At 68.5% G+C, this 57671-nt stretch carries 39 protein-coding genes, 1 tRNA gene and 1 pseudogene; 30 read left to right on the top strand and 11 right to left on the bottom strand.

The window, feature by feature from the left end; genetic code table 11:
• Window positions 1–302 precede the first annotated feature (302 nt).
• A complete protein-coding gene (locus tag AC2YHT_RS22635) occupies window positions 303–3086 on the top strand; it encodes a PAS domain S-box protein (protein WP_487292106.1) in 2784 nt (927 codons plus the stop codon).
• Window positions 3087–3246: 160 nt separating this feature from the next.
• On the opposite strand, the gene dnaG is transcribed toward AC2YHT_RS22635, so the two are convergent.
• Window positions 3247–5160: a DNA primase gene (gene dnaG / locus AC2YHT_RS22630; protein WP_487292105.1), complete on the bottom strand. Its 1914-nt coding sequence runs from the start codon at window positions 5158–5160 to the stop codon at window positions 3247–3249.
• Window positions 5161–5379: 219 nt separating this feature from the next.
• Here dnaG and AC2YHT_RS22625 point away from each other — a divergent pair, with 219 nt between their 5' ends.
• The 7 genes from AC2YHT_RS22625 (at window position 5380) to AC2YHT_RS22595 (ending at window position 15795) form a co-directional block, all read left to right on the top strand.
• Complete coding sequence (locus tag AC2YHT_RS22625) at window positions 5380–6318, top strand: BON domain-containing protein (protein ID WP_487292104.1); 939 nt, start codon at window positions 5380–5382, stop codon at window positions 6316–6318.
• A 236-nt stretch (window positions 6319–6554) separates the two neighbouring features.
• Window positions 6555–6953: a group III truncated hemoglobin gene (locus AC2YHT_RS22620; RefSeq protein ID WP_487292103.1), complete on the top strand. Its 399-nt coding sequence runs from the start codon at window positions 6555–6557 to the stop codon at window positions 6951–6953.
• Window positions 6950–7654 carry a 2OG-Fe dioxygenase family protein gene (locus tag AC2YHT_RS22615; protein WP_487292102.1) on the top strand — a complete coding sequence of 235 codons (705 nt, stop codon included), beginning with the start codon at window positions 6950–6952 and terminating at the stop codon, window positions 7652–7654. Before AC2YHT_RS22620 ends, AC2YHT_RS22615 begins: the two co-directional genes overlap by 4 nt.
• A gap of 103 nt (window positions 7655–7757) precedes the next feature.
• Window positions 7758–9689, top strand: coding sequence for an HWE histidine kinase domain-containing protein (locus AC2YHT_RS22610; protein WP_487292101.1), 1932 nt, complete (start codon window positions 7758–7760; stop codon window positions 9687–9689).
• Window positions 9690–9953: 264 nt separating this feature from the next.
• Complete coding sequence (locus AC2YHT_RS22605; RefSeq protein ID WP_487292100.1) at window positions 9954–10730, top strand: ImuA family protein; 777 nt, start codon at window positions 9954–9956, stop codon at window positions 10728–10730.
• Window positions 10642–12321 carry a DUF6504 family protein gene (locus AC2YHT_RS22600; RefSeq protein WP_487292099.1) on the top strand — a complete coding sequence of 560 codons (1680 nt, stop codon included), beginning with the start codon at window positions 10642–10644 and terminating at the stop codon, window positions 12319–12321. The genes AC2YHT_RS22605 and AC2YHT_RS22600 overlap by 89 nt, the downstream gene beginning before the upstream one ends.
• Before the next feature lie 108 nt (window positions 12322–12429).
• Window positions 12430–15795, top strand: a complete 3366-nt coding sequence (locus AC2YHT_RS22595; RefSeq protein ID WP_487292111.1) for an error-prone DNA polymerase — start codon at window positions 12430–12432, stop codon at window positions 15793–15795.
• 174 nt (window positions 15796–15969) lie between these two features.
• Here the strand turns inward: AC2YHT_RS22595 and AC2YHT_RS22590 are convergent, their stop codons facing one another.
• The 3 genes from AC2YHT_RS22590 to AC2YHT_RS22580 all read right to left on the bottom strand — a co-directional run bounded on the left by AC2YHT_RS22590 (window position 15970) and on the right by AC2YHT_RS22580 (window position 19996).
• Window positions 15970–17844, bottom strand: coding sequence for a polysaccharide biosynthesis protein (locus AC2YHT_RS22590; protein WP_487292098.1), 1875 nt, complete (start codon window positions 17842–17844; stop codon window positions 15970–15972).
• An 87-nt stretch (window positions 17845–17931) separates the two neighbouring features.
• Window positions 17932–19146, bottom strand: a complete 1215-nt coding sequence (locus AC2YHT_RS22585; protein WP_487292097.1) for a molybdopterin molybdotransferase MoeA — start codon at window positions 19144–19146, stop codon at window positions 17932–17934.
• Between the two features lie 55 nt (window positions 19147–19201).
• A complete protein-coding gene (locus AC2YHT_RS22580) occupies window positions 19202–19996 on the bottom strand; it encodes an AraC family transcriptional regulator (RefSeq protein ID WP_487292096.1) in 795 nt (264 codons plus the stop codon).
• Between the two features lie 92 nt (window positions 19997–20088).
• On the opposite strand from AC2YHT_RS22580, the gene AC2YHT_RS22575 reads away from it, so the two are divergent.
• Complete coding sequence (locus AC2YHT_RS22575; RefSeq protein ID WP_487292095.1) at window positions 20089–21306, top strand: MFS transporter; 1218 nt, start codon at window positions 20089–20091, stop codon at window positions 21304–21306.
• A 74-nt stretch (window positions 21307–21380) separates the two neighbouring features.
• Window positions 21381–22550: a serine hydrolase domain-containing protein gene (locus AC2YHT_RS22570; RefSeq protein ID WP_487292094.1), complete on the top strand. Its 1170-nt coding sequence runs from the start codon at window positions 21381–21383 to the stop codon at window positions 22548–22550.
• 60 nt (window positions 22551–22610) lie between these two features.
• On the opposite strand, the gene AC2YHT_RS22565 is transcribed toward AC2YHT_RS22570, so the two are convergent.
• Entirely contained in the window at window positions 22611–23444 is an 834-nt protein-coding gene (locus AC2YHT_RS22565; RefSeq protein ID WP_487292093.1) for a ferredoxin--NADP reductase, read from the bottom strand.
• 304 nt (window positions 23445–23748) lie between these two features.
• Here AC2YHT_RS22565 and AC2YHT_RS22560 point away from each other — a divergent pair, with 304 nt between their 5' ends.
• Complete coding sequence (locus tag AC2YHT_RS22560) at window positions 23749–24126, top strand: hypothetical protein (protein WP_487292092.1); 378 nt, start codon at window positions 23749–23751, stop codon at window positions 24124–24126.
• 41 nt (window positions 24127–24167) lie between these two features.
• On the opposite strand, the gene AC2YHT_RS22555 is transcribed toward AC2YHT_RS22560, so the two are convergent.
• Complete coding sequence (locus AC2YHT_RS22555) at window positions 24168–24341, bottom strand: hypothetical protein (RefSeq protein WP_487292091.1); 174 nt, start codon at window positions 24339–24341, stop codon at window positions 24168–24170.
• Window positions 24342–24598: 257 nt separating this feature from the next.
• Between AC2YHT_RS22555 and AC2YHT_RS22550 the strand changes: the two genes are divergently transcribed.
• The 3 genes from AC2YHT_RS22550 (at window position 24599) to nusG (ending at window position 25624) form a co-directional block, all read left to right on the top strand.
• A tRNA-Trp gene (locus AC2YHT_RS22550) sits at window positions 24599–24674 on the top strand.
• 63 nt (window positions 24675–24737) lie between these two features.
• A complete protein-coding gene (gene secE / locus AC2YHT_RS22545) occupies window positions 24738–25052 on the top strand; it encodes a preprotein translocase subunit SecE (RefSeq protein ID WP_110117862.1) in 315 nt (104 codons plus the stop codon).
• 14 nt (window positions 25053–25066) lie between these two features.
• Window positions 25067–25624 (top strand): transcription termination/antitermination protein NusG, encoded by a 558-nt coding sequence (nusG, locus tag AC2YHT_RS22540; RefSeq protein ID WP_110117861.1) that lies wholly within the window; start codon window positions 25067–25069, stop codon window positions 25622–25624.
• Between the two features lie 160 nt (window positions 25625–25784).
• Here nusG and ggt read toward each other — a convergent pair whose 3' ends face one another.
• Complete coding sequence (gene ggt / locus AC2YHT_RS22535; RefSeq protein ID WP_487292090.1) at window positions 25785–27452, bottom strand: gamma-glutamyltransferase; 1668 nt, start codon at window positions 27450–27452, stop codon at window positions 25785–25787.
• 187 nt (window positions 27453–27639) lie between these two features.
• Window positions 27640–30489 carry a TonB-dependent receptor domain-containing protein gene (locus AC2YHT_RS22530; protein ID WP_487292089.1) on the bottom strand — a complete coding sequence of 950 codons (2850 nt, stop codon included), beginning with the start codon at window positions 30487–30489 and terminating at the stop codon, window positions 27640–27642.
• A gap of 519 nt (window positions 30490–31008) precedes the next feature.
• Here AC2YHT_RS22530 and rplK point away from each other — a divergent pair.
• The 8 genes from rplK to AC2YHT_RS22490 all read left to right on the top strand — a co-directional run bounded on the left by rplK (window position 31009) and on the right by AC2YHT_RS22490 (window position 38107).
• The gene (gene rplK, locus AC2YHT_RS22525; RefSeq protein ID WP_007661528.1) at window positions 31009–31440 is read left to right on the top strand and encodes a 50S ribosomal protein L11; all 432 of its coding nucleotides are present in this window, start codon (window positions 31009–31011) and stop codon (window positions 31438–31440) included.
• A gap of 4 nt (window positions 31441–31444) precedes the next feature.
• Window positions 31445–32134, top strand: coding sequence for a 50S ribosomal protein L1 (gene rplA / locus AC2YHT_RS22520; protein ID WP_487292088.1), 690 nt, complete (start codon window positions 31445–31447; stop codon window positions 32132–32134).
• Between the two features lie 139 nt (window positions 32135–32273).
• Complete coding sequence (locus AC2YHT_RS22515; RefSeq protein ID WP_487292087.1) at window positions 32274–32513, top strand: type II toxin-antitoxin system VapB family antitoxin; 240 nt, start codon at window positions 32274–32276, stop codon at window positions 32511–32513.
• A complete protein-coding gene (locus AC2YHT_RS22510) occupies window positions 32513–32908 on the top strand; it encodes a type II toxin-antitoxin system VapC family toxin (RefSeq protein WP_487292110.1) in 396 nt (131 codons plus the stop codon). Before AC2YHT_RS22515 ends, AC2YHT_RS22510 begins: the two co-directional genes overlap by 1 nt.
• The gene (locus AC2YHT_RS22505; RefSeq protein ID WP_487292086.1) at window positions 32905–34128 is read left to right on the top strand and encodes a TIGR03862 family flavoprotein; all 1224 of its coding nucleotides are present in this window, start codon (window positions 32905–32907) and stop codon (window positions 34126–34128) included. Before AC2YHT_RS22510 ends, AC2YHT_RS22505 begins: the two co-directional genes overlap by 4 nt.
• A 348-nt stretch (window positions 34129–34476) precedes the next feature.
• Complete coding sequence (rplJ, locus tag AC2YHT_RS22500; protein WP_110117853.1) at window positions 34477–34995, top strand: 50S ribosomal protein L10; 519 nt, start codon at window positions 34477–34479, stop codon at window positions 34993–34995.
• 46 nt (window positions 34996–35041) lie between these two features.
• Window positions 35042–35422 (top strand): 50S ribosomal protein L7/L12, encoded by a 381-nt coding sequence (rplL, locus tag AC2YHT_RS22495; protein ID WP_487292085.1) that lies wholly within the window; start codon window positions 35042–35044, stop codon window positions 35420–35422.
• 330 nt (window positions 35423–35752) lie between these two features.
• Complete coding sequence (locus tag AC2YHT_RS22490) at window positions 35753–38107, top strand: glycoside hydrolase family 31 protein (protein ID WP_487292084.1); 2355 nt, start codon at window positions 35753–35755, stop codon at window positions 38105–38107.
• A gap of 65 nt (window positions 38108–38172) precedes the next feature.
• Here the strand turns inward: AC2YHT_RS22490 and AC2YHT_RS22485 are convergent.
• A pseudogene (locus tag AC2YHT_RS22485) lies at window positions 38173–38280 on the bottom strand (hypothetical protein); the annotation flags it as partial.
• Window positions 38281–38293: 13 nt separating this feature from the next.
• On the bottom strand, window positions 38294–40033 hold the full coding sequence (locus AC2YHT_RS22480) for a tetratricopeptide repeat protein (RefSeq protein ID WP_487292083.1): 1740 nt from the start codon (window positions 40031–40033) through the stop codon (window positions 38294–38296).
• 354 nt (window positions 40034–40387) lie between these two features.
• Here AC2YHT_RS22480 and rpoB point away from each other — a divergent pair, with 354 nt between their 5' ends.
• The 5 genes from rpoB (at window position 40388) to AC2YHT_RS22455 (ending at window position 53419) form a co-directional block, all read left to right on the top strand.
• Window positions 40388–44458, top strand: a complete 4071-nt coding sequence (rpoB, locus tag AC2YHT_RS22475; RefSeq protein ID WP_110121629.1) for a DNA-directed RNA polymerase subunit beta — start codon at window positions 40388–40390, stop codon at window positions 44456–44458.
• A gap of 99 nt (window positions 44459–44557) precedes the next feature.
• Complete coding sequence (gene rpoC / locus AC2YHT_RS22470; RefSeq protein ID WP_487292082.1) at window positions 44558–48748, top strand: DNA-directed RNA polymerase subunit beta'; 4191 nt, start codon at window positions 44558–44560, stop codon at window positions 48746–48748.
• A 119-nt stretch (window positions 48749–48867) separates the two neighbouring features.
• Window positions 48868–49389 (top strand): hypothetical protein, encoded by a 522-nt coding sequence (locus AC2YHT_RS22465; protein ID WP_487292081.1) that lies wholly within the window; start codon window positions 48868–48870, stop codon window positions 49387–49389.
• A 117-nt stretch (window positions 49390–49506) separates the two neighbouring features.
• Window positions 49507–51303, top strand: a complete 1797-nt coding sequence (locus tag AC2YHT_RS22460; RefSeq protein WP_487292080.1) for a methyl-accepting chemotaxis protein — start codon at window positions 49507–49509, stop codon at window positions 51301–51303.
• Between the two features lie 121 nt (window positions 51304–51424).
• The gene (locus AC2YHT_RS22455) at window positions 51425–53419 is read left to right on the top strand and encodes an alpha/beta hydrolase family protein (protein ID WP_487292079.1); all 1995 of its coding nucleotides are present in this window, start codon (window positions 51425–51427) and stop codon (window positions 53417–53419) included.
• A gap of 5 nt (window positions 53420–53424) precedes the next feature.
• Here the strand turns inward: AC2YHT_RS22455 and AC2YHT_RS22450 are convergent, their stop codons facing one another.
• Window positions 53425–54159 carry a hypothetical protein gene (locus AC2YHT_RS22450; RefSeq protein WP_487292078.1) on the bottom strand — a complete coding sequence of 245 codons (735 nt, stop codon included), beginning with the start codon at window positions 54157–54159 and terminating at the stop codon, window positions 53425–53427.
• Window positions 54160–54502: 343 nt separating this feature from the next.
• On the opposite strand from AC2YHT_RS22450, the gene rpsL reads away from it, so the two are divergent.
• From rpsL to fusA, 3 genes are all read left to right on the top strand, one after another.
• Window positions 54503–54874 (top strand): 30S ribosomal protein S12, encoded by a 372-nt coding sequence (gene rpsL / locus AC2YHT_RS22445; RefSeq protein ID WP_058350131.1) that lies wholly within the window; start codon window positions 54503–54505, stop codon window positions 54872–54874.
• Window positions 54875–54887: 13 nt separating this feature from the next.
• Window positions 54888–55361 (top strand): 30S ribosomal protein S7, encoded by a 474-nt coding sequence (rpsG, locus tag AC2YHT_RS22440; RefSeq protein WP_007661568.1) that lies wholly within the window; start codon window positions 54888–54890, stop codon window positions 55359–55361.
• A 114-nt stretch (window positions 55362–55475) separates the two neighbouring features.
• Window positions 55476–57554 (top strand): elongation factor G, encoded by a 2079-nt coding sequence (fusA, locus tag AC2YHT_RS22435; RefSeq protein ID WP_110121625.1) that lies wholly within the window; start codon window positions 55476–55478, stop codon window positions 57552–57554.
• Window positions 57555–57671 lie beyond the last annotated feature (117 nt).

The following is a 57671-nucleotide window of genomic DNA, read 5'->3' as shown; positions in this document are numbered from 1 at the left end:
ACCGCTGGGACTTGGCGCGGCGAGGATGACATCCTGTTTCAAGCAGGGCGCGCGCTGTGCGTTGGCGGCCCGATCGATGTCAAATCAGCTGCGTGGCAAATCCTTGAGTCGGCAAATGGCCGTGGGTGACGCCCGTGTCAAGATGGCGGGCGCGAAGTTGGCCGTTTCTCGCCGTTCCGCGAGGCGAGACGCGCGGAGGAGTCGCCGCCTGGTGGATGCGTCCGTATGCCACGCCGAGGCCTTAACCGTGTCGCATACCGCCGCTCTATAGAGTGTCGCGCATGACACAGGGCGGAAAGGTCATGGATAGGGAGACGCGCAGGCTCGCGGCCTTGAAATCCTATCAGGTGCTCGACACCCCGTGCGATCCCGCGCTGGACCGCCTGACCGCGCTGGCCGGCAACCTGTTCGGCGCGCCGATCGCCCTGGTTTCTCTGATCGACGACGAACGCCAGTGGTTCAAGGCCAGGTTCGGGCTGGAGGCGGAGTCCACCAGTCGGGACCAAGCCTTCTGCGCCCATGCCATCGAGATGGGGCCCAACGCGGTGATGGTGGTCGAGGACGCCACGCTCGATCCCCGCTTCGCCGACAATCCGCTGGTCACCGGCGATCCCGACATCCGCTTCTACGCCGGCGCCACCCTGACGACGAAGGAAGGCGACAACCTCGGCACGCTGTGCGTCATCGACGACAAGCCGCGCCCGCGCCCCTCCGACGCTGAACTGGAACGGCTGAAGCTGTTGGCGGGCGTGGTCGTCGACGAGTTCGAGCTGACCAAGGCCAACCGCCAGGCGCGCGAGAAGCAGCGCCTGCTGGAGATCGCCGAGAGCATGGCCAAGGTCGGCCACTGGCGCTACGACCTTGCGACCGGCCTGACGACCTGGTCCGACGCCGTCTACGAGATCCACGGCCTGCCGCGCTCGGGCTTCGACCCGCAGGTCGACGACGCCATCGCCTACTATCACCCCGAAGACCGCGACCATGTGCGCGACTGCCTGCAGAGGGCGATCGACACGCGCAGCGGCTTCGAGTTCCAGCTGCGGCTCCAGCGCCCCGACGGCGCGCTGCGCCACGTGGCGGCGAAGGCGGTCTGCGAGGAGGGACCGGACGGCCAGCCGGTGGCCCTGATCGGCCTGCTGCAGGACGTCACCGACCATGTCGAGGCCCTGCACGCGGTCGAGGGCAGCGCCAGGCGCTACAGGCTGCTGACCGAGAACGCCAACGACCTGGTCACCAAGATGGATCGCGAGGGACGCTTCACCTACGTCTCGCCGGCGGTGAAGGTGGTGACCGGCTACACGATGGAGGAGGTGGTCGGCCGTCGCGCCATCGAGTTCATCCATCCCGACGACCACGAGCGCGTGCAGGCGGCCTTCGCCGATCTGCCGGCCGGTCCCTCGACCTGGCGCATCGAGTACCGCATCCTCTGCAAGGACGGGTCGGTGCGCTGGATGGAGGCGCGTCCGACCCTGGCGCGTGATCCGCAGACCGGCCAGATGAGCGCCGTCACCGACGTGATCCGCGACATCACCGACCACAAGGCCGCCGAGATCGCCCTGGCCGAAAGCGAGGCCCGCTACCGGCTGCTGGCCGACAACGCCATCGACATGATCTCGCGCTTCACGCCTGACGGCGCGATCTCCTACATCACGCCCAGCTGCCGGCGCGTGCTGGGCTATGAGCCCGAGGAAATGGTCGGCCGGCGGGTCATCGACATGACCCATCCCGACGACAAGGGCGTGCTCGTCGACTACTACCGCGACCTGATCGCCCGCGGTCCCGGCGTCGTCGCCGAGCCCTTTCACTTTCGCGGCCAGGCCAAGGACGGGCACTGGGTCTGGCTGGAAGGCCAGCCGACCCTGTTCTTCGACGAGGCGGGCGTCCTGACCGGCGTCCAGGACGTCGTTCGCGACGTCACCACGCGCAAGGCCCTGGAGGCGCAGCTGCAGCAGGCCCGGGCCGAGGCCGAGGCCGCAGCCGGGGTGAAGGCCGAGTTCCTGTCCAACATGAGCCACGAGCTGCGCACGCCGCTGACGGCGGTGCTGGGCTTCTCGCGGATGATCGAGGCGCAGCCCGAACTGGCGCCGTCCACCCGCGCCTGGGTCGCCAAGACCCTGGCCGCCGGCCAGGCCCTGCTGTCGACGGTCAACGACATCCTGGACTTCTCCAAGCTCGAGGCCGGTCAGGTCGAGATCGACCTGGAGCCGTGCGACGCCCGCACCCTGCTGGGCGACGCCCTGTCGCTGTTCTCGCTGCAGGCCGAGGCCAAGGGCGTGGCCCTGGTGGCCGACGGCCTGGAGAGCTTGCCGGCCAGTCTGGTGCTCGACCCCGACCGCGTGCGCCAGGTGCTGCTCAACCTGCTGGGCAACGCCATGAAGTTCACCGACGCCGGGGCGGTGGAGCTGCGCGCCGTCCATGCCGGCGGGCGCCTGGTCGTGACGGTGTCGGACACCGGTCCCGGCATGCCGGCCGAGCGCCTGGGCGAGCTCTTCAAGCGGTTTTCGCAGATCGACGGCTCGTCCACCCGCCGCCATGGCGGCACGGGCCTGGGCCTGGCCATCTGCAAGGGCCTGGTCGAGGCGATGGGCGGCGAGATCGGCGTCGAGAGCGCGCTGGGGCAGGGGGCCAGGTTCTGGTTCAGCCTGCCGGCCGCCGCGGCCGAAGCGCCCAAGGCCGTCGAGCGCCTGGGCGCGCCGGCTCTGGACCTTCCCGCCGGTTGCCGGGTGCTGGTGGTCGACGACAATCAGGTCAATCGCGAACTGGTCAGCGCGGTGCTGGAGGGCTTCGACGTCGAACTGGCCCAGGCCGCCGACGGCCAGGCGGCGATCGACGCGGCCTTACTGCAAGCGTTCGACGTCATCCTGATGGACCTGCGCATGCCGCTGATGGACGGCGAGACCGCCGCGCGCCGCATCCGCGAGGGCGGCGGTCCCAGCAGCGACGCCTCGATCCTGGCCTTCTCGGCCGACGCCGACCCCAAGCTTTCCGACGGCCTGTTCGACGGCGTCCTGGCCAAGCCCCTTGAGATCGGCGCGCTCCTGGGCGGCATCGCCGCGGCGCTGGAGCGCGAGCGCAGGGCGGCGTAGTTCTGGGGGCGGTTGGTCGAACCGGAAGGAACCTCCCCCTGTGGGGGAGGTGATCGCGAAGCGATCGGTGGGGGGAGTGACTGCAAGCCGTCCGTAGCCGAAGCGGCTGAAAACGTCCCCCCACCGGCCTTTGGCCGCCTCCCCGATAGGGGGAGGTTCTTCAGTGCGCCGGCTGCCAGAATTCCAGGTTGCTGATCTGGCGTTCCAGGACGGCGATGCGGTCGCGCAGGTCGCGGGTGGCCGTCAGGCTGGCGGCGGTGACCGGTTCCTCGCGCATGGCCCTCAGGGCCCGTTCGGCGTCGCCCACCTCGACGATGGCCTCGTAGCAGGCGGCCCATAGGATACGGGCCCGCTCGCGCTCCATCTTGGCGTCGAGGAACGGCGCGTTCAGCGTCGCGGCCAGGCGGTCGAGCTCGGCCAGCTCCTCGGCGCGGCCCTTGCGCACCAGGATGTCGCGGAAGGGCGTCTCGTCGCCGATGTCGTCGATCAAGGCCTCGAAGATCTCGTGGGCCAGACCCTTCAGCCGCGCTTCGCCGAAACCGATCCGCTCCAGCGCCTCGTCATAGGGGCGCGCCCAGGCCGGATGATTGACGGCGGCGATGGCCACGGCCGCGTGGAAGGGGTTCAGCCGGCGGCCGATCTGTTCGCGGGCGATGCCGCGGATGCCGGGATCGGGCGGACCGCGATCACGGCCGCGCCAGTTCCCGCCGCCACCGCCACCGCCGTTTCGCGGCGTGAACGGGCGATCACCGCCCTGGCCGCCGCCCCCGCCGCCATAGGCCGGCTTGGGGAACAGCAGGTCGAGCTTGGCGTAGAGATCGTCCTTGTACGCCGACGCCAGATCCTTGTCGGCGATCGTGCCCGCCGCCGCCCGCAGGCGTTGCTTGAGGCCCGCCTTGCGTTCCGGCGTATCGAGCGGCTCCAGGTCGCGCTCGCGCACGAACAGCGCCTCGACGAAGGGCGTGGTCTGGGTGACCTGGGCCTTTAGTGCCGCCGGGCCCTGCTCGCGCAGCACGTCGTCGGGATCCTTGCCGCCGCTGACGATCGAAAAGCGGAACGAGCGGCCGGGCTTCAGCAGCGGCAGGGCGCGGTCGATGGCGCGGTTGGCGGCCCGCTGGCCGGCCTTGTCGCCGTCGAAGCACAGGGTCGGCTCCGGATGCAGACGCCACAGCGCCTCCATCTGCTCCTCGGTCAGGGCCGTGCCCATGGCCGCCACGGCCGCCAGGTTCGCGCGCTGGCAGGCCACGACGTCCATATAGCCCTCGACCACCAGCAGCGGCGTCTGCTCGGTGGGGGCCGCCGCCTGGGCCGCGTGCAGCAGCTTGCGGGCGTCATAGAGGCCGTAGAGCACGCGGCTCTTGTGGAAGAGGCTGGTCTCGGGGCCGTTCAGGTATTTGGCGCGGGCGTTGGGGTCCATCGCCCGACCGCCGAACGAGACGACCTTGCCGCGGGTGTCGGTGATCGGAAAGATGATCCGGTCGCGGAAGCGGTCGTAGGGCGCGCCGCCGTCCTCGGGCGCGATCAGCAGGCCGGCCTCCACCAGGTCGCCGGGCTTGGCGCCCTTGGCGATCAGATAGTCCTTCAGCGCCGTGCGGCCGTTGGGGGCGAAGCCGATGCGGAAGCGGCTCCACTGATCCTCGGGCAGGGCGCGGCGGTCGAGATAGGCGCGGGCGTCCTTGCCGACCGGGCGGCGCAGTTCGGCCTCGAACCAGGCCGCCGCCAGCTCCATCCAGTCGCCCAGCCCCGCGCGCTTGCGGTCGTCTTGGGCGGCGCGGGCGTCGGGCTCGGGCAGGCTCATGCCGGCCTCGGCCGCCAGCCGCTCGACCGCCTCGCTGAAGGTCAGCCGCTCGGTCTCCTGCAGGAAGCTGATGATGTCGCCGTGCTTGCCGCTGGAGAAGCAGTGGTAGAAGCCCTTGTCGTCGTTGACGAAGAACGAGGGGCTCTTTTCCTTGGTGAAGGGCGACAGCCCCGCGTACTCGCGACCCTGCCGCCGCAGCTTCACCGTCTTTCCGACCACGTCGGAGGGGCGAAGTCGGGACTTCAGTTCTTCAAGGAAGCGGTCGTCGAAGCGCATGGCGATATGGCCCCAACATAAGGTCGCGCGCGCGGGATGACACTCCTCCTGAGGTGACAACCTCACAAGCGGCTTTGGACTTATCCCCTGCCATCCACAGCTAGCGTCGCCGTGGATCAAAGAAGCGTCGCACTAGGAACGGGCCTTTCCGACCCTCCGTTCTGATGCGGGGATCGCCTCGACGCGTCCCCACGCCACACAGAGCCACGGAGAACACCCATGCCCGAGTCCCGCTGGAACGACCGTGAAGGCCGCTTCGAGATCGACCGCGAACGCGATTTCGACGACGAGCGCGGCTATGGCTACGACGCTTCGCGCGCCGATGGGCGTCGCCAGGACCGCTACGCCCAGGATTCCGACTGGCGCGACCGCTACGCCGCCCGTGAGCAGCGCAGCTACGGCGAACCCCGCCACCGCTCGTCCGGCCGGGCCGAACTGCGCCGCGCCGTCAGCCAGGGCGGCGACATCGGCTACGGGACCATCCGTTCGGGCTCGGACTACGCCTCGGGCCGCGGCTATCGCGCGCCGGGCGACTACGGCCAGGTGGGCGGCTTCGACTTCGGCGGCTCGACTGCCGACTACGGCGGGGGTGGTTATCGCGGCGAGGCGCCCGACTACGGCGACCGCGCCTATTTCGACCGCCGCCACGAACACGACCGCAACTACTATACGGACGGGCCGGGACGCGGGCGCCGCGAACACGGACCCCATGGCCGCCATTCGCATGACCGCTACGACGACGATCGCGGCTGGTTCGACCGCGCCCGCGACGAGGTCTCGGCCTGGATGGGCGACCACGACGCCCAGCGCCGCCGCGAGCACGATGCGGCCCTGCGCGCCGACCATCGCGGCCGCGGACCCAAGGGCTATCGCCGCTCCGACGAGCGTATCCGCGAGGACGTCAGCGACCGCCTGACCGACGACGGCTGGCTGGACGCCTCGTCCATCGAGGTCGCGGTCAAGGACGGCGAGGTGACGCTGAGCGGCACGGTCCACGCCCGCGACGACAAGCGCCGGGCCGAACTGCTGGCCGAAAGCGTCTCGGGCGTCGACAACGTCCAGAACAACCTGCGCCTGGATCGCGGCGTCGAAGCCAAGCCCGGTGACTGGTCTCTGCAGGGCAACGCGCCCCAGCAGGGCGTGACGGGCAAGGCTTAACTCGTAACCCCCATTCCTCGTCATCCCGGACGGCCGCAGGCCGATCCGGGACCCAGGGGACCGGATGCGGCTGTCGATGCCGCGCATCCAGCGGTAGCCGACGCACTGCGGCGGCCCCTGGGTCCCGGCTCTACGCGCTGTGCGCTCCGGCCGGGATGACGACTTTTGATGCGTCGGGGGCCCTAAGTGATCATCCCTAGCTTGGCTGGCCGGCCGCTTGGGACCATTTAGGCCCCATGTCCGAGTCCGAAGCCACCCAGCCCGCCTTCACCGACGCCGAGATCGACGCCCTGGTCGAGACCTTCTACGCCAAGGTCCGCCGTCATCCGCGCCTGGGGCCGATCTTCAACCACGTCATCGCCGAGGACGCCTGGCCCCATCACATGGCCACGCTGAAGAACTTCTGGGCGACGGTGCTGCAGGGCTCGGGCCGCTACAAGGGCTCGCCGATGGCGGTGCACCAGCGGATCGAGGGCTTCCAGGAGTGGATGTTCACCCCCTGGCTCAATCTCTTCCACGCCACCTGCGTGGAGCTGTTCGACGCCCCGCGCGCGGCGATCATTGGCGAGAAGGCCGAGCGCATCGCCCGTTCGCTGAAGCTGGGCCTCTTCTTCCGTCCGGGAGCCCCGGCGTGAGCACGATCCCCAAGAAGATCGAGGCTGAAGGCTTCGCCATTGTGCCGGCCGCGCAGACCCGCGACCTCTTGGGCGGACTGCCCGACTGGGACATGTTCGCCGACAGCTGGAACGACCTGGGCGTCGATGGCTTCATGGCCGACGGCGGCCGCTATCGCCGCCGGCGGTTCGCGGCCTTCGCCGCCTCGGCCGACGGCGTGATTGCCCGCAAGCCGCACCAGCCGCACTACCAGAGCCGCGACTACAACACCCTGAACGGCGGCGTGCAGCGGTGGTTCGAGCCGGTGACCCAGACTATCGCTGAACACCCCGTGACCACGGCTGTGCTCCGGGCCGGCCTCGAGCTCTTCCACCCCCTGACCGCCGATCCGCCCGCGGCCTGGCACGTCGAACTGCACCAGTTCCGCATCGAGGCTCACGACGGCGAGGCCGGCCAGCCGACGCCCGAGGGTATGCACCGCGACGGCGTCGACTGGGTGATCGTCATGCTGGTGGAGCGCCACAATGTGGCCAGCGGCGTCACCGACATCTTCGCCCCGGGCGGCCGCGCCCTGGGCTCCTTCACCCTGACGGAGCCGGGGGACGCGGTGTTCCTCGACGACCATCGGGTCCTGCACGGGGTTACGGCGATCAGCCCCCTCCAAGCCGGACGCGAGGCGCGCCGCGACGTGCTGGTGGTCACCTTCCGACGGGAGGATTAGAGGCGTCCGACAAAGGTCGAGGGGGCGCGACCGTTTGTCTCACTCCACCTGGGGGAGAGGGCGTGCAAGCCTCCGCTCCTTCGCGAAACGAGCGCCGCCCTTCATGACCGACGACGCCCATTCGCTGTCCGCTTCCGGCCGTCGGGACGCCTTTTCGGCGACCATGGCCGACGCGGTGCCGATCTTGATCGGCTATGTCGGCGCCGACCGCCGCTACCGCTTCGTCAACCGCGCCTACGAGACCTGGTTTGGCGTGCGCCGCGCCGACATCGAGGGCCGCTCCCTCGTCGAGGTGATGGGCGAGATCGCCTATGAGCGGGTGCGCGCCCATGTCGATGCGGCCCTGGAAGGGCGCAGCCTGACCTTCGAGGGCGAGCTGCCCTATGCCGGGGCGGGCGTGCGTCACGTCGAGGCGCAGTACGTGCCCGACATCACCCCCGACGGCGCCGTGCTCGGCTACTACGTGCTGGTCACCGACATCTCCGCCCGCAAGAAGGCCGAGGCCGAGCTCGCCCGCCTGCTGGTGCGCGAGCGTCGCCGGGCGCTGATGCTCGACCTGGGCCGCCAGCTGCGCGAGGAGACGGAGGTCTCCGCCATCGCCGGCCGCGCCTGCCAGGTGCTGGCCGCGCAGCTGGGCGTGCAGCGGGCCGGCTACGCCGAGGTCGATCAGGCCGGCGTCTCCACCCAGATCATCGGCGAATGGGGCGGGGAGGGCGTGCAGCCCCTGGTCGGGCCGCTATTCGTGCTCGACGATTTCGGCCCGGCCATGAGCGACGACCTGCGGGCCGGGGTGCAGGTGGTCATCGACGATATCCGTGAGGATATCCGCACCCGCCACCCGGCCGTCCTGCCGGCCTATGCCGCGCTCGACATTCTGGGCTTTGTGGCCGTGCCGCTGATCAAGGCCGGTCGGCTGGTGTCCTATCTCTTCGTCTGTCAGGAACACCCCCGCACCTGGAACGCCGACGAGGTGGCCTTCGTCGGCGATGTCGGCGAACTGATCTGGGCCTCCAGCGCCCGCGCCCGGGGCGAGGCGGCCCTGCGCCAGGCCGAGGAGACCGAGCGCCTGCTGATCCGCGAGGTCGACCACCGGGCCAAGAACGTGCTGGCGGTGGTGCAGTCGCTGGTCCAGCTGACGCCTTTCGTCGACAAGCGCCAGTACGTCACCGCGCTCAGCGGCCGCATCGGCTCCCTGGCCCGCTCGCACAGCCTGCTGTCGACCACCCGCTGGACCGGCGCCGACCTGCGGGCCCTGCTGGAGCAGGAGCTGGAGGCCTACGGCTTCGAGCACGAGGCCCGCGTCGTCCTTTCCGGACCGCCGGTGCTGATCCGGGCCGAGGCCGCCCAATCGCTGGGCCTGGTCGTGCACGAACTGGCCACCAACGCCAGCAAGTACGGCGCCCTGTCGGCGCCCGGCGGGACGCTGGAGGTGCGCTGGGACTGGGAGGCAGGGATCCTCGTTCTCGACTGGCGCGAGACCGGCGGGCCGCCGGCGGTCGCGCCGGTTCGTCGCGGTTTCGGCTCCACCCTGATCCAGAACGCCGGCAAGCAGCTGGGCGCCAGGGTCTCGCACGACTGGCGGGCCGAGGGCCTGCATTGCCGGCTCGAGCTGACGCGCGGCGCCTTGCCCGCGGCGGCCGGTCTCGAACGCTCCGCCGCCGCCCCGTCGCCCGCGTCGGAGGGCGGCCTGCAAAACCAGCGCGTGCTGGTGGTCGAGGACGAGGCTCTGGTGGCCATGGAGCTGGCCCGGGTTCTGGCCCTGGCCGGCGCCCATGTGGTCGGCCCGGCCGGCGACATCGACGAGGCGCTGGAGCTGATCGAGAACAGCCTGATCGACAGGGCCGTGCTCGACGTCAATCTCGGCGGCCGCATGGTCACGCCGGTGGCCAAGGCCCTCAGCGAACGCGACATCCCCTTCGTCTACCTGACCGGCTACCAGGAGCCCGGCCTCGACGACGGCCCCGTGCTGCACAAGCCGGCCGCGCCCGAGGCCCTGGTCAGCGCCCTGGCGGGGCGGCGGGCGGAGCCGGTCTAGGCCGGTTTGTCACCCACTTAAGCTCCCGTCATTCCCGCCCTTGTGGCGGGAAACCCTCTTTCAGTCGCAGGAGCGGATGGGGCGGATCGCCGGCGATCCGCTTGCGCTTCACGTGCGAGCGGACCCAGGGGTTCCCGCCACAAGGGCGGGAATGACGGGAAGAAAAGTGAGGCGTGAAGGGCTTCGCAGAGACATCCCGCCGCATCCCTTCTCCTTGACTCCGACGGCCATCCGGATCAGAACAAAATGGGAACGGAGGTCGCCATGCCTGGCTCGCGCGAGGCGCGTATCGAGGCCCTCAGAGGTCGGATCGCCGCCATTCAGGCGGGGACTCGGACTCCGACTCCGGTCCTGCCGTTCGGCGATCCGCGCATCGACGGCCATCTGCCCGGCGGGGGGCTGCCGAGGAGCGGCTGGCACGAAGTGGTCGGCGAAGGCCTGGAGGGCGAGAGCGGGGCGGCCATGGCGGCCTTCGCGGCGCTCCTGGCCCGGCCCCGGGCCGCCAAGGGGGCGGTGGTCTGGGTGCTGCGGCGGTCGGACCTCTATGTGCCGGGCCTGGTGAACCTGGGCTTTCCGGTCGAGCGGCTGGTGCTGGTGCGGGTCCGCGACGAGGCCGAGGGGCTCTCGGTGCTGGAGGACGCCCTGGCCACGCCGGGCGTCGCCGTCGCCATAGGAGAGGCCGAGGCGCCAGACCTCGTCGCCGGTCGCCGCCTGCAACTGGCCTGCGAGCGGGCGGGAGGCTTCGGCCTCGTCCTGCACCGCCGGCCCTATGGCGGACCGGCCAAGGGCGCGACCGGCTCGGCCGCCTTCAGCCGTTGGCGGGTGGGCTCCGCGCCGGGGAGGGCCCCGCCTGATGGGCTGGGCCTTGGCCCGCCCGCTTGGCGCGTGACGCTGGAACGCTGCCGGGGCGGACGCCCGGGAGCGTGGATCCTGGAACATTCGGAGGCCGACCATGGCCCGCATCCTTTCCGTGTGGTGTCCGAACTGGCCGATCACGACCTGGCTGAGACACCACCCGAACGCCTTCGCCGAGCTGGGTGAGGGGGAGGCCCCCTCAGTCGGCTTCGCCGACAGCTCCCCCAGAGGGGGAGCATCTAACGAGCGCGGACCAAAATCCTCCCCCCCTGGGGGAGGTGGCCCGGAGGGCCGGAGGGGGTCTTCACCGCCGGTGGAGCAAGATCCCCCTTTCGCCCTGCTGCTCTCCGAACGCGGAACCCGCCGCCTCGCCGCCGTCAACGACGCGGCTCTGGCCCTGGGCCTCTCCGCCGGCCAGAAGGCCGCTGACGCCCTGGCCCTGGTTCCGCATCTGGCGACCGCCGACCACGACCCGGAGGCCGACCGCCGGGCGCTGGAGAGCCTTTGCGACTGGTGCGTGCGGTTCTCGCCGGCCGTGGCGGTCGACGGCGACGACGGCCTGCTGCTCGACATCACCGGGACCGACCACCTGTGGGGCGGGGAAGGGGCCATGCTGGCTGACCTGCTCGAACGCCTCGCCCGCTGGGGCGTACCGGCCCGCGCGGCGATCGCCGACACCGCCGGCGCGGCCTGGGCCCTGGCCCGCTATGGAGAGGCCCGCCATGGCCAAGGCGAGGCGGTGGTCCCGCCCGGCGGCCAGGCTGAGGCGCTGGCTCGCCTGCCGGTGGCCGCCCTGCGGCTGGACGAGGCCGCGCAGGCCCAGTTGCCGCGCCTTGGCCTGCACCGCGTCGGCCAGCTCTACGGCCTGCCCCGCGCCCAGATGGCCAAGCGCTTCGGCCTGGCCTTCACCCAGCGTCTCGACCAGGCCCTGGGCGCGGCGGGCGAGGCCCTCGTTTTCCGGCGTCCGGCCAGCCCGTGGTTCGAGCGCCTGGCCTTCTTCGAGCCGATCAGCGCGCCCGACGACCTGGCCCGCGTCGCCGCCGACGTGCTGGCCCTGATCTGCAAGCGGCTGGAGGCCGAGGGGCGCGGGGCCAAGCGGTTCGAGGTCGTGTTCCACCGCCTGGACGGTAAGGCCTTCCCCGTGCCGGTCGGCCTGGCGCGTCCTGGCCGCGACGCCAGGCGACTGGCCAAGCTGGTCGCGCCCAAGCTCGACCGGGTCGATCCGGGCTTCGGCATTGACGTGATCACGGTCCACGCCTTCGCCGTCGAGGCCCTGGCCCAGGGGCAGTCGCGCATCGACGCCGAGCTTGACGCGGCCGAGGCCCTGGCCCCGCTGGTCGATCGCCTGATCAACCGCCTGGGCGAAGGGCGGGTCTGGCGGCCCGATCCGGTCGAAAGCCACGTGCCCGAACGCGCCGTCGCCCGCGCCGCGCCCCTGGCCCCGGCGACGAGCGCCCGGCCGTGGAACCCCGACCTGCCGCGCCCGACGCGCCTCTTCCGCCGGCCCGAGCCCATCGAGGTGATGGCCAAGCTGCCCGACGACCCGCCCCTGCGCTTCACTTGGCGCGGCCGTCCGCACCGCGTGCGCGCCGCCGAGGGCCCCGAGCGCATCGGCCAGGAATGGTGGCGCGGCGACTTCGACGCCGCGGGGCCGGGCAAGATCCGCGACTACTACCGGGTGGAGGACGAGGCCGGCGGCCGGTTCTGGATCTACCGGCAAGGGCTCTATGGCGACGGCGAGATGCCGAAATGGTGGCTGCATGGCCTGTTTGGTTGAGCACCCCCTCAGTCGCTCCGCGACAGCTCCCCCAGAGGGGGAGCATCTGCGCCGCGCTGACCAGATCCTCCCCCTCTGGGGGAGGTGGCCCGGAGGGCCGGAGGGGGCCTGCGCCCCATGACCGCCTACGCCGAGCTCCAGACCACCACCAACTTCTCCTTCCTGCACGGGGCCTCCCGCGCCGAGGAACTGATGCTGACCGCCGAGGCCCTGGGCCTCTCCGCCGTGGGCGTCGTCGACCGCAACAGCCTGGCGGGCGTGGTGCGCGCCTGGACGGCGGCCAAGAAGCTGAAGGTCCGCGCTCTGGCCGGCTGCCGGCTGGACTTCGCCGACGCCACGCCCAGCCTGCTCTGCTACCCGTCCGACCGCGAAGCCTTCGCCCGACTGACGCGGCTGCTGACGCTCGGCCAGAGGCGTGCGGGGAAGGGCGAGTGCATCCTCTCCTGGGCCGACTTCGCCGCGCACGCCGAGGGGCAGCTGGTGCTGGTCGTGCCGCCAGAGAAGCTGGACGCCGCCTTCGAGGCCGATCTCCAGCGCATCGCCGGCGCGCTGAGAGGCCGCGTCTGGCTGGCCGCCAGCCGCGCCTACGCCGCCCAGGATCTCAAGCGCCTGGCTCGTCTCGACGCCCTGGGCGAGGCGGCCGGCGCGCCGATGGTGGCCACCAACGACGTGCTCTATCACGGCCCCGAGCGGCGGCCGTTGCAGGACGTCATCACCTGCGTGCGCGAGCATTGCACGATCCAGGAAGCCGGCTTCCGGCTGCAGGCCAACGCCGAGCGCCATATCAAGACCCCGGTCGAGATGGCGCGGCTTTTCGAGCGTTGGCCCCGGGCCATCGCCCGCACCGTCGAGATCGTCGCGCGCATCGGCTTCGACCTCGACGACCTCAAGGAAGAATACCCCGACGAGCCGGTGCCGCCCGGCAAAACCTCCATGCAGCACCTGACCGACCTGACCTGGCAGGGGGCGGCCTGGCGCTATCCCGGCGGCGTGCCGGACAAGGTGGTCGCGCAGCTGAAGGAGGAGCTGCGGCTGATCGACAAGATGGACTACCCCAACTACTTCATCACCGTGCACGACATCGTGCGCGAGGCGCGGTCGATGGGCATCCTGTGCCAGGGGCGCGGCTCGGCGGCCAATTCCTCGGTCTGCTACTGCCTGGGGGTGACGGCCATCGACCCCACCGAGCACCGCCTGCTGTTCACCCGCTTCATTTCCGAGAACCGCGGCGAGCCGCCCGACATCGACGTCGACTTCGAGCACGAGCGGCGCGAGGAGGTGATGCAGTACGTCTACAAGCGCTATGGCCGGGAATATGCGGCCATCTGCGGCACGGTGATCCACTACCGCCCGCGCAGCGCCATCCGCGACGTCGGCAAGGCCCTGGGCCTGACCGAGGACGTCACCTCGCTGCTGGCCGGCACGGTCTGGGGCAGCTGGGGCGACGGCTTGCCAGAGGAGCACCTGACCAATGCGGGCCTCGACCCCAAGGCCCCGGAGATCGCCCGCGCCGTGGCTCTGGCCACCGAGCTGATGGGCTTTCCCCGCCACCTGTCGCAGCACGTCGGCGGCTTCGTCCTGACCAAGCGGCGGCTCGACGAGACCGTGCCGATCGGCAACGCCGCCATGAAGGACCGCACCTTCATCGAGTGGGACAAGGACGACATCGACAGCCTCGGTTTGATGAAGGTCGACGTGCTGGCCCTGGGCATGCTGACGGCGATCCAGCGGGCTTTCGGCATGTTGCGGGCCGATCACGGAGAGCCGATCGTCGACCTGGCTGACGTGCCCAAGGAGGTGGCTGGCGTCTACGACATGCTCTGCGTGGCCGACAGCATCGGCGTCTTCCAGGTCGAGAGCCGGGCGCAGATGTCGATGCTGCCGCGCCTGAAGCCGCGCCGCTTCTACGACCTGGTCATCGAGGTGGCGATCGTCCGCCCGGGACCGATCCAGGGCGACATGGTCCATCCCTATCTGAAGCGGCGAAACAAGATCGAGGAGGTGGATTGGCCCAAGCCCTCGCCTGAACACGGCCCGGAAAACGAACTTCAGGAAATCCTCGGCAACACCTACGGCGTGCCGCTGTTCCAGGAGCAGGCCATGAGCCTGGCCATCGAGGCGGCCAAGTTCACGCCCGACGAGGCCGACGGCCTGCGCAAGGCCATGGCCACCTTCCGCAACCTCGGCACGCCGGCCGAATATCGCGAGAAGTTCGTCGAGGGCATGGTCCGGCGCGGCTATCAGCGCGACTTCGCCGAGCGCTGCTTCAAGCAGATCGAGGGCTTCGGCCACTACGGCTTTCCGGAAAGCCACGCGGCCAGCTTCGCCAAGCTGGTCTACATCTCGGCCTGGATCAAATGGGCCTGGCCGGACGTGTTCTGCGCGGCCCTGATCAATTCCCAGCCGATGGGCTTCTACCAGCCGTCCCAGCTGGTGCGCGACGCGCGCGAGCATGGCGTCGAGGTTCGGCCGCCGGACGTGATGCGCAGCGACTGGGACTGCACATTGGAAACCCGCTCCTCCCCCGCGTTAGCGGGGGAGGGGGACCGCGAAGCGGTGGAGGGGGCGACGGCGCGCACGGCGCTTCGTCCCTCGCCCCCTCCGTCACGGTGCGTATCCGCACCGCGCCACCTCCCCCGTTTCTCGGGGGAGGAGCGACGAGATTCCCGCAAGATCTCCAACGAAGACACCCGTCCCCGCTGGAAAGCGCTGCGCCTGGGCCTGCGCCAGATCAAGGGCCTGAAGGAAGTCGATGCGCTGACCCTGATGAAGGCCCGCGACGAAGGCGCCCGCACGCCGGCCGAGTTCGCCCAGGGCGGCGTGCCGCAGCGGGCGCTGGAGCTGCTGGCCGAGGCCGACGCCTTCGCCTCCACGGGTCTCGCGCGCCGTGACGCCCTGTGGGCGGTCAAGGGGCTGAAGGGCGAGCACAAGGCGCCGGTCCAGGCCCCGCTTCTGGCCGGCCTGCCGCTGTTTGAGGACCAGGTCTCGTTGCCGGCCATGGGCAAGCCGCAGGAGGTGGCCGAGGACTATCGCACCACCAGCCTGTCCCTGAAGGCCCACCCGTGCGGCTTCTACCGGCCGATGCTGGCGAAGCTGGGGGCGGTCACCGCCGACCAGCTGCCGAAATTCCGCAACGGCCAGAAGGTGTCGGTCGGCGGCCTCGTCCTGATCCGCCAGCGGCCGGGCACGGCCAAGGGCGTGGTGTTCGTCACCCTGGAGGACGAGACGGGCGTCGCCAACGCCGTCGTCTGGAAGGACCGCTTCGAGGCCGACCGCAACGTGGTGATGACCGCCTCGTTCCTGGTCGTACACGGCCGGGTGCAGGCGGCCGAGGGCGTCATCCACATCGTCGCCGAAGGCTTCACCGACCTCTCGGCCGAACTCTCGACCCTGCGCGACGAACCCGGCGCGCCGGCTCCTCGCGTACGCCAGAAGGTGTCGGGCCGGCTGCTGCGGAGCCGGGATTTTCACTGAGGACGGGCGAAGGGACTAGATATTTCCCCGTAAAATCCCCGCGAAAGCGGGGACCCAGGCTTTTTCTGCAACCTGCGGCGCTCGACGATAAAACACCTGGGTCCCCGCTTTCGCGGGGATTTTACGGATGTGGAGCGCCTTGCTTTGCTCGCCCGCGCCGCAAGGGGAGAAGGATCAAACCTTCGCCGTCTCCGCCGTCGTCGCCCGCAACCGCTCGACCAGCGCGAACAGCTGCGTCCGCACGCCGAACTCATCGCCGGCCAGAGCCGAGGCTTCCAGGCTCGCCAGCACGGCCTCCTCGATACGCGGCGGCGGGACGAGCGGCGTCGCTTCGATCACGCCGTCGGTTTTCGGCGCGGCGGTCTCGTTGATATCGACCAGGGCCTCGGTGAGCTTCTCGCCGGGGCGCAGGCCGGTGATGCGAATCTCGATGTCCTTGTCGGGGACCAGGCCCTGCAGCTCGATCATCCGGCGGGCCAGATCGATGATCTTCACCGGCTCGCCCATCTCCAGGGTCAGCACCCCGGCCGGCGGCGCGCTCTCGGCGGCCGATTGGGCGACGGCCCGCAGCACCAGCGACACCGCCTCGGGGATGGTCATGAAATAGCGTTCGACCTCGGCGTCGGTCAGGGTCACCGGGCCGCCGCGGGCGATCTGGTGGCGGAACACGGGCACCACCGACCCGGCCGAGCCCAGCACGTTGCCGAACCGCACGACGCCGACCCGCATCTTGCCGCCGCCGCCGAACTGGCGGGCCAGCGCCTCGGCCGCGCGCTTGGTGGCGCCCATGACGCTGGCCGGGGCCACGGCCTTGTCGGTCGAGATCAGGGCGAAGTGGGACGCGCCGGCGGCCTTGGCCGCGACCGCGACGTTGCGGGTGCCCAGCACGTTGGTGCGCACGCCCTCGCACGGATGGCTCTCGACCATCGGCACGTGCTTGAGGGCGGCGGCGTGGAAGACGATGTCGGGCTGCTCGGACGCCATCAGCCGCGAGACGCGATCGGCGTCGCGAACGTCGCACAGGGCCTCGCGGCGCGGCAGTTGCGGCCAGGCCTCGGCCAACTCGCGGTCGATCAGGAAGAGGTTGGCCTCCGAGGCGTCGACCAGGGTCAGGTGGGCCGCGCCGCTGGCGGCGATCTGGCGGCACAGCTCCGAGCCGATGCTGCCGCCGGCGCCGGTGACCAGCACCCGCCGGCCGCTGACCAGGGCCTGCACCGGCGCGGGATCGAGCCGCACGGGCGGACGGCTGAGCAGTTCTTCCAGGCTGATCTCGCGCAGAGCGCCGTTGGTGGGGCCGTCGCCCATTTCGACCACGCCCTGGCGGCGCAGCAGGCGTACGCCCTGGCTCTTCAGCTGGCCCAGGCGTTCGGCCCCGAAGGCGCCCAGCGGGGCTTCGGCCAGGAACAGCACCGCGGCCGGCGACAGGCCGCCGTCGCGCAGCTGGCGCATCACCCGGTCGAACTGGCCGATCGCGCCCAGCACGCAGACCCCGCGGATCTCGTCGCCGGTCTCGCGGGCCTCGGGGGTCAGCACCCCGACCACGGCGTAGCGCTGGGCCAGGCCGTCGGGGGCGCGCAGGAAGGCTTCGGCCTCGGCCGCCTGGCCGACGATCAGCAGACGGGGCAGGGCGGGCGAGGCCGGTGCGGGGCGCAGGCGCAGCAGGGCGTCGACCAGCACGCCATCGTGCAGGGCGCGGCGTCCGACGCGCAGAGCGGCCAGCAGGCCGATCTGCACGACCAGGGCCGCCAGGATGGTGCGACCGCCGCCGTCGAGCTTGGGCAGGAGGATATGCGCCAGCAGCGAGAAGGTCAGGGCCGTCAGCGCCGACGAGCGGGCGATCCGCAGGTGGTCGGCGGCGGCCACGAAGCGCCAGGGCGAGCGCTCCAGCTGGAACAGCAGTTCCACCAGCAGCGCCGACAGGGCGTAGAGGCCGGCGTGGGCCAGCAAGCCGGGCCGGTCGGTGTCGAGGCCCGCGGCCAGGACCTGTCCGATCAGCAGGGCCAGGAAGGCCAGTAACACGTGCGCTGCGATCTTGCCGGCGCGACCCATCGATGCCCGAACTCCCTACGCGTCGGAACTGTTCAACCTGTGCGGCTTAGCACGCTCATCGCGCCTCGTCGCCGATTCAGGGTCGATTCAGGCGCGGGCTAGCGGCAGGACGGTCACCAGGTCGCCGGCCAAGGCCGCCGGCGCGCCGGCCGGGCGTCTCAGCAGGGCGTCGGCGCGGGCGAAGACGCCCACCAGCGACGAGTCCTGGTCGGGGAAGGGGGTGACCACCAGCCGACCCTCGGCGTCGATGGCGCGGGCGGCCCGCATCCAGTGCTCGCGCGGGCCGTTGGCGGGCAGGGGCGCGGCCAGGCGGGCGGGCGTGAAGGGCAGGGCGGCGTCGGCGCCTGTCAGGGCCGCCAGCAGGGGACGCAGGAAGAGCTCGGCGCAGACCAGGGCCGAGGCCGGATTGCCCGGCAGTCCCAGCACCCGGCGGCCATCCGCGAGAAAGCCGAACCAGGTCGGCTTGCCCGGACGCACGGCGATGGTCTGCACGCGCAGGTCCAGGCCCAGCTGCGTCATCGCCGGCTTGACCAGGTCATAGTCGCCCACCGAGGCGCCGCCGATGGTCACCACCAGGTCGACGGCCGCGCCGCGCACCGCATCGGCGATCGCATCGGCAGAATCGGCGGCGGGAGCCAGCTTCACCGCCTCGCCGCCCCAGGCCGTGATCAGCGCCGCCAGGCTGAACGAGCCGGACTCGAAGATCTGGTCGGGGGCGGGCGCGCCGCCGGGCGGAACCAGTTCGTCGCCGGTGGCCAGGATCGCCACCTTCGGCCGGCGGGCGACCTCCAGCCGGTCGCGTCCGGCGGCGGCGGCCAGCGACAGCCGCCAGGGATCGATCCGCGCCCCGGCCTCCAGCAGGTGGTCGCCAGACCGGAAGTCGCCGCCGGCCGGGCGGATGTTGGACTTCGGATCATCGCCGGCCGTGAAGCGCACGATGTCGCCCTCTCGGGCCGCTTCTTCCTGGATGACGACGAGGTCGGCCCCGGCCGGCACGGGCGCGCCGGTGAAGATCCGCACCGCCTGGCCGGCTTCCAGAGCCGCCGCATAGGCCCGGCCGGCGGCGCTCTCGCCGACGATCGCGAAGGCGTCGATGACGCCGTAGTCGGCCCGCCGGATCGCCCAGCCGTCCATGGCCGAGGCGTCGAAAGGCGGTTGATGGCGGTCGGCGACGATCCGCGCCGCCAGCACCCGGCCGATCGCGTCGGGCAGGGCTGCGGTCTCGACGCCCAGGCGCGCGGCGCCGTCCAGCATGCGGCCTCGGGCCTCCTCGACGGTCAGGTTCTTCAGGGCTTGGCTCACGGATCGGTGGTCTCTGTCTGCAGCGCCGCATGGCTGTCGCACGGCGTCCGCCGGGTCAATCGAAACCTGGGGCGGCGACGCCGGGCTTGTAGCGGTTGGGCGGAATGCCCAGCAGGCGCTTGAACATGGTCGAGAAGGCCGCCGGGCTGTCATAGCCGAGGTCGAGCGCGATGGTCGTCACCGGCTCGCCGGCCGCCAGCCGAGGCAGGGCGGCCAGCAGCAGGGCCTGCTGCCGCCAGGCGCCGAAGCTCATGCCCGTCTCACGGCGAAAGGCGCGGGTGAAGGCTCGGCGGCCCAGGCCCAGCTCGCCGCACCAGTCGTCGATGGTCTCGTGCGGCGTCGGGCGTTCGAGGAAGGCGTGGCAGCGACGGGCCAGGGCCGGGGCGGCGGGGAAGGGCACGGCCAGCGGGATCACCGGCGCCCGCGCCAGCTCGGCCAACAGCAGGTCCATGACCATCCCGTCGCGGCCGGCCTCGTCATAGTCCACGGCGATGTCGCAGGCGGCGATCAGCAGATGGCGCAGCAGCGGCGCGACGCCGATCACCCGTCCGCGATCGCCCAGCACCGCCGAGGCCCGCTCGTCCAACAGTACGCTGCGGGTGCTGACCGCCCCGACCATCCGCACCGAATGCGGCGTGCCGGCCGGCGTCCAGACCGCGCGTTCCGGCGGCGCGATCCAGGCGCCGTGCGGGGTGCTGACCACGGCCACGCCGGCGGCGGCGTAGAGCAGCTGGCCGCGTCCGTGCTGGTGCCAGTCCAGTTCGAAGGAGGGTGGGTACTCGTTGCCGGTGGCGACCACCGGCCGCAGCGCGTGGTCGTAGTCGGCGGGATGGATCCAGGGCTTGGCCATCTGTCCCACTCGCGAAAGTGAAAGTCCCGCTGCGGAATGCGGGACGCCTTCGCAGGTCCTATCGCGGTCGAACCTTCACGGGAAGAGCTTCAATGACCGATACAGCGATCCGATCCCCCGTCGCCGACCCCGCCGCCAACAAGGCCCAGACCACCGTGTTCGGCGTGATCCTGGCGGTGAGCGGCTGCCACCTGCTCAACGACATGATGCAGTCGCTGCTGCCGGCCATCTATCCCAACCTCAAGACCGACCTTCACCTCAGCTTCGGCGAGATCGGCCTCGTCACCCTGGCCTACCAGATCACCGCCTCGATCCTGCAGCCGCTGGTCGGGCTCTATGCCGACCGCCGACACAATCCGATGGTGCTGCCGGCCGGGACCCTGTTCTCGCTGTCGGGGCTGGTGGTGCTGTCGATCGCCCACGTCTACGGGCTGGTGCTGCTGGGCGCGTGCCTGCTGGGCGTCGGCTCGTCGGTGTTCCACCCGGAATCCTCGCGGGTGGCGCGGATGGCGGCGGGCGAGCGGCCGGGCCTGGCCCAGTCGCTGTTCCAGGTCGGCGGCAACGCCGGCCAGGCCCTGGGCCCGCTGGCCGCGGCCCTGGTCGTGGTGCGCTGGGGCCAGTCCAGCCTGGGCGTCTTCGCCCTGCTGGCGCTGCTGTCGGGAGCGGTGCTGTGGAACGTCGCCGTCTGGGCCCGGCATCACGGCCTGGCGCGCCTTGCCGCAAGCAGCGGCCGCAAGGTCTCAATCGACCTGCCCAAGGGCGCGGCCGCCAAGGGCATCGCCATCCTGCTGGCGCTGATCTTCTCGAAGTACGTCTACATGGCCAGCCTGACCAGCTACTTCACCTTCTACCTGATGGAGCGCTTCCACCTGTCGGTCGGGAACGCCCAGATGCACCTCTTCGCCTTCCTGGCGGCGGTGGCCGTGGGCACGATCGCCGGCGGACCGGTGGGCGACCGCTTCGGCCGCAAGGCGGTGATCTGGATCTCGATCCTGGGCGTGCTGCCCTTCACCCTGGTCCTGCCCTACGCCAGCCTGTTCTGGACCGGGCCGCTGGTGGTGATCATCGGCCTGCTGCTGGCCTCGGCCTTCCCGGCCATCGTCGTCCTGGCCCAGGAGCTGGCCCCGGGACGCATCGGCATGATCTCGGGCCTGTTTTTCGGTTTCTCGTTCGGCATGGGCGGCCTGGGGGCTGCGGTGCTGGGCGAGGTGGCCGACTGGAAGGGCGTGCAGACGGTCTACAAGCTCTGCGCCGTTCTGCCGGTGCTGGGCCTGCTGGCCGCCTTCCTGCCCAATCCGAGGAAGACCTGAGCGCTTGGCGAATTGCGCCGCTGCCGGCGCCCGCATAGCTTGCCGCCCGACGTTACGCGATCTGGGGGGAAGCGATGACGAAGACGCGACGCGAAGCGATGCTCCTGGCCGTGTCGGCGGCGGTCTGCGCCAGCGGCGCCAAGGCCGGGCCGGCCGAGGATGACCTGGCTTCGCGCCTGCGCCTGATCGCCGCCAGGAGCGTGACGGACGGCCAGACCGCCGGCTTCGCTCTCGGCGTGCGGCGGTTCGGAAGTCCGCCGACCGTCTTCGGCCTGGGCGTTGCGGACATCGAAGCGGCGACGCCGGTCGTCTCCGACACCGTGTTCCGCATCGCCTCCTGCACCAAGCAGTTCACCGCCGCGGCCGTCGTGCTGCTGAGCGAGCGCGACGCCCTGGCGCTGGATGCGCCGGTGGACCGGTTTTTCCCCGGCTTTCCCGCCTCGCCCGGCGGGCGCGTTCCGACCGTCGAGCAGTTGCTGACCCACACCGCCGGGATCCACGACTACGTCCTGGGCGGCCTGCCGGCCGACGCGGGAAGCGACTGGCGGCATGATCCCGAACGCTGGCGGCTGATGGCCCGGCTGGCGCCGCTCTACGACTTCGAGCCGGGCGCGCTGTGGGGCTATTCCAACACCAACTACGTGCTGCTCGGCGCGATCATCGAGCGCGTGTCGGGGCGGAGCTACGGCGACTTCCTGGCCAAGAACGTCCTGGCCCGCGCCGGCCTGAACGCCACGGCGCTGGACGCCTATGCCGACGCCGTGCCGCGTCGCGCTATCGGCTACAGCCTGGACGGCGGCGCGCCTAAGGCTTTCCGCAAGGTCGCTGACGGCGGCCTGCCCGTCGCCGAGGGTGGGCTGCGCTCGACGGTCGGGGACATGCTGGCCTGGAACCAGGCCCTGTTCGGCGGCAAGGTCGTCTCGCCGGCGGGCGTCAAGCGCATGATCCAGGCCGCGCGGACCACGGACGGCGCGCCCGTCGGCTCGGCCCACTTCACCCCCAAGGGTATGAACCCCGGCAAGCCGCCAGCCTTCGTGCAGCAGGCGGACTACGGTTTCGGGCTGGAAGTCGCCCGCATCTTCGACACGCCGGTGATCTGGCACAGCGGCGGCCTGCCAGGCTTCAACAGCATCGTCCTGCACTTCCCCGAGAAGCAGGTGGACGTGGTGCTGCTGACCAACACCGACAACGGCGCGGTCGGCGCCTTCGAGCCGACCCTGCGGGCGGCGACCGGGACGGCTTAGCCAAAAGAAAAAGGCCAACCTCGCGGCTGGCCTTTTCATTCTTTCGAGGGTCTCGCCGGATCAGCCGACGAAGGCGCGCTCGATGACGAAGTCGCCGGGCTCGGCGTTGGAGCCCTCGACCAGGCCATGGGCTTCCAGCAGGGCGGCGGTGTCCTTGATCATGGCCATCGAGCCGCACAGCATGGCGCGGTCGTGCTCGGGATCGAACTTGCCGCCTTCCAGGCCGAGGTCGGCGAACAGCTTGCCGCTCTCGATCAGGTCGGTGAACCGGCCCTGGCGCTCGAACGGCTCGCGGGTGACGGTCGGGTAGTAGACAAGCTGGACCTTGGCCTCGTCACCGACCAGCGGATCGTCGTGGATCTCGCTGGTGAAGAGGTCGCGATAGGCCAGTTCCTGCACTTCGCGCACGCCGTGGGCGACGATCACCTTTTCGAAGCGGCTGTAGGCGTCCGGATCGCGGGCGACCGACAGCCAGGGCGCCAGGCCCGTGCCGGTGCCGAACAGGAACAGGCGCTTGCCCGGCTTCACCGCGTCCAGCACCAGGGTGCCGGTCGGCTTCTTGCCGAGCAGGACCTGGTCGCCGGCCTTGATCTGCTGCAGGCGCGAGGTCAGCGGGCCGTCCGGCACCTTGATCGAGAAGAACTCCAGCTCCTCGGCGAACGAGGGCGAGCCGATCGAGTAGGCGCGCAGGATCGGCTTCTTCTCGCCCAGCTCCTCGCGGGGCGGCAGGCCGATCATCACGAACTCGCCCGAACGGAAGCGGAAGCTGGCCGGGCGGGTGATGGCGAAGCTGAACAGCCGGTCGGTCCAGTGCTTGACCCAGAGAACGGTCTCGAGGTTGTGCGGGGACTCCTTGGCGGGAGCAGGGGCGGCGGTAGCGGTCTCGGCCGTCATGGTCTGTGGTTTCGATCCTGTTCGCGCCCGTCTGAATAACAGCAGCGCGCATAAGAAAAGTCGGGTGTCGCTCCGGCCCTGAAGGCGACCTGCGTCTCATGTGAGAAGTTGAGAGCGGATGTCAACTTTTGCTGTCTGAAGGGGCTTTGAGAAAAAATTCTACGAACCGTTCAAAATAGCGCCGTTCGCTTTTTCAGACTGTGTCAAAAATGTGATTGCCGGTCGCCGAAACGGGGCGCAGAGTTCCTTTTGCTTCGTTCGCGGAGCCAACGATACGGAGGAACGTATGCGGGTGAGGTTCGTTATGGCCGCCGCGGCGGCCAGTCTGTTAGCGTTAGGCGTAGCGGGTTGTGAAGGCGGCGCCCAAACCAAGGCCGCCAAGGCTCAGCAAGTCACTCTGGAAGGCAAGTCGGTGACGGCGAGCGGCTGCGTGCGGCCGGTCGAAAACACCAAGTGCCTCGTCGTGCGCGGCCCCAACGGCGGCTATTACGACGTCTCCAGCGCCAGTCCGGCGCCAGACCCCGGAAAGGGGGTCGGCGTTTCGCTGCGCGGACGTGACCAAGGCAAGAACACCGAATGCGGTCGCGAGCTGACCGACGTCAAATGGTCCTACCTGAACGTCCAATGCGCCGCGGCCGCGCCGAGCGCCGCGAGCGAGACGGAGGCCAAGAAGGCCGGCTGACGAAAGCCGACCCACGGGTTCGGCTCCGGTGAGGTTGCGCTTCAGCCTTCGCCGGAGCCTGGATCCGTGCGCGTCTTCGACGTGGTCACACTGTCCTCGGCGCCCACGGGTTCCGTGGCCGGACGAGGCGGCTTGCCGTCGCCACCGAGATTCGGCCGCTGATTCTCATGCTCGACTTCATGGTTGGAGGGGCGTTCGCCGGCGATTTCGGCCATCGCGGATCCTTTCTCAGGCGCGTCATTGGCGCGTCACAGGGGTGTCCGGGCCAAGAAACCTGTGAAAAGGCGCCGTCAGACCCGGGACTTCCGCAATAACGCGCGGTTGACGCGACCTGATCCGCTTGCCCGGCGCAAACGACCCTGCTACACGACGCCGCTCTGGCGCTGGGAAGCGTCGGCGGCGCCGCTCGCGGCCCTCCGGCCGAACCGTCGCCTAGGCTGCGGTCCGGTACTTCAAGGACCGGAGTTTCTGCAGGAGTGTAGCTCAGCTGGTAGAGCATCGGTCTCCAAAACCGAGGGCCGGGGGTTCGAGTCCCTCCACTCCTGCCACTATATGTCATCGGCCGGCCCGGCGTTCGGTCCGGCCTGTCAGATACGCGAGCCTCTGAAACCATGGCCAGGAAACCGGGATCCAGCCCGTCAGCGATCAAGAACCGCGCCGCCCGTACGGCTGCGGCGCTGGCCCCTGCCGGTCAGGCTCCGTCCGCCGCAGCCGCGGCGGCGCCCAAGAAGCCTTTCAACCCGGTGCAGTTCTTCCGTGAAGTGCGCGCCGAGGCCCGCAAGATCACCTGGACGACCCGCAAGGAGACCTGGATCACCTCGGTGATGGTCTTCATCATGGTGATCGTCGCCTCGCTGTTCTTCCTCCTGGTCGACTGGCTCCTCGGGGCCGGCGCCAATCTGCTGCTGAAGTTCGCGGCCGGATAAGTCATAAGAAGACCATGAGCACCGAAACCGCCTCGAACCCGAACCACAAGTGGTACATCGTCCACGCCTACTCGAACTTCGAGAAGAAGGTGGCCGAGAGCATCCGTGAGCAAGCCAAGGCCCAGGGCCTGGAAGACAGCTTCTCCGAGATCCTGGTGCCCACCGAGGACGTCGTCGAGATCCGCCGTGGCCGCAAGGTCAACGCCGAGCGCAAGTTCTTCCCGGGCTACGTCCTGGTGAAGATGAACCTCTCGGACGAAGCCTACCACCTGATCAAGAACACCCCGAAGGTCACGGGCTTCCTGGGCAGCGGCTCCAAGCCGACGCCGGTCTCCGAAAAGGAAGTCCAGCGCATCGTCGGCGCCATCGAAGAAGGCGTCGAGAAGCCGAAGACCGTCGTGCTGTACGAAGTCGGCGAGAACGTCCGCGTCATCGACGGTCCGTTCGCCAGCTTCAACGGCTCGGTCGAGCAGGTCGACGAAGAGAAGGCCCGCCTGCGGGTCACCGTCTCGATCTTCGGCCGCGCCACCCCGGTCGAGCTGGAATACAGCCAGGTCGAAAAGATCGCCTGATCCCTTTCGGATCAGCGCCAATACGAAGAACCCCGCGTCGGCCGACGCGGGGTTTTTTGTTGTCCGGGAAGGCAGGGCGTCCGACCGGAAACGGACGCGCCGAAGAGCGCGCGACGCACCGTCCGGAGGACGAGAGGCGCGTGGCCCTATTCCACGTCTTCTATGGAACCACCTTGCCCACGCCGCGCGCCCGCGGATCGGCCGCCGGAACCGGCGCGCCGTCGATGACCTGGATGGCCTCGATGTCGCCGACGAACCCCGTCTCGATCTTGTAGCCCCGCGCCTCCAACGCCGTCGTCAGTTCGGCTGGAAAGGGTTCGTAGGGTTCGGAGAAGATCACGTTCTCGGGCAGAAGCTGATGGTGGAAGCGCAGTTGCTTCTGCGCCTCGCCAAGCGGCAGCCCGTAGTCGTAGACGTTGGCCAGCACCTGGAACACTGAGGTGAAGATCCTCGATCCGCCCGGCGTGCCGATCACCATGGCCACCTTGCCCTCGCGCGTCAGTATGGTCGGGGTCATCGACGACAGCGGCCGCTTGCCCGGCGCGATGGCGTTGGCGTCGCCGCCCACCACCCCGAACATGTTGGGCGCGCCCGGCTTGGCCGAGAAGTCGTCCATCTCGTCGTTGAGCAGGAAGCCCGCCCCCTCGACCACGACGCCCGAGCCGAACCAGCCGTTCAGCGTATAGGTGTTGGAGACGGCGTTGCCCCAGCGGTCCACGATCGAGAAGTGGGTGGTCTGCGGCTTTTCCAGCCCCGGCTTGACCGAGGGCGTGGGCGAGGGCTTGGCCGGATCGATCTCGGCTGCGCGACGGGCGACATAGGCAGGATCGATCAGGTTCGAGACCGGAACCTTCCAGAAGTCCGGGTCGCCCAGATATTCGGCCCGGTCGGCGAACACCCGCTTCTCCATCTCGGCGACCAGGTGGACATATTGCGGGCTGTTCAGCGCCACGCCCGAAAACAGCGGGGCGGCGTCCTGCTTCATCATCAGCAGTTGCAGCAGGGCGATCCCGCCGGAGCTGGGCGGCGGAGCGGTGATCACCTTGAAGCCGCGCCAGTCGGCCTGGATCGGCTCGCGCCACACGGCTTTGTAGGCGGCCAGGTCGGCCTTGGTGATCAGCCCCTTCTCCGGGCCCCGCGCCATCTGGGCGACCAGCAGGTCGGCGGTCTTGCCGGTGTAGAACTCGGCGTCACCGCCCTTGGCGATGCGCTCCAGAGTGGCGGCCAGCTCGGGCTGGCGGAATGTCGCGCCGGCCTTCAGGCCGCCGAACCGGGCGTGGAAATTGGTGACGCCGACGAACGATCCTTCAGCGTCCTCGAGGTTGCCGATCAGCTGCGGCGTGACCAGGAAGCCCTCGTGGGCGTAGCGGATCGCCGGGGCCAGCACCTGCGCCCACGACAGCCGGCCGAACCGCTTGTGGGCCATGGCCATGCCGCGCACCGTGCCGGGAGTTCCGACCGCCAGGTTTCCGAACTGGCTGCGGGCGGCCACCGCCTGGCCCTCGGCGTTCAGGTACATGCCGGCGGCGGCCCCGGCCGGGGCGGTCTCGCGGTAGTCGAGGAAGTAGGGCTTGCCGTCGACATAGAGGGTCATGAACCCGCCGCCGCCCAGGTTGCCGGCTTCCGGATAGGTCACCGCCAGGGCGAAGGCCGTGGCCACGGCCGCATCGACCGCGTTGCCGCCCTTGCGCAGGATTTCCTCGGCGGCCAGGGCGCCGTAGCGGTCGGGCGAGGCGACGGCGCCGGCGGTCAGGGCCCGAGCCGCGACGGGCTGGGGCTTGGCCGCGGCGAGGCTTGGCGGCGCCGCGAGGGCGAGGACCGTCGCCAAGACGAGCCCGATCCTGGTGAACAGATGCACGCTCGGTTTCCCCCTGTGATCCCGTCTGAGAGGCTAGAGCATTCGCCAGGCTTGTCACCAGCACGCGATGCGTGGATCCGGGCGTCTCCACCCCAAAGAAAAAGGGCGGATCCCCGAAGAGATCCGCCCCCAAGTTTAGCCTAGATCAAGCTGAGGTTTAGAACTTCGCCTTGAAGCCCACGTAGAAGCGGCGGCCGAGCACGTCGTAGGTCGACGGGTCGGTGTTGGCCTGGACGTAGGAGGAGAAGTACGGCGGCTGCTTGTCGGTGAGGTTGGTGACCCCGCCGCGCAGCGAGTAGGTGTCGTTGATCGCCCAGCTGCCGTTCAGGTCGAAGTAGTCGACGGCGCCGATCTTCTCGTCCGGATAGTAGGCGTCGACCATGTCGCCGATGTGCCGCCAGCGCGCGCCGACCGAGAACGGACCGAAGGCGTAGTCCACCGAGGTGGCGTACTTCCATTCGGGGTGCGAGACGGCGGTGCCGCTGATCTGGGTGTTGCCGATCGTGCCCTTCAGATCGACGAAGTCCTCGCCCGGCAGGCTCTGGATCTTGAAGCTCTCCAGGTAGTTGCCCACCACGTTAACCTTGATCGAGCCCAGGCTGTCGTCGAGACCCACCGCGCCGAGGCCGAAGCCCCAGTCGAGCTGGAAGTCGACGCCCGAGGTCTTGTATTCGCCCAGGTTCAGCGCGGTCAGGGTGACGTTGGTGATCTCGCCGGTCGAGCTCGAGCGGGTGAACAGGTTGCAGTAGTAGGCGCTGCTGTCGCCGCCGCTGTAGCACTTGTCCAGCGCCGTCGAGACGTCGATCGTGCCGATCGCGTCCTTGATGTCGATCGAATAGTAGTCGATCGACAGCGAGAGGCGTTCGAACAGCGGGTTCTCGAAGCGCGGCGTCCAGACGAAGCCGACGTTGAAGGTGTCGGCGGTTTCCTCGGTCAGGGCCGGGTTGCCGCCGCTGGTGCCTTCGACCTGGGTGTTCGTGTAGGTGTAGCTGTCGATCGCCGACGATGGCAGGCCCTGCGCCAGGCAGATGCTGCGGACGGTGGCGGCGTTGCTGCCGGTGCGGGCTTCGCTGTCGATCGAGCAGGGGTCTTCGCTCAACGAGTAGAAGCCCTGGTTCTGCGGCGAGTAGAGCTCGCCCAGGCTCGGGGCCCGGACGGCGCGCTGATAGCCGCCGCGGACGCGGAAGCCGTCGACGATCTCCCAGTCGCCGTCGACCTTGTAGGCCGAGACGCCGCCGACCGTGGCGTAGTCCGAATAGCGGTAGCCGAGGTCGAGGTTCAGGGCCTTGATCAGCGGCAGATCCTTCAGGACCGGCACAAGCAGTTCGCCGTAGACTTCCGACACGTGGGTCGAGGCGTTGACCGAACCGGCCGAGTTGAAGCCGACCACGTCGCCCGTCAGCAGCAGGGAGTCCGGGTTGTACTTGTAGCTGTCGTACTTGTAGTCGGCGCCGAAGGCCGCGCGCAGTTCACCGGCCGGCAGGTCGATCAGGCCGCCGCTGAAGTTGGCCTCGATCATCGCCTGGTCGGCGATCGTGGTGTTGCGGGTGGTGCGCGAGATGTAGGTGCGGCACTCGTCCGACAGCTCGTTGTTGCCGAACGGGTCGTAGCCGCCTTCGCAGAGGCTGGCGCCGCCGTCGGCCGCGTCGAGCAGGGTCTGGACCGCGGTGCGGCTGACGTTGCCCGATTGCACTTCCTTCTGCTTGGAGCGGCCGAACGACGTGTAGATGTCGTAGGTCCAGTCCTTGAAGCCGGTGTCGCCGCGCGCGCCGCCGGCCGCCTGCACGACGTCGAAGGTGGTGCGCGAGATGCGCGCGCCAACGTCGGTGAAGCGCTTGTTCAGCGTGAAGTCGGCGTCCGGATCGGCGCGGCTGGCCAGCAGGGTCGCCAGGTCGTCCGTGATGAACGGGTTGGTCACCGGTACGGTGAAGCCGGTGCCTGGGGCCGGGGCCAGGACGGTGCGCGACTTGTAGTGGCTGTAGTTCAGCGACCCGTAGAGCTCGACGTTGTCGGTCAGCTCGAAGGTGCCCGCCGAATAGAACGAGTAGCGGGTCATCGGCAGCTGCAGCAGGTTCAGCGCACCGGTGTTGTACGAGTCGCTCGAGGTCAGGGTCGAGTAGTCGAGCGCGGTCGAGCCGGTGTAGTTGACGCCCTTGCTGAACAGCGTGCCGTCGTTGTTGAAGCCGTAGCGCGCGGTGCTGGTGGTGTCGACGCTGGTGGAGCCGTACTGGCCGAACACGGCGTCGACCGCGTCCTGGGACGGCCTGTTGTCGACGTCGACGATGTAGGAGCCGTAGGGCGTGGTGGTCGACGCGCCGGTGACCTTCGAGAAGTCGCGGGCGGCGTTGTAGACCGAGCCGCGCTTCGAATAGCCGAACGAGGCGGTGACGTGGCCGCGGCCGCCGGCGAACTTGGTGCCGCCGGTGACGCTGAGCGCGCCTTCCTTGCCGTCGCCGCGCTGGGTCAGGCCGTACTGGCCGTCGACCATCAGGCCTTCGAACTTGTTGTTGAGCTTGAAGTTGACCACGCCGGCCATGGCGTCGGAGCCGTAGGTCGCCGAGGCGCCGCCCGAGATCACTTCGATGTTCTGGATCAGGGCCGAGGGGACGATGTTGACGTCGACCGTGCCGTCCGAGTTCGAAGGAACGACGCGGTGGCCGTCGATCAGCACCATGGTGCGGGCGGTGCCGAGGCCGCGCAGGTCGATGTTGGCCTGGCCGCCGTTCGAGGGGTTGTTCGAGGTCGACGACACCGACGGCACGAACTGGGGCATCTGGTTGAGCAGGGTGTCGACGGTGACCGAGCCGGTCTTCTCGATCTGCTCGGCGCCCATGGTCATGATCGGGCTGTTGGAGACGTAGTCGCGGCGCGCGATGCGCGAACCGGTGACGACGACTTCCTCGACGGCGGCCGGCTCGTCGTTCGTCTGGGCCTGCGCCAGGATCGGCGCGGTGGTCACGGCGATGACGAGCGCCGACGCGCTCAGAAGATAGGTATTTCTAGCCATTCATAGTCCCCAGTATTCGCCAAATCGCTTGTCGCGATGACGACGTTCTGCGAAACAAGGTTCGCGATACGGAAGACGAATGGCGTCGTTTCTTTTCTGAATTTCGGCGGAAATTCATGGAATGGGGCGAATATGTTTCCCGATATCGTTGTGCGGGGAGCAAATGTGCTCACATTGCGCCGTTATCGGCATGAATTGACGAATTTGTGACGATGTAGTGTCGTTCTTGTTTATCAGCGGGTCGCTCAGGTTGAATTGCGGCCCCGGCGTGGCCGAAACCGGCGTGGCATGGCGGCAACAGGGCGGGGGCGATCGTATACGGGTCGCCGCGCTGGACTCCGTTCGACGCGCCTGCTACATGCGCCGCCTCGCTCCAGGACCCCGTCCCGGGGCGTGTTCGTCGTTATTCGCTCGAATGGCTTCATTCATGCGAATTCGGGGGAACCAAATCCGTGGAAGGGCCGCCAAGCCCGCACCACGGCTCACCAGCGAGGGCTCCGGCCCTCATGAGAGGATAGTATGGCTAAGAAGATCCTGGGCTACATCAAGCTCCAGGTGAAGGCTGGCTCGGCCACGCCTTCGCCCCCCATCGGCCCGGCTCTGGGTCAGCGCGGCGTCAACATCATGGGCTTCTGTAAGGAGTTCAACGCGCGCACCGAGAACGTCGAAAAGGGCACCCCCCTGCCGACCGTCATCACGGTCTACCAGGACAAGTCGTTCACCTTCGTCACCAAGACGCCCCCGGCGACCCACTACCTGAAGCAGATCACCGGCCTGAAGTCCGGCGCGAAGCTGACCGGTCGTGAGACCGTCGGCGAAGTGACGCGCACCCAACTGCGCGAAATCGCCGAAAAGAAGATGAAGGATCTGAACGCCAACGATCTCGAGGCTGCCGCCAAGATCATCGAAGGCTCCGCCAAGGCCATGGGCCTGAAGATCGTGGAGGCCTAATCCAATGGCTAAGCAACCCAAGCGCATCAAGGCCTGGACCGGCGACCGTGACGCCACCCTGGCCGTCGCCGACGCCATCGCCCTGGTCAAGGCCAACGCCAAGGCCAAGTTCGACGAGACCATCGAAATCTCGGTGAACCTCGGCGTCGATCCGCGTCACGCCGACCAGCAGGTCCGTGGCGTCGTTCAGCTGCCGTCGGGCACCGGCCGTGACGTCCGCGTCGCCGTCTTCGCCAAGGACGCCAAGGCCGCCGAAGCCACCGCGGCCGGCGCCGAAGTGGTTGGCGCCGAAGACCTGGTCGAAAAGATCCAGAACGGCTTCATGGACTTCGATCGCGTCATCGCGACCCCGGACATGATGGCCCTGGTCGGTCGTCTCGGTAAGGTGCTGGGCCCGCGCGGCCTGATGCCGAACCCGAAGGTCGGCACCGTGACCCCGAACGTCGGCCAAGCCGTGAAGGACGCCAAGGGCGGCGCCGTCGAGTTCCGCGTCGAAAAGGCCGGTATCGTTCACGCCGGCATCGGCAAGGCCTCGTTCACCGACGAAGCCCTGCTGGTCAACGTCAAGGCTCTGATCGACGCCCTGAACAAGGCCAAGCCGTCGGGCGCCAAGGGCATCTTCGTCAAGAAGGTCGGCCTGTCCTCGACGATGGGTCCGGGCGTGAAGGTCGACATCGCCTCGATCACCGCCTAACGGCCGATCGAAGCTTTTGACTTCGGAGACGGGCGCTGGAGCGATCCAGCGCCCGTCTTGCGTTTGGGGCCTCGTTTAGTTGGGGTTCGTTGTGAGGCCGGCTAGCCGATGTTATCTTCAGGCTAGACGGAGGTGATCCATGGCCTTTCATATCCGCGATCCCGAAACCGACGCCCTGGTTCGCCAACTGGCTGAGAAGGCGCGCGTTGGCATCACCGAGGCCGTGAAGCTGGCCGCCACCGAGGCCCTGGCCGCGCGCGAGAAGGCGCAGGCGGAAAAGCTGGCTAAGGTCGAGGCCATCCTGGCCGAGATCGACAGCTGGCCCCGCACCGGTCTTAAGGCCGACAAGGAATTCTTCGACATGATCAACGGCGATTGATGTTCGTCGATGCGTCCGCCTGGACGGCCATTCTCCTGAACGAGCCAGAGCGCGCGGCCTTGAAGGTCAAGTTGTCCGAAGCGGTGATCGTTTTGACGTCCGCGATCTCGACATGGGAAACCGTGCGAGCCGTGGCGCGAGAGACGAAGCGTCCTTTCGCCGACGCCGTCGATATCGTCTCTGGGCTACAAGAGAGCTACGAGGCGCGGATCGTGCTTATCGGTGAGCCCGAGCAGGTAGTCGCCCTCGAAGCTCACGCCCGTTTCGGCAAGGGCGTCCATCCCGCCAAGCTCAACATGGGCGACTGTTTCGCTTACGCCTGCGCCAAGGTTCATGGCGTGCCGCTGCTCTACAAGGGCGGCGACTTTTCCCTGACCGACATCGAGGCCGCGTGACGTCTGACGCTTTCAGGATCATCGACGTCGCCGTGGTCGGCGGTGGGCCCGCCGGGCTGATCGCCGCCCAGCGCCTGGCGCAGGCCGGCCGCTCGGTCGTGGTGTTCGAGAAGATGCCGACCTTCGGACGCAAGTTCCTGATGGCCGGCCGGGGCGGGCTGAACCTCACCCATTCGGAAGATTTCGAGCGCTTCGCCGCCCGCTATGGCGCGCGTGAGGCGGTGCTGCGACCGATGCTCGAGGCGTTTACGCCGGCCGATCTCGTCGCCTGGGCCAAGGACCTCGGCCAGGAGACCTTTGTCGGCGCCAGCGGGCGTGTGTTTCCCAAGGCGATGAAGGCCTCGCCGCTGCTGCGCGCCTGGCTGGCGCGGCTGGAGAGCCTGGGCGTCTCCCTGCGAACCCGGTCGGCCTGGGCGGGCTGGAGCGAGGACGGCGCCCTGCTGATCGACGGTCCGGACAGCCGCGAAGCCTGGCGGCCGCGCGCCACGATCCTGGCCCTCGGCGGCGCCAGTTGGCCCAAGCTCGGCTCCGACGCGGCCTGGACGGAGGCGCTGGCGGGGCAGGGGGTTCAGGTCGCGCCCTTCGCACCGGCCAATTGCGGCTTCGAGGTTTCCTGGAGCGAGATCTTCCGCGACCGCTTCGCCGGCGAGCCGCTGAAGAACGTCCGCCTCACCTGCGACGGCCGCCAGGCCCGCGGCGACGCCATGGTCGCCGGCTATGGGCTCGAGGGCGGAGCGGTCTACGCCCTGGGCCCGGCCCCGCGCGAGGCGATCGCCCGCGACGGCGCGGCGGTGCTGACGATCGATCTTCGCCCCGACCTGCCGGCCGAGACCCTGGAGCGGCGTCTGTCCGGCGCGCGCGGCGGCCAGTCGCTGGCCAACCATCTGCGCAAGGCCCTGAAGCTGTCGCCGGTCGAGGTGAACCTGCTGCGCGAGGCCCATGGCCTCGACCTGCCGTCCGAGCCCGCTGTCCTTGCGGCGGCGATCAAGGCCGCGCCGATCCGGCTGGCCGCGGCCCGGCCGCTGGACCGGGCGATCTCGGCGGCCGGCGGCGTGACCTTCGAAAGCCTCGATGGCCTGGCGCTGCGGTCGCGGCCCGACGTCTTCCTGGCCGGCGAGATGCTGGACTGGGAAGCCCCCACCGGCGGCTACCTGCTGCAGGCCTGTTTCGCCACGGGCGTGGCGGCGGCGCGGGCGGTGAATGAGCGGCTGGCGGGGTAGGGCGGTTTCGCCTTTTTCGTGACTCGTCACCAACGGGTTGAAACTTTTTCAACCCCCGTGTATACGGCCCGCCTCTCCGCTGGACTCCGGTTCGGCGGCGAACCTGTTTGAGAACTGCGGGGCGCGGGGTCACCAGCGCCATAATCGAGGAAGAGCCCTTCCTCGCCGTCGGGAGACAGGGATAGAGACGCCAAGACCGCCTTCCTCGTGACGTCAGTCCGAGTCAGGTGCGCGGCCGACTTTCCTTGGAACAGGCTGATGCAACTCGCGCGCGGGAGCAATTCCGCATGGGACGAGCATCTGGCTGCCGGAATGGTCCGGCCGCCTGCAACTGAGTAGGAGACCGCAATGGACCGCGCTCAAAAGCAGGAATCGATCGAGTCGCTGAAAAGCGTCTTCGCCGATGCCGGCGCTGTCGTCGTGACCCACTATACGGGTCTGACCGTTGCGGAAATGACCGACCTTCGTCTTCGCCTCCGCAAGGAAGGCGCCGCGATCAAGGTTGTGAAGAACACCCTGGCTCTGAAGGCTCTCGACGGCAAGCTCGGTGAAAAGGGCGACACGCTCTTCACCGGTCCGGTCGCCATCGCCTTCGGCCCGGACGCCGTCTCGGCCGCGAAGATCGCGGTGCAGTTCGCCAAAGAAAACGACAAGCTCAAGATTGTCGGTGGCGTTCTGGACCAGACCAACGTGCTCGACGAAGCCGGCGTGCGTGCTCTGGCGACCCTGCCGTCGCTGGACGAACTGCGTGGCAAGCTCATCGGCCTCATCCAGGCTCCGGCGACCAAGATCGCTGGCGTCCTGCAGGCCCCGGCTGCCCAGCTGGCTCGCGTTTTCAACGCCTACGCGACCAAAGACGCCGCGTAACGGTCATCCCCGCAAATCTATCCCAATCTCTCTAAGGAACTGACACATGTCGAAGCTCGAAAAGCTGGTCGAAGAACTGTCCACCCTGTCGGTGCTGGAAGCCGCTGAACTCTCGAAGCTGCTGGAAGAAAAGTGGGGCGTCTCGGCCGCCGCTCCGGTCGCCGTCGCCGCCGCTGGTGGTCCGGCCGCTCCGGTTGAAGCCGCTGAAGAGCAAACCGAATTCACCGTCGTCCTGCTGGACGGTGGCGACAAGAAGATCAACGTCATTAAGGAAGTCCGCGGCGTCCGTCCGGACCTCGGCCTGAAGGAAGCCAAGGACCTGGTCGAAGGCGTTCCGCAGAACGTCGTCGAAAACGTTTCGAAGCAGCAGGCCGACGAAGTCGCCAAGAAGCTGACCGAAGCCGGCGCCAAGGTCCAAGTGAAGTAATCCGGTTCCGCGTCGCCTGACGCGGATCTGGTCTTCATGACCTTACGAGACGGGCCCGGAGGGAAACCTCCGGGCCCGTTTTCGTTTTCCAGATCCCTCTCCCCTTGCGGGAGAGGGTGGCCTCGCGAAGCGAGGTCGGGTGAGGGGTCTCTCAGAACCGCCCGCGCGACCCCTCATCCGTCGGCTTCGCCGCCACCTTCTCCCGCAAGGGGAGAAGGACCCCCGGGAGCTCATTCCTCCCATCAATCACACCCTTGCCTTGACCTTCGCCGCGCCCGCCACTACGCCAGCACCAGGAAATGATAGCGGTAACTTAGTGGAGGAAATCGCATGGCTTGGCTGAACGGAGCGCGTCGACGCGCCCTGGCTTCTGGTCTGGTTTCGGGTCTGGCCCTGAGCGCCGCCGCCGGCCTCGCCGTCGCGGCCCCGACCACCACGGTCGACCGCAACGGCTCCTACGTCTCGGTTGAGACCTACGCCCCCAACGTCATCCGCGTGACCATCAGCCAGGACAAGGACCTGGCCAAGGCCGCCCCGGGCTACGGGATCAACGGCCAACCCAGCGACAAGGGCTGGCGCCACGACCAGAAGGCCGGCGCCGACGTCTTCACCTCCGCCGAGCTGTCGCTGGAAGTCGTCGCCCAGCCGTGGCCCGGCGCACCCAGCCTGCAGGAGCGCTATTTCGCCCCGTCGCTGCCGCCGGTCTCGATCAAGGTGCGCAAGGCCGACGGGACCTCGCTGGTCGACATGAACGGCTGGGAGCTGTCGCCCCACGTCGTCAGCGGCGAGAAGACCTACCGCGCCGGCGCCACCTTCTCGACCACGGCCGACGAGCACTTCTACGGCCTGGGCCAGAACCAGGAGTCGGAAGGCGCGCTCGACCTGCGCGGCCGCACTATCGACTGCAAGCACGACTACGACGCCCCGCACGGCGAGACGGTCTGCGTGCCGTTCCTGGTGACCAGCAAGGGCTATGGCATCCTCTGGGACAACCCGTCGGCCACCAAGATCTATCCGGGCGTCAACGGCCGCACCCTGTGGCAGTCCAACGTCGGCGAGCGGGTGTCGTTCTTCGTCATCACCGGCAAGACCACCGACGAGATCTACGCCGGCTACCGCGCCCTGACCGGCGTCACCCCGCTGCCGCCCAAGGCCGCCTTCGGCTACATCCAGTCCAAGGCCCGCTACGAGACCCAGGCCGAGTTCATGGCCGTGGCCGACGGCTACCAGAAGCGCGGCCTGCCGCTCGACATCATGGTGCTGGACTGGTTCCACTGGACGCGGATGGGCCAGATCGACATCGATCCGACCGCCTTCCCCGACCCCAAGGGCATGAACAAGACGCTGCATGACCGCGGCGTGCAGACCATCATCAGCGTGTGGCCCCGCTTCGAGCAGGAAGGCCGCTACTTCAACTACATGGCCGACAAGGGCTATTTCCTGAAGGACGCCGACGGCAAGGTCGTCGACGGCCTGCCGTTCCGCAGCGACCGCACCGGCGCCCTGATCGACACCACCAACCCCGAGGCCCGCGACTGGTTCTGGGGCAAGATCCGCGACAACATCCTCTCTCAGGGCTTCGACTGGCTGTGGCTGGACGAGACCGAGCCGGACCTGGTGCCGTCGGGCTACTACTTCCACGCCGGCACGGGCGACCGCGTCCGTAACGCCTTCCCGCTGATGCACACCCAGCTGGCCGCCGACGGCTCGCGCCGCGACCGTCCGGACAAGCGCAACCTGATCCTGGCCCGCGCCGCCTACACCGGCGCCCAGCGCAACGGCTCGCTGTTCTGGTCGTCCGACATCTCGCCGACCTGGGAAGTGCTCAAGCGCCAGGTGCCGACGGGCCTGAACTTCACCGCCTCGGGCCTGGCCTACTGGGGCAACGACATCGGCGGCTGGCAGTGGCTGCCGCAAACCACGACGGCGACCAAGCCGCCGCTGCTCGACCCGTCCGACGCCCGCGCCGTGGTCGGCCAGAACAACGACTATCCGGAACTCTTCACCCGCTGGTTCCAGTACGGCGTCTTCACCCCGACCCTTCGCGTGCACGGCATGCGCAAGGAGACCGAGCTGTGGTCGTTCGGCAAGGAGGCCGAAACCGTCCTGACCAAGTACGTCCGCCTGCGCTACGCGCTGATGCCGTACCTCTACTCGATGGGCAAGACGACCTACGACACCGGCGCGCCCTTCATGCGCGGCCTGTTCATGGACTTCCCGAACGATCCGAAGGTTGCAAACATCGGCGACCAGTACATGTTCGGCCCGGCCTTCCTGGTGGCTCCGGTCACCGACCAGGGCGTCACCGAGCGCGACGTCTACCTGCCGGCCGGCGCCGACTGGTACGACTACTGGACCAACCAGAAGTTCACCGGCGGTCAGACGATCCGCGTGAAGGCCCCGATCGACACCATCCCGCTGTTCGTCCGCGCCGGCTCGATCGTGCCGATGGGCGGGCCGATCCTCAACACCAGCCAGCCCCAGGCCATCAGCGCCGTGAAGGTCTGGCCGGGCCGCGACGCCGAGTTCTCGCTCTACGACGACGACGGCGTCACCAACGCCTACGAGAAGGGCGTCGGCAAGACGGTCAAGCTGCGCTGGGACGACAAGGCCGGCAAGCTCACCGCCACCGGCGACAAGGCCCTGGCGGCCCAGGCCCAGGCCGCCGTCCAGGTGGTGAAGTAAGAGGCGAAGAGGGGAGGGCGGAAACGTCCTCCCCTTTTTCTTGGAGGGAAGCGCCGCTCATGAGCCCCTCTCCCAGAGGGAGAGGGAGGGGCCCGCCGCGAAGCGGTGGGAGGGTGAGGGGTTACGAGGTCGGACGATGTGCCGGCGCTCCGTCAGACGCCGTAACCCCTCACCCCAACCCTCTCCCTATGGGAGAGGGAGCGAGCCCGCCGCCACCCGCTCCGCCAACGCCTTCGCCACTTCTTCCAGCCTCGGCCCCCAGTCATCCGCCCCCTCCGGCGCGAAGGCCCGCACGTTCGGGTACCAGGGGCAGCCGCCCGTCCCCAGCAGTGGCCAGAGCGGGTTGGAGGCGAGGATCCAGGTTTCGACGCCGCAGGCCGCCGCCAGGTTGCTGGTCGCGGTCATCGGACCGATCATCATGTCGAGCGCGTAGGTCAGGGCCATGACGCCCTCCAGGTCCTGCATCAGGTCCAGACCCGGCGGCTGGTGGATCTCCAGCCCCGCCGCGGCGGCCCGAGCCAGCTCCGGCCCGGGCTCGCCGTACTGCAGATTGACGAACACCGCGCCCGGCGTGCGCAGCACCGGCGTCCAGGCCTCGAACGGGGCGAAGCGGCGGTTGCGCAGGCCGTGCATCAGCCGGCTGCGCCACATGAAGCCGATCTTGCGGCCGGGGCCCAGGCTCTCCAGCCACTCGCGCCAATGGGCCAGCCGGTCGGGATCGGGCGACAGGAAGGCGCGCGGGGCGAAACAGTCGGTCGTCGGCCGCAGCAGCGGCAGCAGGGCGCCCATCGGGGCCCAGGCGTCGTGCTCGTCGCCGGCGTCCGGGACGCCGCGGGTCACGCGGCCGGCCAGGCTCGTGCTGGCGTGGGCGGCCACCTTCACGCCGGGAAAGGCGCGGGCGAACAGCGAGACGAGGCGCGGCTCCACCGCCAGGGTCAGGCGGCCGGCGGGGCCGAGGGCGGCCAGCAGGTCCGGCAGCATCGAGCCGAACAGCACCTCGTCGCCCAGGCCCTGCTCGCCGACCAGCAGCAGCGAAAGGCCGCGCAGGGGCCGCGCCGGCGTCCAGCGCTCGCCGGCAATGTCGAAGGCCATGGCTTCGCGGCGTTCGGGCAGCAGGCGGGCGGCGTAGTCGTTCCAGCCGCCGGCCAGGTCGCCCAGGCACAGTTGGGCGAAGGCCCGGGTCATCCGCACCGAGGCGGCCTGCGGCGGAGTAGGGGCGGCGGCCAGGGCGGCGTCGCAGGCGGCCAGGGCGCCTGCCGCGTCGCCGACGTCGAGCCGGGCGATGGCGGCGTTGGCCAGCACCGGAACCTCGCGCGGACCCAGGCGCGCGGCCTCGTCATGGAACACCTGGGCGTCCTCGTCGTCGCCGCGCTGGGTGGCGATCGAGCCCAGCAGGCTCCAGAGGTTGGGATCCTCGGGCGCGCGGACCATCGCTTCACGCACCACCTGCAGGGCGTCGTCGAATCGGTCGAGGTCGCGCAGGGCGCTGGCCAGGTCCTGAGCGTCGGCCAGGTCGCCCGGCGCGGCGGCGCGCACCCGGACCAGGAGATCCGCCGCCATCGCCGGCTGGCCCAGCCGCCGGGCCAGGCGGGCCAGGTCGCGCACGCCGTCGGCGTCGTCTGGCCACAGCTTGTGGGCGGCCTGATAGGCGGTGAAGGCCTTGGGCAGCTGGCCGGCCCGCTCATAGACCAGGCCCAGCAGGCGCAGGGCCAGCGGTCCGCCGTGCGGGGCCGCGGCCATGGCCTTCCTCTCGGCGGCCTGGAAATCGCCGGCCGCCAGGTCGGAACTGGCGGCGATCATCAGCTTGCGCGGAACGGGCGAAACCTCGTCGATCCGGTCGGCGATCCGTTGCATCGGCGAGACCAGGGTGGTCGAGGCGTCGGGCGGGGAGAGGCGCCTGAGGGACGGCTGGGCGGCGGCGGGCATGGCGATCCTTCGTCCCCGGAAGGGGGCTGAGCGGGCGTATCCCTGCTGAAACGAAGCGACGCCGTCGAATGGGGCGCTATTTCCCCCTTTCCATCCGCGTTTCGATCCCCTATATCCGCCCGTTCACGAAGACATTTCGGCGGAGTGCGTCCACGCACGTCCGCTCTTCAACGCCCCGAGGCGCGATCAGCCGCCCTCCGATCCGCGCGAAGGGGCGCCCATCGAGCTTCCGGTCCCGGTCGCTCGCTAGGGGAATTCCAGCGTCCGACGCTCTCCGACCAGGGGAGCGGCGAGGGTGGACGCCGAGGCATTCGAATTCACGCGCGGATTCCGTCCGCGCCGCAGGGAAAAAACATGGCGCAATCCTTCACCGGCAAGAAGCGGATCCGGAAGTCGTTCGGCCGCATCCCCGAAGCTGTGCAGATGCCGAACCTCATCGAGGTTCAGCGCTCCTCCTACGAGCAGTTCCTTCAGCGCGAGGTCCGTCCGGGCCAGCGTCGCGACGAAGGCGTCGAGGCGGTCTTCAAGTCGGTGTTCCCGATCAAGGACTTCAACGAGCGCGCCGTGCTCGAATACGTCTCGTACGAATTCGAAGAGCCGAAGTACGACGTCGAAGAGTGCATTCAGCGCGACATGACCTTCGCCGCGCCGCTGAAGGTCAAGCTGCGCCTGATCGTGTTCGAAACCGAAGAAGAAACCGGCGCCCGGTCCGTCAAGGACATCAAGGAGCAGGACGTCTACATGGGCGACATCCCGCTCATGACCGACAAGGGCACCTTCATCGTCAACGGCACCGAGCGCGTCATCGTCTCGCAGATGCACCGCTCGCCGGGCGTGTTCTTCGACCACGACAAGGGCAAGACCCACGCCTCGGGCAAGCTGCTGTTCGCCGCCCGCGTGATCCCGTACCGCGGCTCGTGGCTCGACTTCGAGTTCGACGCCAAGGACATCGTCTACGTCCGCATCGACCGCCGCCGCAAGCTGCCGGCCACGACCTTCCTCTATGCCCTGGGCATGGATGGCGAAGAGATCCTGACCACGTTCTACGACGTCGTCCCGTTCGAAAAGCGCGCGGGCGGCTGGGCCACCCCGTACAAGGCCGAGCGCTGGCGCGGCGTGAAGCCGGAAGTCGCCCTGGTCGACGCCGACACGGGTGAGGAAATCGCTCCGGCCGGCACCAAGATCAGCGCCCGCAACGCCAAGAAGTTCGCCGACGCCGGCCTGAAGACCCTGCTGCTCGGTCCGGAAGCCCTGACCGGCCGCTACCTGGCCCGCGACGCCGTCAACTTCGAGACCGGCGAGATCTACGCCGAAGCCGGCGACGAGCTGGACGTCCCGACGATCCAGGCCCTAGCCGACCAAGGCTTCGACACCATCGACGTGCTCGACATCGACCACGTCACGGTCGGCGCCTACATGCGCAACACCCTGCGCGTCGACAAGAACGCCGTCCGCGAAGACGCGCTGTTCGACATCTACCGCGTCATGCGTCCGGGCGAGCCGCCGACGGTTGAAGCCGCCGAAGCGATGTTCAAGTCGCTGTTCTTCGACGCCGAGCGCTACGACCTGTCGTCGGTCGGCCGCGTGAAGATGAACATGCGTCTCGAGCAGGAAGTCTCGGACGAAGTCCGCGTCCTGCGCAAGGAAGACGTCCTGGCCGTGCTGAAGCTGCTGGTCGGCCTTCGCGACGGCCGCGGCGAAATCGACGACATCGACAACCTCGGCAACCGCCGGGTGCGTTCGGTCGGCGAGCTGCTGGAAAACCAATACCGCGTCGGCCTGCTCCGCATGGAACGGGCGATCAAGGAACGCATGTCGTCGGTCGATATCGACACCGTCATGCCGCACGACCTGATCAACGCTAAGCCGGCGGCCGCCGCCGTCCGCGAATTCTTCGGCTCCTCGCAGCTGTCGCAATTCATGGACCAGACGAACCCGCTGTCGGAAATCACCCACAAGCGTCGTCTCTCGGCCCTCGGCCCGGGCGGTCTGACCCGCGAACGCGCCGGCTTCGAAGTCCGCGACGTTCACCCGACCCACTACGGCCGGATCTGCCCGATTGAAACGCCGGAAGGCCCGAACATCGGTCTGATCAACTCGCTCGCCACCCACGCCCGCGTGAACAAGTACGGCTTCATCGAGAGCCCGTACCGTCGCGTGAAGGACGGCAAGCCGATGGACGAAGTCGTCTACATGTCGGCGATGGAGGAATCCAAGCACGTCATCGCCCAGTCGAACATCAAGGTCGTCGAAGGCGAGATCCTCGAAGACCTGGTTCCGGGCCGCATCAACGGCGAACCGACCCTCCTGCAAAAGGAGACGGTGGACCTGATGGACGTGTCGCCGCGCCAAGTCGTGTCGGTGGCCGCCGCCCTGATCCCGTTCCTGGAAAACGACGACGCCAACCGCGCCCTCATGGGTTCGAACATGCAGCGTCAGGCCGTGCCGCTCGTCCAGTCGGACGCCCCGCTCGTGGGCACCGGCATGGAAGCGGTCGTGGCTCGTGACTCGGGCGCCGTGGTCATCGCCAAGCGCACCGGCGTCGTCGAGCAGATCGACGGCACCCGTATCGTCGTGCGCGCCACCGAAGAAACCGACGCGGCCCGCTCGGGCGTCGACATCTACCGGATGTCGAAGTTCCAGCGCTCGAACCAGTCGACCTGCATCAACCAGCGTCCGCTGGTCCGTGTGGGCGACAAGATCAGCGCCGGCGACATCATCGCCGACGGTCCGTCGACGGAGCTGGGCGAACTGGCCCTGGGCCGCAACGCGCTCGTCGCGTTCATGCCCTGGAACGGTTACAACTTCGAAGACTCGATCCTGATCTCCGAGCGCATCGTCCGTGACGACGTCTTCACCTCGATCCACATCGAGGAATTCGAAGTCATGGCCCGCGACACCAAGCTCGGTCCGGAAGAAATCACCCGCGACATCCCGAACGTCGGCGAGGAAGCCCTGCGCAACCTCGACGAAGCCGGCATCGTGGCCATCGGCGCCGAAGTCCAGCCGGGCGACATCCTGGTCGGTAAGGTCACGCCGAAGGGCGAAAGCCCGATGACTCCGGAAGAGAAGCTGCTGCGCGCCATCTTCGGCGAGAAGGCTTCCGACGTCCGCGACACCAGCCTGCGCCTGCCCCCGGGCGTCGCCGGCACGATCGTCGACGTGCGCGTGTTCAACCGTCACGGCGTCGATAAGGACGAACGCGCCCTGGCGATCGAACGCTCGGAAATCGACCGTCTGGGCAAGGACCGCGACGATGAGTTCGCGATCCTGAACCGCAACATCTCGGGCCGCCTGAAGGACCTGCTGATCGGCAAGAACGCGCTGTCGGGCCCGAAGGGCCTGTCGCGCGGCGAGATCACCGCTGAAGGCCTGGCCTCGGTGGCCTCGGGCCTGTGGTGGCAGATCGCTCTCGACGACGAGAAGGCGATGGGCGAACTGGAAAGCCTGCGCCGTCTGTTCGACGAGAACCGCAAGCGCCTCGACCGTCGTTTCGAGGACAAGGTCGACAAGCTGCAGCGCGGCGACGAACTGCCCCCGGGCGTCATGAAGATGGTCAAGGTCTTCGTGGCCGTGAAGCGCAAGCTTCAGCCGGGCGACAAGATGGCCGGCCGTCACGGCAACAAGGGCGTCATCTCGCGCATCCTGCCGATCGAGGACATGCCGTTCCTCGCCGACGGCACCCACGTGGATCTCGTGCTGAACCCGCTGGGCGTGCCTTCGCGCATGAACGTCGGTCAGATCTTCGAAACCCACCTGGGCTGGGCCTGCGCCAACCTCGGCAAGCAGATCACCGGTCTGCTCGAGGACTGGCAGCACGGCGGTCAGAAGGACGCCCTGGTCCAACGTCTGCGTGACGTCTACGGCCCGGACGAAGAGCTGCCGGACACCGAGGAAGACCTGGTCGAGCTGGCCAAGAACCTGGGCAAGGGCGTTCCGATCGCCACCCCGGTGTTCGACGGCGCCCGGATCGAGGACATCGAGAGCCATCTCGAAATGGCCGGCGTCAACGCGTCGGGTCAGTCGATCCTGTTCGACGGCACCACCGGCGAGCAGTTCAAGCGTCCGGTCACGGTCGGCTACATCTACATGCTGAAGCTGCACCACCTGGTCGACGACAAGATCCACGCCCGTTCGATCGGTCCGTACTCGCTGGTCACCCAGCAGCCGCTGGGCGGCAAGGCCCAGTTCGGCGGTCAGCGCTTCGGGGAAATGGAAGTGTGGGCTCTGGAAGCCTACGGCGCGGCCTACACCCTGCAGGAAATGCTGACGGTGAAGTCCGACGACGTGGCCGGCCGGACCAAGGTCTACGAGTCGATCGTCCGCGGCGACGACACGTTCGAAGCCGGTATCCCGGAAAGCTTCAACGTGCTGGTCAAGGAAATGCGCTCGCTCGGCCTGAACGTCGAGCTGGAGAACAGCTGATCCGGATCTCCCTCTCCCGCCTGAAGGCGGGGGAGGGGCCCTCCATCAGCCGCTCTCTGACTTAGAATTTTCGCGGGTAGTCCCGCAGAAGGAACCAAGATGAACCAGGAAGTCCTGAACATCTTCAATCCGGTCCAGGCCACGCCGACCTTCGACCAGATCCGCATCTCGCTCGCCTCGCCGGAAAAGATCCGTTCGTGGTCGTTCGGCGAGATCAAGAAGCCCGAGACCATCAACTACCGCACGTTCAAGCCCGAGCGTGACGGCCTGTTCTGCGCCCGTATCTTTGGCCCGACCAAGGACTACGAATGCCTGTGCGGCAAGTACAAGCGCATGAAGTACAAGGGCATCATCTGCGAAAAGTGCGGCGTGGAAGTCACCCTCGCCCGCGTTCGCCGTGAGCGCATGGGCCACATCGAGCTGGCCTCGCCGGTCGCTCACATCTGGTTCCTGAAGTCGCTGCCCTCGCGCATCGCCATGATGCTCGACATGCCGCTGAAGGACATCGAGCGCGTCCTGTACTTCGAATACTACATCATCACCGAGCCGGGCCTGACCCCGCTGAAGCAGCACCAGCTGCTGTCGGAAGATGACTACATCCGCGCTCAGGACGAGTACGGCGACGACAGCTTCACCGCCGAGATCGGCGCCGAGGCCGTCCAGAACCTGCTGAAGGCCATCGACCTCGAAAAAGAGGCCGAGCGTCTGCGCGAGGAACTGGCCGGCACCGTGTCGGACATGAAGCAGAAGAAGTTCAGCAAGCGCCTGAAGATCCTGGAAGCCTTCCAGGAGTCGGGCAATCGTCCCGAGTGGATGGTGCTGACGGTCGTTCCGGTCATCCCGCCGGAACTGCGCCCGCTGGTGCCGCTGGACGGCGGCCGCTTCGCCACGTCCGACCTGAACGACCTCTATCGCCGGGTCATCAACCGTAACAACCGCCTCAAGCGCCTGATCGAGCTGCGCGCGCCCGACATCATCATCCGCAACGAAAAGCGGATGCTGCAGGAATCGGTCGACGCCCTGTTCGACAACGGCCGTCGCGGTCGCGTCATCACGGGCGCCAACAAGCGCCCGCTGAAGTCGCTGGCCGACATGCTGAAGGGCAAGCAAGGCCGCTTCCGTCAGAACCTGCTCGGCAAGCGCGTCGACTACTCGGGCCGTTCGGTCATCGTCGTGGGTCCGGACCTGAAGCTGCACGAGTGCGGCCTGCCCAAGAAGATGGCGCTCGAGCTGTTCAAGCCGTTCATCTACGCGCGCCTGGACGCCAAGGGCCTGTCGGGCACCGTCAAGCAGTCCAAGCGCATGGTCGAGCGCGAACAGCCCCAGGTGTGGGACATCCTCGAAGAGGTGATCCGCGAGCACCCGGTGCTGCTGAACCGCGCCCCGACGCTCCACCGTCTGGGCATCCAGGCGTTCGAGCCGAAGCTGATCGAGGGCAAGGCCATCCAGCTGCACCCGCTGGTCTGCGCCGCGTTCAACGCCGACTTCGACGGCGACCAGATGGCCGTGCACGTCCCGCTGAGCCTGGAAGCTCAGCTGGAAGCGCGCGTCCTGATGATGTCGACCAACAACATCCTGTCGCCCGCCAACGGTCGCCCGATCATCGTGCCGTCGCAGGACATCGTCCTGGGTCTGTACTACCTGTCGGTCGCTCGCGAAGGTGAGCCGGGCGAAGGCAAGATCTTCTCGGACCTGGGCGAAATCGAAGCGGCCATGGACGCCGGCGTCGTGTCGCTGCACGCCAAGATCAAGTCGCGCTTCACCGAAGTGGAAGCCGATGGCGTGGCGCGTCGCCGCGTGATCGACACCACCCCGGGCCGCATGAAGATCGCCGCCCTGCTGCCGCGCCACCCCGCGATCGGTCACCGACTGATCGAGAAGGCGCTGACCAAGAAGGAAATCGGCAACCTCATCGACATCGTCTACCGCCACTGCGGTCAGAAGGCGACGGTGATCTTCGCCGACCAGGTCATGGGCCTGGGCTTCAAGGAAGCCGCCAAGGCCGGCATCTCGTTCGGCAAGGACGACATCATCATTCCGAAGCGCAAGGAAGCGATCGTCGCCGAGACGCGCGCCCTGGCCGAGGAATATGAGCAGCAGTACGCCGACGGTCTGATCACCAAGGGTGAGAAGTACAACAAGGTCGTCGACGCCTGGGCCAAGGCCACCGATCGCGTCGCCGACGAGATGATGGCCGAGCTGCAGACCAAGCATAAGGACGAGAACGGCCGCGAGAAGGAAATCAACGCCATCTACATGATGGCCCACTCCGGCGCCCGTGGTTCGCAAGCCCAGATGAAGCAGCTGGGCGGCATGCGCGGCCTGATGGCCAAGCCCTCCGGCGAGATCATCGAGACCCCGATCGTCTCGAACTTCAAGGAAGGCCTGACCGTTCAGGAGTACTTCAACTCCACCCACGGCGCCCGTAAGGGTCTGGCCGACACCGCGCTGAAGACGGCCAACTCGGGTTACCTGACCCGTCGTCTGGTCGACGTCGCGCAGGACTGCATCATCGTCGAGGAAGACTGCGGCACCACGAAGGGCATCACCCTGCGCGCCGTGGTCGAAGGCGGCGACGTGCTGGTCTCGCTGGGCACCCGCGTCCTGGGCCGCTTCACGGCCGAGGACGTCAAGGATCCGGCGACCGGCGAGCTGGTCGCTCCGGCCGACACCTATATCGACGAGAACATGGCCGACGCCATCGAGGCGGCGGCTGTCCAGTCGGTGAAGGTCCGCTCGGTCCTGACCTGCGAAGCCAAGATCGGCGTCTGCGGCGCCTGCTACGGCCGCGACCTGGCCCGCGGCACCCCGGTCAACATCGGTGAAGCTGTCGGCGTCATCGCCGCCCAGTCGATCGGTGAGCCGGGCACGCAGCTGACCATGCGTACGTTCCACATCGGCGGCACGGCCCAGGTGGCCGAGCAGTCGTTCTTCGAAAGCAGCAACGACGGCGTGGTCCGCGTGACCGGCGCCACCGTGATCGGTTCGGACGGCCAGCTGGTCGTCATGAGCCGCAACACGGCCGTGAGCGTGCTGGTCGACGGCAAGGAACGCGAAAACTACAAGCCGCCTTACGGCGCTCGCCTGAAGATCAAGGACGGCGACACCGTCAAGCGCGGCCAGCGCCTGGCCGACTGGGACCCCTACACCACGCCGATCATCACCGAAGTCGGCGGCCGCATCCGCGCCGAAGACCTGGTGGACGGCTTCTCGGTCCGCGAAGAAGTCGACGAAGCGACGGGCATCGCCCAGCGCGTCATCGCCGACTGGCGCGCGTCGGCCCGCGGTTCGGACCTGCGTCCGGCCATGGGCGTGCTGGCCGAGGACGGCTCGTACAAGCGTCTGTCGAACGGCGGCGAGGCTCGCTACCTCCTGTCGGTCGGCGCCATTCTCTCGGTGGCCGACGGCGACGAAGTGAAGCCGGGTGAGGTCATCGCCCGTATCCCGACCGAAGGCGCCAAGACCCGGGACATCACCGGCGGTCTGCCGCGCGTCGCCGAACTCTTCGAAGCCCGCCGTCCGAAGGACTGCGCGGTCATCGCGGAAATGGACGGCCGTGTCGAATTCGGCAAGGATTACAAGAACAAGCGCCGCATCAAGATCACCCCGGAAGTCGACGCAGACGGCAACCAGGGCGAAGCGGTCGAGTTCCTGATCCCGAAGGGCAAGCACATCGCGGTGCATGATGGCGACTTCATCACGCGCGGCGAGTACATCATCGACGGCAACCCGGATCCGCACGACATCCTGCGCATCCTGGGCGTCGAAGCTCTGGCCAACTTCCTCGTCGACGAGATCCAGGAGGTCTATCGTCTGCAGGGCGTGCCGATCAACGACAAGCACATCGAGACGATCGTTCGTCAGATGCTGCAGAAGGTCGAGATCCTCGAGCCCGGCGACACCGGCCTTATCAAGGGCGACCACCTCGATAAGCCGGACTTCGACAAGGAACAGGAAAAGGCGATCGCCCGCGGCGGCCGTCCGGCTGTGACCCAGCCGGTGCTGCTCGGCATCACCAAGGCCTCGCTGCAGACCAAGAGCTTCATCTCGGCCGCGTCGTTCCAGGAAACGACCCGCGTCCTGACCGAAGCCTCGGTGCACGGCAAGACCGACACCCTGGAAGGCCTGAAGGAAAACGTCATCGTGGGTCGTCTGATCCCCGCTGGTACGGGTTCCTACCTGCGCAGCCTGCAGCGCGTCGCCGCCAAGCGCGACGAGCAGCTGGCCCAGCAGCGCGAAGAAGCGATGGAGCCGCTGCCGGCCGAGATCGCGCTCTCCGACGCCGAGTAATCGGCGGGTCGACGACCTTACAGGTTGTGCTAGACAAGGAGCGGTCGGGGAAACCCGGCCGCTCTTTTGTTTTGCCGTAAGCCCCAGGGCGGGGGCGGGCGCAGCGTCGGGGGACGTCGATGGTTCGCAGTGTTTGGGTCGCCGCCGCGTGCGTGGCGCTGTCCATGGCCGCCTGCGCGCCCAAGCCGGTTCCCGAGCCCAAGCCCTCCGACGACTTCGCCGCCGCCGACAAGGCCTTCGTCGACGAGACCGCGGCCAAGATCACCAAGAGCTTCGAGCGGCCCGAGATGGTGATGTTCCGCAATCCGGTGATCAGCCAGTCCGAGCGCGGCAAGGCCCTGTGCGTCGACGCCGCCGAGCCCGAACAGGCCTGGACCGGCATGATCGCGGTCAAGACGCCCGGCGCGGCCGGCTACATCATCCACCGCGCCGGCGACAACCTCTCGCCCAAGGCCCGCAAGCAGTGCCCGGCCCTGGTCCTCAAGTACATGGATGAGCCCAAGACCGACTGGTACGAGGCCGAGGTGGCGATCACCCAGGCCGGTTGCGCCAATCTGGATCCGCGCTACTGGCGGGCCTGGAAGCGCTACTGCAACGGCGCCCTGACCACCCCGACGGCCAAGGCCACGCCGGCGGCCTGACGCAACCTCGAATAGAACGCGGGAATGTAAAAAGACTCGCGTTATTTCAGCGCGTTAAATGAAATTTCAGTCGGTACGGGTGAGAACAGGGCAAATTCCTCCCTTCGCCCGGACCCCATGCGCTCGGATATTTCCACCAAGGTCAGCCTGACCATCGCCGCCGCCTTCGCCGTCCTGCTGGCCGGCCTGCTGGGCGTCGTCGCCTGGAGCTCCCTCGGCTTCGCCAAGCGCCAGGCCGTGGCCCAGCAGGAAACCAGCATGCGCGTGGCCTGGGACGTCATCGGCCGCCAGGGCCAGACGTTCCGCCGCGAGGGCGACCAGCTGTTCGTCGGCGACCACGCCCTGAATGGCGATCTGGCCGGCGTCGATCGGGTCAAGGCCCTGGCCGGGGGCGTGGCCACCGTGTTCATGGGCGACACCCGCATCACCACCAATGTCGAGAAGCCCGACGGCTCGCGCGCGGTCGGCACCACCCTGGCCAAGGGTCCGGTCTATGACGCCGTGCTCGGTCGCGGCGAGGCCTATCGCGGCGAGACCCAGATCCTCAAGCGCGCCTATTTCGTCGCCTACGACCCGATCAAGGACGCCTCGGGCCAGGTGATCGGCGTGATGTTCGTCGGCGTGCCCAAGGCCGACTATTTCGGTCCCGTCTATCGCCAGCTCGGCTGGCTGGGCGCGGCCGGCCTGGTGCTGGGTCTGGCCGGCGGCGTCGCCTCGGTCCTGACCGTGCGCCGCCAGCTGTCGCCGCTGAAGACCCTGCGCGAGGCCATGGCCCGGCTGATGAAGGGCGACCTGTCGGTGGCCCTGCCTTTCGCCGGCCGCCGCGACGACATCGGGCTGATGGCCGACGCCGTCCACGCCTTCCGCGACGACGCCGAAGCCAAGCAGCGCATCGAGGCCGACGCCGCCAGCCACCGCGACCAGAGCGAGGCCGAGCGCGCCGCCGCCCAGGCTCGCGACGCCCGCGCCGCCCGCGAGCAGGGCGTGGTCGTCGACAGCCTGGCCCAGGGTCTGGAGCGCCTGTCGAACGGCGACCTGACCGTCCGCCTCGATCAGCCCTTCGCCCACGACTACGAGGGCTTGCGCCGCGACTTCAACCAGGCCGTCGAGCGCCTGGAGACGGCCATGAGCGCCGTCGTCGACGCCGTCGGCGCCCTGAACACCGGGGCCGGCAATATCGCCGACGCCTCGTCCGACATCTCCGACCGCACCGAGCAGCAGGCCGCCAGCCTGGAAGAGACCGCCGCTGCCCTGGACGAAGTCACCGTCACCGTCCGCCGCACCGCCGAGGGCGCCCGCGGGGCCCACGAGGCCGTCCGCGAAGCCCAGGCCGAAGCCGGCCGCTCGCGCTCGGTGGTCCAGGACACCATCGCGGCCATCGGCGGCGTCGAAGCCTCGTCGCGCCAGGTCGGCCAGATCGTCGGCGTGATCGACGAGATCGCTTTCCAGACCAACCTCCTGGCGCTCAACGCCGGGGTCGAAGCGGCTCGCGCCGGCGACGCCGGCAAGGGCTTCGCCGTCGTCGCCCAGGAAGTCCGCGCGCTGGCCCAGCGCTCGGCCGAGGCGGCCAAGGAGATCAAGGTCCACATCGCCGACTCCGCCCGTCAGGTCGAAGCCGGGGTCAAACTGGTCGGCCGCACCGGCGAGGCGCTGCAGAAGATCGTCGCCCAGGTCGAGGCCATCGACGGCATCGTCAGCGAGATCGCCGCCGGCGCCCAGGAACAGTCGGCGGGCCTCTCGCAGGTCAATACCGCCGTCAACCAGATGGACCAGGGCGCCCAGCGCAACGCCGCCCTGATCAGCCGCTCGGCAGGCGACAGCCGCAATCTCGTCTCGGCCGCCGACGAACTGTCGGGCCTGGTCGCCCGCTTCCGCACCACGCCGGCCTCGGCTTCGTTCCGCCGGGCTGGTTGAGCGCCGGGCGGAGATAAAGCTTCACCTTGCGCTTGACGGCGCTCCGGCCACTCGCTCTGAGTGCGATCGCTCCCGGGTGTGTCGCCTGGGGCGAGTGATCTCTGTCGGGGCGTTGGGGCGTATGACGAAGCGTATGGTGTGGGGCGTGGCCGCGGTTCTGGCGGCCTTGGGGCAGACCGCGAGCGCTCAGACGCCCCCCGCCTCGGCCTTCGGCCGGCTGCCGGCCGTGCAGATGGTGTCGATGTCGCCGGCCGGCGACAAGCTGGCCATCCTCGGCGGCGCGCCGGCCGCGCGCACGGTCCGCTTCGCGACCATCGACCAGGCGGGTGAAGCCGTCCTCACCCTGGGCGACATCCAGACCGTCGGCGTGCGCTGGGTCAGCCAGGACTACGCCCTGGTCCGCACCGCCATCTGGAAGCGCGTCGGCGCGCGCAACGCCTACCGGTTCGAGCGCAACGTCGTCGTCGACTCCAAGGGCAAGATCGTCAGCAGCCTGCTCGAGGGCGAGACCGCCTCGGCCTACGCCATCAGCCAGCCCGTGCTCGGCGTCGTCGAGGGCGACAAGCCCAAGGTCCTGGTGCAGGGCCTCGACTACATCCCCACGCCCGAAGGCAATCTCGGCACCCGGCTGGTCCGCAAGGAAGCCGTCAATCCGCTGGTCCAGACCCTGTTCCGCGCCGACGTGGTCAAGGGCCGCGGCGAGATCGCCGAGCGCGGCTCGCCCGACACCACCACCTGGGACGTCGACCGGGCCGGCGAGGCGCGCGTGCGCATCGACCAGGACATGCTCAGGCACGACTTCAAGCTGCTGGTGCGCGCCAAGGGCCAGAGGAACTGGCGCACGCTGGTCGCCACCGACAGCGAGGAGGATATCCGCACCTATCTCGGCTATTCCGACGCCGAGGACGCCGTCTACATGGTGCAGGCCGCGCCCGATGGCGCTAGCCAGGTCGTGCGCATCCGCCTGGCCGACGGGACGACCGAGCCGCGCGGCAAGCCGATCCTGGGCTCCGACATCGGCGTGGTCTGGGATCCGGCCCTGACCACGCCGGTGGCGATCGTCTCGGGCCGCGAGCGGCCGGTCTACGAATGGCTGGACCCGCAGGTCGGCGCCGTCCACGGCGCCCTGAGCCGCGCCTTCAAGGGCCAGGACGTGTCGCTGACCGGCTGGTCGCGCGATCGCGTGCGTTTCGTGGCGCGCGTCGCCTCGCCCGGCTCGCCGCCCGTCTGGTACCTGTTCGACAAGGCCCGCAAGGAGATTTCTCCCCTCGGCGAGGCCTATCCGGAGCTCAAGGACGCGCCGCTGGGTCAGACCCGCTGGCTGACCTACAAGGCTCGCGACGGCCTGGAGATCCCGGCCTATCTGACCCTGCCGCCGGGCGCGCCGCCCGAAGGCGGCAAGCTGCCGCTGATCGTCCTGCCGCACGGCGGTCCGGCCTCGCGCGACGGCTACGACTTCGACTGGTGGGCGCAGTTCCTGGCCACGCGCGGCTATGCGGTGCTGCAGCCGCAGTTCCGCGGCTCGGCCGGCTTCGGTAGGACCTTCGAGAAGGCCGGCGAGCGCGAGTGGGGCGGCAAGATCCAGACCGACCTGCTGGACGGCGTCGCCCAGCTGGCCAAGGACGGCGTGGTCGATCCGGCCCGCGTCTGCATCGTCGGGGCCAGCTTCGGCGGCTATTCGGCCCTGGCCGGAGCCACGCTGAACCCGACCGCCTATCGCTGCGCGGTGTCGGTCAACGGCGTCTCGGACCTGCCGCAGATGCTGGGCGAGACGGTCACCGCCTATGGCGGCGCCTCCGACAGCCTGCGCTACTGGCGCAGCCAGATGGGCACGACCTTCAAGGACCCCGCCGCCCTGACCTCGGTCTCGCCGGCCCGTCAGGTGGGCAAGGCCACCCCGCCGGTGCTGCTGGTCTGGGGCGATCAGGACACCACTGTCGCCCCGGCCCAGTCCGAGCGCATGCGCGACGCCCTGACGGCCGCCGGCCGCCCGGTGCGCAGCGTCGTGCTGGAGGGCGACGACCACTACCTCTCCACCTCGGCCACGCGGACGAAGATGCTGGAGGCGGTCGAGGCCTTCCTGGCGCAGAACCTGCCGGTCAAGCCGGCCGGCTGATCGCGCTAGTTCCTGGGCCGGCCCAGGGCGTCCGTGCCCGGCAGGCCCAGGGGGATCTCCTTCATCTTGCCCAGGCCGTCGCGGCTGCGATGGTCGACGCCCATGCCCATCGGCGACTCCCGATAGCGCCTGTCGGCCTCCTGCCGGGCGGCCTGCTGGTCGAAGCCGGCGCGCTTGGCCGCCTCGATCGGGGCGGCGTATTCCGGGGCCTTGCGCGCGGCCTCGCCCCAGCGCTCGTCGCAGCGCTCCTCCTCGCGACGGTTGAGGCCGACGGCGCGGGCGTTGGCGCAGCCGGTCCCGCTGCCGCGCAGGGCCGTCCTGGCGTCGCCGCCGGGCTGGGCGGCGGGCAGGGGCGCGGGATGCTCGGCGTTCCCGCGTCCGCGCGCGTCCGTCGCCGGCGCCGCCACGAAGGGGGAGGGGGCGATTCCCGCCGGGGCCGGCCGCCGGGCCTCGCGCGGATTCGCCAGGGGCGAAGCGGGGGCTGAAGAGGCGGCCGCGGCCGGGGTTTCGACGGCCTCGCGGGGCCGCTCGCGCGGGGGCGGACTGACCAGGTCGATGGTCACCGTCGAGACCGCGTCCAGGTCGGGGAACACCGCCCGCACCGGCAGGGCCAGCCAGGCCAGGACCAGCAGGTGCAGCGCCGCCGACCCGCCGGCCAGCGCCCAGAACCGCTTGTCGCGCCTGGGTTCGCTCCGTAGATCCAGCAGGCGTGTTATGGACGGCGCGGCGGCTTGGACCACGAATGACTCGGCGAACAAGGACGGGTTGTGAAGCGAGGCTGGCGATCGCCTATGGCGAAAGCGTGGCCCTCTAAACGCTCCATTAACCGACGCGGAAGCCGGCGATTGACGTGGAGCGCCTTCGCGAGTAGGTTCCGCGCTCTTTTCGAGGTGGGTCTTGCGCCCGTCCTGATGAGCGTCCGTCCATAAACCGACGGCAGGCCCGCCGGAACGCTTTCCGCGTCCCGGCGAGTTTCGTGTTTATCGGGTCTCCAACCGGAGCCTTGAAGCCGGAAAGAAGAACAACAAGGACCCTGAAGCGCCTCGGCCGAAAGGCACACGCTTCCATCAGAGCAGAGACTTAATGCCTACCGTCAACCAGCTCATCCGCAAGCCGCGCTCTCCGAAGCCGGTCCGGAACAAGGTGCCCGCCCTGAAGGGCTGCCCCCAACGTCGCGGCGTCTGCACCCGCGTCTACACGACGACCCCGAAGAAGCCGAACTCGGCTCTGCGTAAGGTCGCCAAGGTCCGTCTGACCACCGGCATCGAAGCCGTGTGCTACATCCCGGGCGAAGGCCACAACCTGCAGGAGCACTCGGTGGTGCTCATCCGCGGCGGCCGCGTCAAGGACTTGCCCGGCGTCCGCTACCACATCCTGCGCGGCGTCCTCGACACCCAAGGTGTCAAGGATCGTAAGCAGCGTCGTTCGCTCTACGGCGCCAAGCGTCCGAAGTAAGGAATAGAAGAAGATGTCCCGCCGCCGTCGCGCCGAGAAACGCCAAGTCCTGCCGGATCCCAAGTTTGGGGACCTGATCGTCACGAAGTTCATGAACTACGTGATGTACGAGGGCAAAAAAGCCGTCGCTGAAAACATCATCTATGGTGCTTTCGACATCCTGGAAAACAAGCGCAAGGACCAAGGTCCGCTTGAGACCTTCCACTCCGCCCTGGACAACGTCGCCCCGGCGATCGAAGTCCGGTCGCGCCGCGTCGGCGGCGCCACCTATCAGGTGCCCGTGGAAGTCCGTCCGGACCGTCGTCGCGCCCTGGCCATCCGTTGGCTGGTGACCGCCGCTCGCAAGCGCGGCGAAAACACCATGACCGAAAAGCTGGCTGGTGAGCTCCTCGACGCTTCCAACAACCGCGGCACCGCGGTGAAGAAGCGCGAAGACACCCACAAGATGGCTGAAGCCAACCGGGCCTTCTCGCACTACCGCTGGTAAGCTTTCTTACCAGCACTCTTTCAGGCGCGGGCGGTTTGCGATAAACCGCCCGCGCCGCACGTTTAAATCCCGGTCGTGTCCGTCAGGGCCGTCCCGTTTCGCAGAGCGATCGCTATGCCCCGCACGCATAAAATCGAAGACTACCGCAACTTCGGCATCATGGCCCACATCGACGCGGGCAAGACGACGACGACCGAGCGGATCCTGTATTACACCGGTAAGTCGCACAAGATCGGCGAAGTCCACGACGGCGCCGCGACCATGGACTGGATGGAGCAGGAGCAAGAGCGCGGCATCACCATCACGTCGGCCGCGACGACCGCTTTCTGGAACGACAAGCGCCTCAACATCATCGACACCCCCGGGCACGTCGACTTCACCATCGAAGTCGAGCGCAGCCTGCGCGTTCTCGACGGCGCCGTGACGGTGCTGGACGGCAACGCCGGCGTCGAGCCGCAGACCGAAACCGTCTGGCGCCAGGCCGACAAGTACCGCGTGCCGCGTATCGTGTTCGTCAACAAGATGGACAAGATCGGCGCCGACTTCGACAAGTCGGTCGAGTCGATCCGCGACCGCCTCGGCGCCAAGGCCGTGCCGATCCAATTCCCGATCGGTTCGGAATCGAACCTGAAGGGCCTCGTGGACCTGGTCCGCATGAAGGCCGTGGTCTGGGACAACGACGGCCTGGGCGCGACCTACCGCGACGAAGAAATCCCGGCCGACCTGCTGGACAAGGCCGTGGAAGCCCGCGCCTATCTGGTCGAGAACGCCGTCGAGCTCGATGACGACGCGATGGAAGCCTATCTGGGCGGCGAAGAGCCCTCGGAAGAAACCATCAAGAAGTGCATCCGCAAGGCCGTGCTGAACGGCGCGTTCTACCCGATCCTCTGCGGCTCGGCCTTCAAGAACAAGGGCGTGCAGCCCCTGCTGGACGCCGTCGTCGACTACCTGCCGTCGCCGCTGGACATCCCGCCGACCAAGGGCATCGACTTCAAGACCGAAGAAGAAATCACCCGCAAGGCCTCGGACGAAGAGCCCCTGTCGGTTCTGGCGTTCAAGATCATGGACGACCCCTTCGTCGGTTCGCTGACCTTCTGCCGCCTGTACTCGGGCAAGATGGAAACCGGCATGAGCCTGCTGAACTCGACGCGCGACAAGCGCGAGCGGGTCGGCCGCATGCTGCTCATGCACTCCAACAACCGCGAAGACATCAAGGAAGCCTACGCCGGCGACATCGTCGCCCTGGCCGGCCTCAAGGACACCCGCACGGGCGACACCCTGTGCGATCCGCTGAAGTCGCCGGTGATCCTGGAGCGCATGGAATTCCCGGCGCCCGTCATCGAGATCGCCGTCGAGCCCAAGTCGAAGGCCGACCAGGAGAAGCTGGGCGTCGCCCTGCAGAAGCTGGCCGCCGAAGATCCGTCCTTCACCGTCTCGACCGACTTCGAAAGCGGCCAGACGATCCTGAAGGGCATGGGCGAACTGCACCTGGACATCAAGATCGACATCCTGAAGCGGACCTACAAGGTCGAAGCCAACATCGGCGCGCCGCAGGTTGCCTATCGTGAATCGCTGGGCCGCAAGGTCGACATCGACTACACCCACAAGAAGCAGACCGGTGGTACGGGCCAGTTCGCCCGCGTCATGATCACCTTCGAGCCGGGCGAGCCGGGTTCGGGCTTCATCTTCGAAAGCGCCATCGTCGGCGGCGCCGTGCCGAAGGAATACATCCCGGGCGTCCAGAAGGGCCTGGAATCGGTCAAGGACAACGGCCTGCTGGCCGGCTTCCCGCTGATCGACTTCAAGGCGACCCTGACGGACGGCAAGTACCACGACGTCGACTCGTCGGTCCTGGCCTTCGAAATCGCCTCGCGCGCCGCCTTCAAGGAACTGCGCGAAAAGGGCAGCCCCAAGCTGCTCGAGCCGATCATGAAGGTCGAGGTCGTGACCCCGGAAGAGTACCTGGGTTCGGTCATCGGCGACCTGAACAGCCGTCGCGGCATGATCCAGGGTCAAGACATGCGCGGTAACGCGACGGTCGTGAACGCCTTCGTTCCGCTGGCCAACATGTTCGGTTACGTGAACACCCTGCGGGGCATGTCGCAAGGCCGCGCCCAGTTCAGCATGGTCTACGATCACTACGAGCCGGTGCCGCAGCACGTCGCCGACGAAGTGATCAAGAAGTACGCCTAAGCGTTTCGTCCCCGGACGACACGTTTAGCGGAAGAGTAGGGCGGGTCCTTTTGGGATCCGCCCGCCCAAACCCCAGAAGTTCAACCAACGGCCCCTCTGGGGTCCTGGAGCTAAGAA

Source organism: Caulobacter sp. SRI_008, from assembly GCF_057586355.1.
Note: the sequence above shows the minus strand (reverse complement) of the source record. Positions and strands in the feature narration are given on the sequence as shown.

Bases quoted from the DNA above. Each gene is read 5' to 3' on its own strand.
- AC2YHT_RS22635 (WP_487292106.1), top strand. From the start codon at position 303: ATGGATAGGGAGACGCGCAGGCTCGCGGCCTTGAAATCCTATCAGGTG.
- dnaG (WP_487292105.1), bottom strand. From the start codon at position 5,160: ATGCGCTTCGACGACCGCTTCCTTGAAGAACTGAAGTCCCGACTTCGC.
- AC2YHT_RS22625 (WP_487292104.1), top strand. From the start codon at position 5,380: ATGCCCGAGTCCCGCTGGAACGACCGTGAAGGCCGCTTCGAGATCGAC.
- AC2YHT_RS22620 (WP_487292103.1), top strand. From the start codon at position 6,555: ATGTCCGAGTCCGAAGCCACCCAGCCCGCCTTCACCGACGCCGAGATC.
- AC2YHT_RS22610 (WP_487292101.1), top strand. From the start codon at position 7,758: ATGACCGACGACGCCCATTCGCTGTCCGCTTCCGGCCGTCGGGACGCC.
- AC2YHT_RS22605 (WP_487292100.1), top strand. From the start codon at position 9,954: ATGCCTGGCTCGCGCGAGGCGCGTATCGAGGCCCTCAGAGGTCGGATC.
- AC2YHT_RS22600 (WP_487292099.1), top strand. From the start codon at position 10,642: ATGGCCCGCATCCTTTCCGTGTGGTGTCCGAACTGGCCGATCACGACC.
- AC2YHT_RS22590 (WP_487292098.1), bottom strand. From the start codon at position 17,844: ATGGGTCGCGCCGGCAAGATCGCAGCGCACGTGTTACTGGCCTTCCTG.
- AC2YHT_RS22580 (WP_487292096.1), bottom strand. From the start codon at position 19,996: ATGGCCAAGCCCTGGATCCATCCCGCCGACTACGACCACGCGCTGCGG.
- AC2YHT_RS22575 (WP_487292095.1), top strand. From the start codon at position 20,089: ATGACCGATACAGCGATCCGATCCCCCGTCGCCGACCCCGCCGCCAAC.
- AC2YHT_RS22570 (WP_487292094.1), top strand. From the start codon at position 21,381: ATGACGAAGACGCGACGCGAAGCGATGCTCCTGGCCGTGTCGGCGGCG.
- AC2YHT_RS22565 (WP_487292093.1), bottom strand. From the start codon at position 23,444: ATGACGGCCGAGACCGCTACCGCCGCCCCTGCTCCCGCCAAGGAGTCC.
- AC2YHT_RS22560 (WP_487292092.1), top strand. From the start codon at position 23,749: ATGGCCGCCGCGGCGGCCAGTCTGTTAGCGTTAGGCGTAGCGGGTTGT.
- AC2YHT_RS22555 (WP_487292091.1), bottom strand. From the start codon at position 24,341: ATGGCCGAAATCGCCGGCGAACGCCCCTCCAACCATGAAGTCGAGCAT.
- secE (WP_110117862.1), top strand. From the start codon at position 24,738: ATGGCCAGGAAACCGGGATCCAGCCCGTCAGCGATCAAGAACCGCGCC.
- nusG (WP_110117861.1), top strand. From the start codon at position 25,067: ATGAGCACCGAAACCGCCTCGAACCCGAACCACAAGTGGTACATCGTC.
- AC2YHT_RS22530 (WP_487292089.1), bottom strand. From the start codon at position 30,489: ATGGCTAGAAATACCTATCTTCTGAGCGCGTCGGCGCTCGTCATCGCC.
- rplK (WP_007661528.1), top strand. From the start codon at position 31,009: ATGGCTAAGAAGATCCTGGGCTACATCAAGCTCCAGGTGAAGGCTGGC.
- rplA (WP_487292088.1), top strand. From the start codon at position 31,445: ATGGCTAAGCAACCCAAGCGCATCAAGGCCTGGACCGGCGACCGTGAC.
- AC2YHT_RS22515 (WP_487292087.1), top strand. From the start codon at position 32,274: ATGGCCTTTCATATCCGCGATCCCGAAACCGACGCCCTGGTTCGCCAA.
- AC2YHT_RS22510 (WP_487292110.1), top strand. From the start codon at position 32,513: ATGTTCGTCGATGCGTCCGCCTGGACGGCCATTCTCCTGAACGAGCCA.
- rplJ (WP_110117853.1), top strand. From the start codon at position 34,477: ATGGACCGCGCTCAAAAGCAGGAATCGATCGAGTCGCTGAAAAGCGTC.
- rplL (WP_487292085.1), top strand. From the start codon at position 35,042: ATGTCGAAGCTCGAAAAGCTGGTCGAAGAACTGTCCACCCTGTCGGTG.
- AC2YHT_RS22490 (WP_487292084.1), top strand. From the start codon at position 35,753: ATGGCTTGGCTGAACGGAGCGCGTCGACGCGCCCTGGCTTCTGGTCTG.
- AC2YHT_RS22480 (WP_487292083.1), bottom strand. From the start codon at position 40,033: ATGCCCGCCGCCGCCCAGCCGTCCCTCAGGCGCCTCTCCCCGCCCGAC.
- rpoB (WP_110121629.1), top strand. From the start codon at position 40,388: ATGGCGCAATCCTTCACCGGCAAGAAGCGGATCCGGAAGTCGTTCGGC.
- rpoC (WP_487292082.1), top strand. From the start codon at position 44,558: ATGAACCAGGAAGTCCTGAACATCTTCAATCCGGTCCAGGCCACGCCG.
- AC2YHT_RS22465 (WP_487292081.1), top strand. From the start codon at position 48,868: ATGGTTCGCAGTGTTTGGGTCGCCGCCGCGTGCGTGGCGCTGTCCATG.
- AC2YHT_RS22460 (WP_487292080.1), top strand. From the start codon at position 49,507: ATGCGCTCGGATATTTCCACCAAGGTCAGCCTGACCATCGCCGCCGCC.
- AC2YHT_RS22455 (WP_487292079.1), top strand. From the start codon at position 51,425: ATGACGAAGCGTATGGTGTGGGGCGTGGCCGCGGTTCTGGCGGCCTTG.
- rpsL (WP_058350131.1), top strand. From the start codon at position 54,503: ATGCCTACCGTCAACCAGCTCATCCGCAAGCCGCGCTCTCCGAAGCCG.
- rpsG (WP_007661568.1), top strand. From the start codon at position 54,888: ATGTCCCGCCGCCGTCGCGCCGAGAAACGCCAAGTCCTGCCGGATCCC.
- fusA (WP_110121625.1), top strand. From the start codon at position 55,476: ATGCCCCGCACGCATAAAATCGAAGACTACCGCAACTTCGGCATCATG.